Here is a 47611-nt window from a genome sequence, read left to right on the forward strand (position 1 = left end):
GTAGCGCGCGATCGCCCGCCATCCGCGACCGGCCGACATCGAGCGAACTTCACGTTGTCGCTCGGCCTCGGCCATCATCTCCTTCCTATGTATCCGCATCAGCTCCTCGGTCGGGTACATGCGCATCTCCGCGTTGTTCGGGTGGATCAGTCCAGTGGTGTTGGTCATGCTGCTCGCTCCTGCTTGCGGGGTTCGACTTCTCCCGGACGTGGGTGCTTGCGCGGACGACCGCGCCTGCGCTTGCGCGCGACGACCTCGCCGCGTTCGAAGATCTCGCCGCCCCAGACCCCCCAGGGTTCGCAGCGATCCAGCGCGCCGGCCAGGCACTCGGTCTTGATCGGGCAGTCGCTGCACAGGACCTTGGCCTGCTCCAGGTCGGACGGGTTCTCGGCGAACCACAGGTCCGGGTCCCGGCGGCAGGGCAAGCGGCGTTGCAGCGATGAGCCCGTGGGTTGTTCGGGCTCGAACTGCGAGTCCACGGCCGACTCGGGTATCGGCACACTCGCGGTGAACATACGACTTCCTCCAGTAGTCGATGGCAGGCGACTTGTGGTTGTGGATGGATGTGGTTGTGGTTGTGGATCAACCAGGAACACAAAAAGGCCGCGGACCCGTTGTGCAGGTCCGCGGCCTTCTGAGAAGCCTGGGGGCTCTCCTAGATCAGCGGATCCAGGAAAGACCAACGGACCGACCTGCGCGGGTGCTGCAGGGTCGCCGGGACAAAGCCGTAGCCACGCGGCTTTTCGGCGCGCAGATCATTGGCAATGGCGGCGGCGAGCACAAAAGTGCCCGAGAGCAGCGAAACAACCCCGGCCATGAAGGAGTGCGGGGCGTACGTGGTCTCGAAGATCTTCACTGTCCCCACCTCCTTCTCGGTCTCCGTCGGCGAATGCGGGACAACTTGGCCCGCGCGTGTCTACGAGGTTATGTGCCGCGAGGTACAACCCGCAACATATTTTTGACCTGCGGTTTTGCTAGTTCACCCGATTGATCAAGGCGAGAACGTCTCCGCCGAATTTCTGGATCTTGGTCGCGCCGATCCCGGAGATCCCGACCAACGCGGACTCATCGGCGGGCCGCTGCTCGGCGATCGCGGTCAGCGTCGCGTCGGTGAACACCACGTAGGCGGGCACCTTGAGCTGCCGCGCGCGCTCGCTGCGCCACGCCTTGAGCTGTTCGAGCAGGTTCTCGTCGACGTCGGACGGGCAGTCCGAGCAGCGCCCGAGCTTGATGTCCATGGTGCTGACCAGCGTCGACGAGCACACCCGGCACTGCGGTTTGATCGTCGCGGCCTGCCGGGCGGGCGGCTGCGGCTGCTTGGCCTTGCTGGGCAGCGCCGCCGGATGACCGTCGGGCACGAGGTTGTAGACGAACCGGCTGCGGCGCCGGAACCGGCGTCCCCCGGCGCGAGCCAGCGCCCAGGACAGGTGCAGGTGCTCGCGGGCGCGGGTGACGCCGACGTAGAGCAGCCGGCGCTCCTCCTCCACCGCCGCGTCGGTGTCGGCGTGCTGGATCGGCAGGGTTCCCTCGACCAGGCCGGCGAGGAACACCGCGTCCCACTCCAGCCCCTTGGCCGCGTGCAGCGAGGCGAGCGTGACGCCCTCGACGGTCGGCGGGTGCTGCGCCTCGGCGCGGGCGTCGAGCTCGGCGACGTAGCGGCGCAGGTCGGCGTCGGGGACCGCGGCGACGAGCCCTTCGGCGAGCTCGACCAGGGCGATCAGCGATTCCCACCGCTCGCGGGCGGACCCGCCCGCCGGTGGTTCGTCGGTCAGGCCCACCTCGACGAGGAGTTCGCGCACGGTTCCCGGCAGGTCCTCGGCGGTGGTGTCGCGGGCGATCGCGGTGCGCAGGGTGGCCATGGCCTGGCGGATCTCGGCGCGCGCGAAGAACCGCTCCCCGCCGCGCACCTGGTACGGGATCTCGGCGTCGGACAGCGCCTTCTCGTAGACCTCGGACTGGGCGTTGACGCGGAACAGGATCGCGATCTCCGACAGCGGCACGCCGCGCTTGGCCAGCTGCGCGATCTTGCGCGCGATGGCGTCGGCCTCGTCTGTCTCGTCGTCGTACTCGGCGAAGTCCGGGCGCGGACCGTCCGGGCGCTGGCCGACCAGCTTCAGGCGGGTGCCGGCCGGGCGTTCCCGCGCTGCGCCGATGACCTGGTTGGCCAAGTCCACGACCTGCGGAGTCGACCGGTAGTCGCGTTCGAGGCGCACCACGGTCGCCTCGGGGTACTTGCGCGGGAAGTTGATCAGCCACTTCGGGGAGGCGCCCGCGAAGGAGTAGATGGTCTGGTTGGCGTCGCCGACCACCGTCAGGTCGTCGCGGTTGCCGACCCAGGCGTCGAGGACGCGCGCCTGCAGCGGGTTGACGTCCTGGTACTCGTCGACGACGAAGGACCGGTACTGGCTGCGGAACTCCTCGGCGATGTCCTCGCGGTCCTCCAGGATCGCGGCGATGTGCAGCAGCAGGTCGTCGAAGTCGAGCAGCTGCGCGCCGCTCTTGAGCTTCTCGTAGCCGGCGAAGGCCTTGGCGATCAGCTCGGGCAGGATCGGCGTCTCGCGACCGGCCTGCTGCGCGGCCGCCGGGTACTGCTCGGGGCTGATCAGCGAGGACTTCGACCACTCGATCTCGCTGGCGAGGTCGCGCACGTCCTCCCGCTCGGTGGACAGCCCCAGGCGGTTCGCTGCCTGCATGACCAGGCGGAACTTGTTTTCGGTGAGCTGCCACATCTGGGCGTCGTGGACGCGCGGCCAGAAGTAGCGGAGCTGTCGGAAAGCCGCCGCGTGGAAGGTCTGGGCCTGCACCCCCGCGGCTCCGAGCTCCCGCAACCTGGTGCGCATCTCGCCCGCGGCGCGCGCCGTGAAGGTCACGGCCAGGATCTGCCGGGGCGTCACCAGCCCGCGCTGGACGAGGTGGGCGATGCGGTGGGTGATGGTCCGGGTCTTCCCCGTTCCCGCACCGGCCAGGACGCACACGGGTCCGCGCGGTGCGATGACGGCCTGCCGCTGCTCCGGGTCCAAACCTTCCAGGAGACGCGGTTGATCGGCCATGCAGGCATCCTCGCAGACCCCCGACACCGGTCAGGCGATACCCACCACCGTGTGTCGCCCAGATCGCGTCCCCACGATCTTGACCAGCGCGGACATGCCCGACCCCGGGGACGGATTCGAATTTCGCGCGAAATTCGAGCCGGAAAGTTCGGGCTCAAATTTCGCGCGAAATTCGAATCCCCCTGGGTGGGGCGGGTGTCAGGGCTTGGAGGTGGCCCAGCCCTTGATCATTCGGTAGGCGATGGAGACGCCCGGTGGGAGGCGGAGGCCGTCCACCGGTTCGCCCGCGGCGTCGAGGGCCGCGAGGATCGTGTCCCGGTGGACCCAGCGCGCTTCCTCGATCTCGCCGTCGGCGGGCACCAGCGGCGCGTCGCGATCGGCGACGGCGGCGAAGCCGAGCATCAGCGAACGCGGGAACGGCCACGGCTGGCTGCCGAGGTACCGGATGCCGGAGACCTCGACGCCGACCTCTTCCTGGATCTCGCGCGCGACGCAGGCTTCCAGGGACTCGCCGACCTCGACGAACCCGGCGAGCACCGAGAAGCGGTACTGCGGCCAGATCGGCTGGCGGGCCAGCAGGACGTGGTCCTCGCCGTCGCTGACCAGGCAGATCACCGCCGGATCGGTGCGCGGGTACTCCTCGCGGTCGCAGCCGGAGCAGCGCCGCGCCCAGCCGACGCGGACGCGGGTGGTCGCCGCGCCGCAGACCGCGCAGTAGCGGGCGCTGTCGTGCCAGCCGAGCAGGCCGACTGCCGTGGTGAGCAGTCCGGCGTCGGTGTCGTTGAGCAGCGCGCCGCCGGAACGCAGGTCCCGCCAGCCCTCCTGCGCACCGTCGTGGTCGGTGCGCAGCGCCCAGTAGCTGACGTCGTCCTCGACGCCGAGCAGCACCGCGTTCGGCGACGGGCGGTCACCGAAGTCGACGGCGGGTTGCACGATCAGCCGGGAGTCCTCGCCGATCTGCGTGCGTCCCTTGGCGTCGACGAGCACGACCTTGCCGGTGTGCCACAGCTTCGCGCCGCCGTCCAGGGATTCCCGCAGCTCCTCCCGCCGGTCCACAGTGGACCGCGAGAGGAGCGGCGGGGAGTCGAGCTGAAAGCCCGCACCGGCGAACACTTCGCAGGTCATTCTTGCGCTCCATCCGGTAACCGGGTCATGGCAGCTCCACGCCGCCCAGCAGCCGCAGCTCGTCCGCCAGCTTGTCGGCGTCACCGACGACGACGCCGGTGAACTCCGACGGCGCGAACAGCTTGGCGGCCTCGGCGACCTGCTCGACGGTGACGTCGCGCAGCCGCTCAGCGTGCGCGGTCAGCCAGTTCTGGTCCAGTCCCGCCGCCGCCAGCGCGGACAGCGTCGAGGCCAGGCCGGACTGCGAGGCGGTCGAGGTCAGCAGCCCGCCGATCGCGTACTGCCGCGCGGACTCGACCTCGGACTCCGACGGCGGCACCAGCGCCATCCGGGCCAGCTCGTAGCGGGTCTCCAGCAGGGCGGCCGCGGTGACCTCGCTGGCCGTGTCGGCGTCGACGAGCAGCGTGCCGTTGCCCTTGGTGAACTCGAAGGACGAGTGCGCGCCGTAGGTGTAGCCCTTGTCCTCGCGGATGTTCTCCACCAGTCGCGAGGAGAAGTAGCCGCCGAAGACCAGGTTCGCGATCTGCAGCGCCGGGTAGCGCTCGTCGGTGCGGGCCAGCGCCTGCGCGGAGAACCGCAGCTGCGACTGGACGGCACCGGGACGGTGCACCAGCCGCACGTCGCCGCCGGTGACCAGCGGCAGGGCGGGCATCTCGCGGGCCGAGTCCTCGGACTTCCAGCCGGCCAGGGCCCGCTCGACCTCGCCGATCACGGCGTCGGGGTCGATGTCGCCGACCAGGACCAGCACCGAGCCGCGCGGCAGCACGGCGGCGCTGTGCAGCGCGCGGACCTGCTCGGGTGTCACCTCGGCGACGTCCTCGGCCTTCGGGACCTCGCGGACGTAGGGGTGGTCGCCGTAGCGGTGGCGCTGGAGCTCTTCGCGGGCGATCACCCGGGGCTGCGAGCGTGCCACGCCGATCCTCTCGACCAGCCGCGCGCGCTCGGCGTTGACCTCGTCGTCGGCGTAGGTCGCGCCGGTCAGCGCGTCGGCGAGCACGTCGAGCAGCGTGTCCAGGCCGCTGGCCAGCGCGTCTCCGGCGATGCTCAGCCGCTCGGGGTCGACCACCGCGTGCAGGTCGCCGCCGACGGCCGCCAGGTCGGTGTCCATCTTGACGCGGTCGCGGCGCGCGGTGCCGGTCAGCAGGGTTTCGGCCAGCACCTCGGCCTGCGCCGGGTGCTCCTCCGCCTCGCCGGCGAACGGGATGCGCAGGCGCATCTCCACCATCGGCACCTGGCCGTGGCGGACGGCGATGACGCGCAGCCCGTTGGGCAGCACGGTGTCGACACCTGCCGGCGGGACTCCGACGCGGGGCTCACCCAGCGGCGGCAGCGGGCGCGGGCCCGTCTCGGTGCGGCCGATCTCCTCGGCGCTGCGGTGCGTTGCGCGGGTCATGCCGCACCTCCGTTCTCGTCACCAGCGGGTTCGATCTCCAGCACGGCTCGGGCGTCGGAGCGCAGCGCCTTGGCGGCCGCGGCGACGTCCTGGGCGCGAACCTCGCCGATCTTGTCGGGCAGTTCCGAGATCAGTTCGGCGCGGCCGTGCAGCAGCTCGGTGCTGCCGAGGTCGAGCGTCCGCGAGATGACCCGGTCCTGCTCCCGGTGGAGGCTGGCCGCCCACCGGGCCGTGACGCGGTGCAGTTCCTCTTCGCTGGGACCGTCGGAGGCGATCTTGTCGAGCTCTTCGTCGATCGCCCCGATCACGCGCTCCACCCCGACGTCGGGGGTGTGGATGGCGGTGAAGGTGAAGGTGTCCGGATCGCGCGCGTCGAGCGGAGCGCCCATCAGGCCGGTGCCCGCGCTGACGTCGACGACCAGCGCTTCGGAGTGCACCAGGCGCTGCTGGAGCCGCGAGGCGTCACCGTCGGACAGGATCGCCGAGAGCACGACGTTGGCCAGGTAGGCGTCGAGTTCACCGACCGGGTCGGGCAGCCGGTAGCCGAGGGCGACGGCGGGCAGCGGCGCGTGCGGGTCGGTGTGCTTGCCGCGCACCTCGCTGGTCGGGAACGGCTCGCCGAAGGAGGGCCGCTGCGGGACCGGCCGGGCGGGAACGTCGCCGAAGTGCTTCTCGATCAGCTTGATCGTCCGGTCGACGTCGAGGTCACCGGCGACGGTGAGCACGGCGTTGCCGGGCGAGTAGAAGGTGTCGAAGAAGGCCGCGCAGTCGTCGACGGTGGCCCGTTCGAGATCGGTGAAGTCGCCGTAGCCGTTGTGCGCGTTGGCGAAGGTCGAGTAGAGCACCGGCGGCAGCAGGATCCAGGGGAAACCGCCGTAGGGGCGGTTGAGGACGTTGAGCCGGATCTCCTCCTTGACCACGTCCACCTGGTTGGCCAGGTTCTCCTCGGTGATCTTCGGGGCGCGCATCCGGTCGGCTTCCAGGAACAGCGCGCGCTCCAGGGCCGCCGAGGGCAGCACCTGGTAGTAGTCGGTGTAGTCCTGGTGCGTCGAACCGTTGAACGTGCCGCCGGAGCCCTGCACGTGGCGGAAGTGGGCGAGTTTCTCGAGGCTCTCGCTGCCCTGGAACATCAAGTGCTCGAACAGGTGCGCGAAGCCGGTGCGCCCTTCCGGTTCGGAGCGGAAGCCCACGTCGTAGTGCACGCTGACACCGACCACAGGGGCCTGACCTGATGCTTGGCCCGCCGCCGAGTCCGGTGCCAACACCACGCGCAGCCCGTTGGGCAAGGTGACGCGATGCAGCTGGGGTTCGACCATGTCATGCAGCCTACGTGCGGGCTGTCAACCTGTGTGTGCCCCCTTCGACAACTTTCGGCGTGTCGCAACACTCCGGCCACCGCGCGAGACGGCAACCGGAGCAACCCTCAGTAGTCCGTTGACCTGCTTCAATGCGACATACCGACCAGCCGGAACGGGGCTCAGCCCTGGCGGACCTGGTTGATCAACGAGTTGATCTCGTTCCCGATCAGACCGGCGTCCGCGGGCAGCAGCGCGTAGAGCGGTTCACCGGTGCTCGCGCGTTCCACCCGGTTGAGGTAACGGCCGTCGGGTTCGGCGTTGTCGAACCACGACACCACCGGGGTCCGGCGCCGCCGACCGTGCTGGTCGCGCATGTTGGCGGCGATCTGGCCGATGCGCACGTGCTGCGCCTTGCCGATCTTCTCGTAGAGCTCGACCTGCTGGTCACCGCTGCTGCCGCGCCTGCGCGTGGCGGTCTCCATCATGGTCGACGGGTCGTAGTCCTCGACCTGATCGCCCTGCATCGAGCTGTGCGGGACGCGGATCGGGCCGTAGCTGCCGGGTTTGGCGGGCGGCAGGGTGCCGAGCACGACTCCGGGCAGCGGCGCGTTCTGGTGCACCTCGACGGTCAGCAGGCCGCCGCGCTGGGGATCTTCGCTGGGTGCCTGCACGCCGAGCACGATCCTGTTGCCCTCGGTGAACACCGCGACCGCGCGCCAGCAGTGGTCGCTCCCCGGCTCGGGGAACCACATCGAATCGACCCAGAGGTAGGGCGTGGCGAGGGTTTTCAGCGCGTCGACCAGCGGCGCCACGACTTCGTCGTCGGCGACGACGCCGTTCGCCTCCATGATCGGCAGTTCCGCTTTTCCGATGGCTGAGAACTGTTCGGCTGTGTGACCGAAGGACCGGGTGCTGATCGGCAGCGTGAGACCGTCGATCCGCAGGTGTTTGAGCACGATGTCCAGGTGCACCGGCGGCAACTGCCACCGACCCAACACACTCACTTGAGCTTTCTCCCACTCGTGGAAGCAAAAAAGGAAGGCTTGAAGTGGTGACGCGATTTCGACGGAAATCGCGTCACCACTTCAATCAGTTGAAAAGCCCGCTCACTCGCCGAGAACCGGCGGTGCCGTCTTGGGCATGTCGTTCATCCACACGTCGTCCTGCTCTTCGAGCCAGGAAGGACGCTCGTGCTCGTCTTCCTCGGAACCCTCACCGCGTCGGCCGGCTCCGGCCCCCATGCCGCCCATGCCACCGCGACCAGCGGCACCACGACCACCGGCACCCGCACCGGCCGCACCGGCCCCGGCACCTGCGCCGAGACCACCGGCCCCGGCCCGGCCACCTGCGCCCATGCCCGCTCCGGCACCACGAGCTCCGGCACCCGCACCACCGACGCCACCACCCGCACCGGCTCCGGCACCGAGACCTGCGGCGAGACCGAGGCCGCCACCGGGCCCAGAACCGCCACCCGGGCCGCCCCCGGGCAGACCGCTGGGAACGTTCGCGCCACCCGGCGGATTCGCCCAGGCAGCACCGGTTCCGGCAGGACTGGTCCCGCCCGGGTGAGCACCGCCGGAGTAGCCGCCACCGGGGAGTCCGCTGCCGGAACCACCGGGCAGACCGCTACCGGAGTAGCCACCACCCGAGCCGGAACCAGCGCCCGAGCCACCGGGAACGTTGCTCCCGTTGCCCATGCCGTTGCCCCAGTCGGTGCCACCACCGGGCGGAACCGGCGGAGGATTGGTGGTCGAACCGTCGGGCGCGGTGTACTGCGGCATCTTCGCGTCGACCTGGGTCAACGTCGGGCTGTACACCCGGCCCATCGTCTCCTGAGCAGCCTTCTCAGCCTGCTCCTGCTCCTCCATCTGGGAGAGCGCGTTGACACCGCCACCGCCGAGACCGAAGGGGATCGCGCTGGCAGCGGCCTCGCCCCAGCTGAACCCCTCGGGCTGGGGGACGAGCTTCTTCGACTGACCAGCGGCGTCCCCCGCGGTGCTGAGATTGTTGCCAGTCATCTCGACAGCATCAGCACTGGCCTTCATCCAGTCGGAGGCAGGCTTTCCAACCTCGGCAGCAGCGTCAGCGGCTTCGCCCTGCCACCCATCCCGAACGATGTTGGAGAGCTCCGGAGCGAACCTCTCACCGCGCTCGCGGAGACCTTCAGCGAGCTTGGTCCACGCCCGCGCGACCTCAGCGACGCTGGCCTCGTCAATCGACTCCTGGTTCGTCTTGTAAATGTCCGCATGGCTGCGGCCACCCCAGTTGATGCACTGGCTGATGCCAGGCGAGTCGTAGGCTCCGACGTTCAAGCCCGAATTCTGCTGAGCAAGCTGCGCCTGTTGCTGTTGAGCAATCTTCGCCGCTTCGGCGGAGTGTTCCTTGCGGTTTTCCTCCGCTTCGGTCTCCCAACCGAAAACACGACCGCCAGCATTGTCCAGCGTGCTGAAAAGCCCCATCACTCCCCCTGCGTCACTGAGGCAATCTCGAAGCAGTCTGGTTAACGACCTTCTCAAGCTCGCCGCACGGATCCGGAACGGAATCACGCATGAATCCGGAAAGCTGGTACATCACGAAACCGCCGCCAGCGGACACCGCGTAGTTGCATACGCCCTGGTCAGTCCCTCCACCAACGATGATCTCCGCGGCTTCACGACCTGCGATGTTCGTCGGCTCGAACTTGTCGAAGCCACCGCCCTGCCCAAGGCTTTGCACGGTGTCCTTGGCGTTCTTCTGCAGTCCGATCGACAGCTTCTCACCTTCCCATTCGCAACCCGGTTGGAAGCTGACCTGAGTAAAGTCTTGCGAGGTGGTCCCCACGCCGAACGAAGTCAGCTCCTCAGGCGTGAAGAACGTGCACGGATCGAAGCTCTGAAGAGCCGCGCCCGGAGCGGGTGGCTGCACCGAGGGGCCACCACCAGTGCTTGTTCCGCCGCAAGCGCTCAGGCCGAAAAGCGCCAAGCCGGCTGCGGTCGCGAACAAGGACCTGGAAAACGTGCTCACTTCATCCCTCGCCTAAGGTCGTCAGCGTTCTGTTCGTCGACGGCACGGTAGTCCTTGGCAGCAGCGCGAAATGCTTCCGCCTGCTTCGTCAACTCGTCCTGCATGTCACGGATCAACTTGAGAATGCCCGAGTCGGGGTCAGTTGCCTTGTCCTGAAAGCGCTTGGCGAGCTGCTGACCATCCTCGTAGTCACCCAGACCCTTGACGGTCCTCAACGCCGCCGCGTTCCTCAGGAGCTTGGCGAGCTCGCGAACTTCTTCTTCGCAGTGCTTAGCGGCCTTCTCTGCCGCTTCAGGGTTCAGAGCGAGCTTGCCCGCACCGACCTGCGAGTTGATCCACTGCGTCTGGCCGCTGACGGCCTTCAGACCCTCTTTGGCGGCGGCGAACCCACCCTCTGCGCTAGTCATCCCAGATCCTCCGGACCCTGTGATCCCCCATGAACCGTAGTTACTTTAGCTTGACGCGCCCGCGCGCGTAACGGTTCCGAGGAATCTGGACAAACTTGACCGGAGGAACGCTTCGACCCAGGTCACAGCGCCAAGATCATCTACTGGGCGGGGCGGAAACGGCCGTCTTTCAGGCTTTTCAGGAAGGCTCCCCACTGGTGCGCACCCACCCGAAGATGACCACCCTCCGGATCCTTGGAGTCACGGAGCGCGATCATGTCGGTGGCTTGCGCGACCTCGACGCAGTTCGTCGAGGATCCGCTCCGGCTGCTCTTCCGCCAGGCCAGCTCAGACATCGTTCAGCCCCTCTGCAGCGCGTCGATCAGCTCGATCGACTCTTCCTCCCCGAGCGCCGTGTCCCACAGCGCGTCGCGGGACTCAACATACTGCTGCGTGATGTTGCCGTCAGTAACGAAGATCCCGCCTTTCCTGTTCTCCAGGTAGACGTAGGTCTCCAGCGCCGCGAACTCGTAGATGGCGAATGTTCCATCCAATCCCGGATGAGCACCCATCGAGGCCGGCAGCACGCGCACACGAACGTTCGGCCATTCGGACTCCGCCACGATCTTCCGAAGCTGGGCGCGCATCACCTTCGGTCCACCGATCAGACGCCGAAGCACGAACTCGTCGATCAAGAATCGCAGTTCGGGACCGTTCGGCCGAGACAGCACTGCCTGTCGCCCGATTCTGGTGGCCACCCGGCGTTCGATCTCGCTCTGCGGGCGATCGATGGTCGAAATCATCTGGCGCGCATATTCGGCCGTCTGCAACAGGCCTGGCACCAGCGCGATTTCGCAGGCCGTCACCCGCCGCGCCTCGGTCTCCAGCAGCATGATGTTCGCGAGCTGGTCGGTGTACCTGTCGCCTGACGGCAGGTTGATCGTCGTGCCGTCGTTGGACTCGGCCTTGGCGACCAGCAGGTCGCGCATCTCCCCCTTCGCTCCGTAGAGCTCGCACAGCGCGCCGACCTCGTCCGGTGTCGGGAAGCGGGCGCCGGTTTCGGTTCTGCTCACCCATGCCGGGCTGGTGCCCAATCGCGCGGCCACCGTTCGGGTGGACATCTTCGTGCGCTCGCGAAGGGTTCGAAGCTCCGCGCCCAGGTTGACGCGAAACAGGCGGGACCTCGCCGACACCCTGACCTCCGGGTACTTCGTGACCGGCTCCCCTGTTTCGAATTCCGTTTCACTGCTTCGGTTCCCGGGGAAACGTTTCACGGGTGGATGAACTGCCGAAACGAACTTAACTTCCCATCCCATTCCGGTTCCACGGCTTTGGAAGCAAAGGACTCAAAGGGATGGTTTTCGACGTGTTCCGTCGCGAGCGCGCAGATGTGTTCTGGATCGTCGGCTCAGGTTTCAAGATTCGTCATGCGATGACGACACTCCCCGGTTCGGTATATACCGGCGCTTGGGTTCCCGCTCTGTGCGAAACGTGGATTCTCATTCCCACGTCCACCCCGTGGCCCCGAGAACCCCTGAGCAAGACCATCACCGAACGCTGCTCCGAATGCACAGCCATCGCAAACCGCCAAGACCACCACGAACACACGTGGGACTACTGAGTCCGCCGAACCCGCAGCAGCCCTGGCAGCGGGCGGTTCTGGTCTGAATTGTCCGGGCATAGCGGACTTTGATCGTGGTCGGTTCGGGCCAGAACTGCCGGTCGTCGCCTCGGGCTGGTGGGGGTGCGGGTTCGGGTGTTCCTGGTCTGGTGGGTCGTTCGTGGGGTTAGGGTTTGGGGCCGTTGTGGATCTGGTGGAAGTCGGTGGGATGAAGGCTTGGCGGTTGGGCGGGGTGGCTGAGGACTCACGGCGGTGGCCCACGGGGTTCCGGGCATGACACCTCCCGTGCCTCCGCAGTGGCAGCCCCCTCACTGGCAGCAGCCTTCCCCACCTGGGCGAACACCCCGGCCTGGGCAAGGGCCGGTCGGCCACGGGCACGCGTCGTGGGTGCCCTTCGAGGAGCAGCCGACCGGACCCATTCCTCGGGTTCCACAGTTCGCGCAGCAGCCGCCGCAGCGGAACAACACCGGGCTCGTCGTCGGGCTCGTGCTGGCGGCCGTGGCGTTGTTCGGTATCGGGACCGTGGGGGTCGTGGCCGCTTCCGTGTCCGCCGACAAGGCCGAGGAACCGGTGGAGGCGCCCATCGCGGCGGCCACGACCACCGCCACGAGCGAAACCACCACGGCGACGAGCACTTCCGAGGAGACCTCCACCTCCGAGGAATCCGGGACCGAGCAGCCCGTGCCGAAGCTCGGGGACAACCCGATCAACATCGACGGGAACGGTGCCGTCACCACGCCGTGCTCGCTCCCGGAGTTCTCCACCGACGTGGCCTCGCAGGACGCCTTCTACCAGGCCGCGCTGCCCTGCCTGATGCAGGCGTGGGAACCGGCGCTGGAAGAGGCCGACCTGCCCACCGACGCACCGAGGGTCGTCACCACCGGAGACGACGTCGACACGCCCTGCGGGTTGCGGACCTGGGACCAGACGGCGCTGTACTGCCCGCAGGACAACACCATCTACATGACCGCGCGCTACTACTCCGAGATCGAGGGCAGGAGCGAGGCAGGCGTGTTCCTCGGGCAGTTCGCGCACGAGTTCGGCCATGCGCTGCAACGGCTTTCCGGCATCAACGCGGCCTACGGCAGCGCGTCGGCCACCGCCGGAGCCGAAACCGAGGCCGGTCTCGAACTCACCCGGCGCTCCGAGCTGCAAGCCACCTGCTTCGAGGGGATGAGCCTCGCCGCGCTGCAGAACGGCGGCGTGAGCAACGACCTGATCTTCCCAGCGCTGCGCGACTCCGCCGCGCGCGGCGACGAGAACAGCGACGTCGACGACCACGGCAGCATCCAGACCAACTCGACCTGGGTCGATCAGGGATTCAGCAAGAACGAGATCACCCAGTGCAACACGTGGCTCTCACCGCCGAGCGACGTGGATTAGCGGTTGAGGAATGCGGCGGCAGCGGCCGTTTCAGGTGTGCGCTCGCACCGCCGAGCTCAGCGGCGGCCCAGGAGGACTCCGTAGCCTCCGCCTGCGACCGCGGCCAAGGTGATCAGCACGATGTTGGTGCGCCACGCGAGCGCTTCCAGTTCGGACTGCTGGGTCTTCACGGGCGTGACCCGCAGATCACCCGATGCGCGGGCCGGGACCATCACCTCCAGGCGCTGGCCTCGGGTGTGGCCGCAACCGTCGAAGGTGGCGCGGCGGGTCTCGCCGTCGATCTGCACCTCGACCACGTCGCCGGCCGCGCGCGGCCCGCACGGGCGCGGCTCGACGACGACCGCCTCCGCTCGGCGCTCGGCGACCTGCGGCTGCCCGGATGCCGCGACCAGCGGCCCGACCGTCACGCCGGCCACCACAACGCCGAGAACGCCCAGGACGAGCAGGATCGACGCCACCGAGGCCGAACCTCGCGTGCTTCCCACGACACCGATAGTCCCAGAAACCTCGAAGCGGAAGTGCCCGAGACCCGTTGTGAGAAGGTCACGTTTGCGGCGGCGTCACTTTCCGCACGTAGAGCAGCCGGTCGCCGGCCTCGATCGCGTCCGCTTCCGGAGCGTCCACCCGGTAGAGCTCTCCGTCGCGGACCACGCCCAGCACGATGTCGGTCAGGTGCCGCGGTGAACCGCCGACCTCCTGGCGCTCCACCTCGCGCTCGGCGATCGCCAGACCCACCTCGGGGCTGAGCAGGTCCTCGAACATCTCCACCACCGACGGCGTCGACGTCGCCATGCCCAGCAGGCGGCCCGCCGTCTCGCTGGAGACCACCACCGAATCCGCGCCCGACTGGCGCAGCAGGTGCACGTTCTCCGCCTCCCGGACCGCCGCGACGATCTGCGCCTTCGGGGCCAGCTCGCGCGCGGTCAGGGTCACCAGGACCGCCGTGTCGTCGCGGGCGGGGGCGATCACGATCGCGCGGGCGCGCGGCAGGCCCGCCACGCGCAGCACGTCCGAGCGGGTACCGGAACCGTTGACCGTCACCAGGCCCTGCGCGGACGCCGACTCCAGCGACGCGCGGTCGGTGTCGACCACCACGATGCGGCCCGGGTCGGCACCCTCGCCGAGCAGTGCGGTGACCGCGGAACGGCCCTTGGTTCCGTATCCGATGACGACCACGTGGTCGCGCACCTTGGACCTCCAGCGTTGGATCTTGAAAGCTTGCCGCGAGCGCTCGGTGAGCACTTCCAGTGTCGTACCGACCAGGACGATCAGGAACAGCACGCGAAGCGGAGTGATGACGAGCACGTTCACCAGCCGCGCCCGGTCGCTGACCGGGGTGATGTCGCCGTAACCGGTCGTCGACAGCGACACCGTGGCGTAGTAGATGACGTCGAGCACGCTGAGCTCGCCGCCCGCCGAATCCCGGTACCCGTCCCGGCCGATGTAGACGATGGCGACCGTGGCGGCCAGCGCCACCAAGGCGCCGAGGATGCGGCGGATGATGGAGCGCACAGGGCTCGTCACGGTGCCCGGCATCCGGATGACACCGACGAGTGCGTGATCGGGCCTGGTGCTCAGCTCTTCCTCGGCGTTGTGCCTGCCGAACAGCTGGCTGGGACCTCGATTCATGAGTCGTGCTCCCCGACGTTGTGACCACTCACGGCGTTGAACAGTAACCGCTCCGCGCACGCGGAAGATGGCCGCCCGGAATTGTGGCGAATCATTGGGGAAACACCTTCCCGAAATCGGGGTCCGGGCGTTTACGATGCGACGGTGCAGCAGCTTCAGCACGCGGCCCGCGCTCTCGGTTGGGACGGGAGATTAGTACCGGATGTGGATGTTCTCGGCACCCGGTTCACCGCGGTCGCCCGCATCCGGCCGGACGTCCACGAATGGCGCCTGCACCACGGCTGGGAGCCCGAGCTCAACCCGGCGTGGTTCAAGGCGTGGTCGGAACCCGAGCACCACGACCAGCTGCCGGTGGCCGCGGTCGACCTGATCGGAATTCTCGTTCCGGTCTCCAAGCCGTCCCGCGCGCTGCGCGCCTGCGGGATGCTGCTGTCCCTCGCTCCGTGCGCGGTGGTCCTGCCCGGTCAGCAGCGGTATGACGCGCTGTCCATGCTGGAGCTGGACTACTACGGCGCCGGTGTCGTCATGACCGGTCCCGACGATTCCGGCGAGCTCGTCATCCCGCCGGAGAACCGCGCCGCGGAATTCGGCTCATCGATGTTCGGGCGTTGGCTGCTGGAAGTCCTCTACTCGCGACTCCTGGACCACCCGCAGCTCACCGAGAACGCCTGAAAACGAGTTAACGTTTTACCCGGCTTGCTTGGCGGTGCGAGTGGCGGAACCTCAGCGGTCCCCTGGGGCCGGGCGCCACTCCTGATGTCTTCCGCTTACCCCAGGGGTAGGCATCGGCGTCGCGGCGTCCTCCCCAGAGAACCGCTGAGAACCCGCGGCGGTGCGGGCTGAGTCCCAGACCTGAAACGGCGCGGTCGCGACCTGAAAAAGTCAGGCGATGGCGTATTCGTGCCAGTTGAGGCCGTCGGGGTTCCAGCGCATTCCGCGGCCCTCTTGGAGGACTCGCATGGCCTGGACCGTGTGCGGCCAGCGGCGGATGACGTTGGCCAGCGCCACCGGGGTCATCAGGTCGACCGTGCGGCGGTGATCGCCGGGGCCGAGCATCGCGATGCCGCCCGGGGTGCTGATGATGTCGGTGAGCGGACGCTGCCCGGACAGCGCGACCTGCTCGACGCTGATGATCGTGTGCGGCTGGAGTTCCGAGGGCCAGCTCTGGCGATCGATGTCGCCGGCAACCGGTTCCTCGCAGCTGCCGCATTCGCACACGAACTCAGCGGCCCAGCCGTGCTGCCGCCAGGACCAGATGACGGCGGTCCCGGCGTCGAGCTCGGACAGCGCCGCCACGTGCGGCCAGGCGCCGACGACGGCCTGCAGCTTGGTCTGCTTGGACTCCCGACCCGTGGCGCTCGGGCCCTCGAAGGACCAGGTGCCCTCATCGTCGCGGTGGACCCGCACCAGAGGGGCGCGCATGGCGAGAACTTCGGTGTCCACGCGCACTGCGGATTCAGGCGGAGTGGTGAGCTTCCAGTCGGTGTTCATCGCGGGCATAGTCGACCGCCGCGCACGCCGAACTCAAGCTCCGCCACCCGAACGTGTACTCATTTCCGGGTTCTTCGGGACCGCGGTGATGAGCTCGCGAAGACCTTCGGAATCCCGGAGATCCGCAGGTCGCAGCGTGTAGTCGTGGCGGACGTAGTGGAAGGCGGCCCGGACCTTCTCCAGCGGGGTCTTCGACAGCTCCGCCCACGCCAACCGGTACGCGGCCAGCTGCACCGACAGCGACGGGATCTGGTCGCCGTTGGGCACTCCACCGGTCTTCCAGTCCACGACGGTCCAACCGCCGTCGGGATCGGCGAAGACGGCGTCCATCCGGCCGCGCAGGACGATGCCCTCCACCTGCGTCTCGAACGGCACCTCCACGCGGTGCGGGGTCCTGTCGGCCCAGGAACCTTCGAGGAACGCCTTCTGCAGCTCGGCGAGGTCCTCGCGCAGCGGAGCCGAATCGTCGGCGGCACCGGGCAGTTCGTCGACGTCCAGCAGCGCCGAGGAGGTGAACCGGTGCTCCAGCCAGGCGTGGAACGCGGTTCCGCGGCGGGTCATCGGGTTCGGCGGGTACGGCAGCGGCCGCCGCAGCCTGCGGGCCAGCGCGTCGGTGTCACCGGCGAGCTCGACGAGCTGGCTGACCGACAGGTGATCGGGCAGCCGGACCTGCTCGCGTCGCTGCGCGGCGGCGGCCCGCTCCGCCAGCAGCACGTCGACGTCGCGCGCCCAGCCGTCGGGGTCCTCGTCCACCTCGATCGAATCCACGGCGGACAGGGCCGCGCGGACCAGCTCCGCGCCTTCGGCGACGGCTTCGCGACGCGGCCCCAGCGGATCCACCGGCCACTCGGCGGAGCGGACCTCGTCGGCCAGCGGGTTCTCGGCGTCCTCGTCGGGAGTCGGGCACCACTCGTCGATGACGCCGACGCGGTCGCCGTGCACGACCTCGGCGGTCTCGGTGAGGAAGTCCGACGGGCCCTTGGGCCGGTCGCCGTTCTCGCCCCACCAGTGCCCGGACAGCAGCAGAGTGCGCTCCGAGCGGGTCACCGCGACGTAGAACAGGCGGCGCTCCTCGGCCAGCCGCCGGGCTTCGAACTCCTCGTCGTGGATGCCCAGCGCCTCGCTGAGCTCCTTGCGGTCCAGCCCGTGCAGCCGGTCGACGTCGAGCTTGGGCAGGTCGGGTGCGTCGCCGCGCAGCTCTGCGGGCAGCGAGGTCACCGACCGCAGCCACGACGAGGACTTGCGCTTGCCGGGGAAGACGTCGTTGACCAGGTGCGGAACGGCCACGACCTGCCACTCCAGGCCCTTGGCCGCGTGCACGGTGAGGATCTGCACGCGATCGTCGGCGACCTCGACCTCACCGGGTTCCAGACCGTCCTCGGCGCGCTCGGCGGCGGCGAAGTAGTCCAGCAGCGACGGCAGCGTCGCCGACGGGCTGGCCGTGGCGAACGAGGTGACCACGTCGGCGAAGGCGTCGAGGTGGATGCGGCCCACACCGCCCGGCCGGGCCAGGCTCTCGATGTCCAGCAGCAGCGTGCGCTCGGCGTCGGCGACCAGCTCGGGAAGCGGCTGGTCCAGGCGGCGTCGCAGGGCGGCCAGCTCGCCGCCGAGCCTGCGGATGCGGTCGTAGCCCTGCTCGGAGTAGCGCTCCGGCCTGCCGGGGTCGTCGAGGGCGTCCGCCAGGCCCGCCTGCTCGGCGTTCTCACCGGGCAGCGCGGCGTGGACCACCGCCGAGGCGTCGTCCGACTCGGGTACGCCGAAGAGCTGCGTGCCGAGCTCCCGCGCCCGCTCCCACAGCGCCGCCAGGTCGGCGGCTCCGATCCGCCAGCGCGAACCGGTCAGCAGCCGGGCCGCAGCCGTGCCTGCGAGCGGGTCGACGAGCAGCCGGAGCGCGCTGACCAGGTCGCGCACCTCCGGCTCGTCCAGCAGCCCGCCGAGGCCGACGACCTCCACCGGAAGACCGCGTTCCCGCAGCGCGACCGCGATGTCGGCCATGTCGGCGCGGCGGCGCACCAGCACGGCGGCGGTCGGCGGGCGGCCGGTCTCGTCGATCGAGGCCTGCCACTGGGCGTGGATCCGGTCGGCCACCCACTCGCGCTCGGCGCGGACGTGCTCGGCCAGCAGCACCCGGATGTCGCCGTCCTCGGCGCCTTCGCGAGCGCGGAGCTCGTCGACCTCCAGGCCGATCCTGCGCAGCGGTTCGGACACCGCGTTGGCGATCCGCAGCACCTCTTGGGGATTGCGGAAGCTGGTCAGCAGTCCGTAGCGGTGCGCGGGAGCCAGGTGGTCGGCCTCGGTGCGCGGGAAGTCGTTGGTGAACCGGGGCAGGTTCGCCGCGCTCGCACCGCGCCAGCCGTAGATCGCCTGCGCCGGGTCGCCCACCGACGTCACCGGCAGCGACGCCGAATCGCCGCCGAACAGCGAGCGCAGCAGCACGCGCTGGGCGTGTCCGGTGTCCTGGTACTCGTCGAGCAGCACGGCGCCGTAGCGGGCCCGCTCGCCCTCGACGACCTCGGGGTGGCCCGCGGCGAGGTTGGCCGCCAGCGACATCTGGTCGGCGAAGTCCATCGCGCCTTCGCGGCGCTTGCGCTGCGCGTACTCCTCGACCAGCGGCAGCATCGCGGTCCGGAGCCGTTGCGCGGCGACGACTTTCACCAGGTCCTGCGGCAGGTTGGCGCGCTGGCCCTTGGCGCGGGGCGCGTTCTCCACCGCCTCGCAGAGCTTCTCCGCGTGCACCCGCAGTTCGTCCGGGCTCACGAGGTGCTCGGCGAGCTCACCGGCCAGCGCCAGCAGGTAGCTGGTGACCGTGGTCGGCACCTTGTCGGTGTCGAGGTCTTCGGTCCAGCTCGCCACCACGCGGTGCGCGAGCTGCCAGGAAGCGGTCGCGGTGAGCAGCCGCGCGCCCGGCTCCACCGGCACGCGCAGCCCGTGCTCGCCGACGATGCGCCCGGCGTAGGCGTGGTAGGTCAGCACGGTCGGTTCTTCGGTGAGCACCGCCGACCGCAACTGCCCGCTCGGGTCGACCTCGTCGAGCAGGCCCGACCCGGCGAGCCTGCGCAGCCGGGCGCGGACCCGGTCGGCGAGCTGGCGGGCGGCCTTGCGGGTGAACGTCAGACCCAGCACGCGCTCGGGCGTGACGAGCTGGTTGGCGACCAGCCACACGACGCGCGCGGCCATCGTCTCGGTCTTGCCCGCCCCGGCACCGGCCACCACCAGCGCCGGTTCGGGCGGTGCGGCGATGACCTCGGCCTGTTCGGGCGTGGGCTGGTGCAGGCCCAGCGCCTGGGCGATCCGCTGTGGACTGATCACTGCGAAACCTGCCTACCTGCGGGGTGAACCGGGCAGCTGGTGCGCGCCGGGCAGCGCGGGCAGTCGGTGTTCTCGCTGGCCACGTAGGCCGGTCCGAGGCTGGCCTCGGCGGCGCTGTGCACGACGTCGAGCCACACCTTGATCTTCTCCTGGTCGAGCGGTTCCTGCGCGCGTTCGGTCGCCGAGCCCTTGCGGTCGGACTTGGCGACGTAGAGCAGCCGGGCTCCCCCGGGCTCCTGCTCGTCGCCGAAAGCACCGAGCGCGGCGGCGAGCTGGTAGACCGCCAGCTGCGGGTGTTCTTCGGCATCACCCTTGCTGACCGGCGCTTTCGCCGTCTTGACGTCGACGACGACCGGCCGTCCCGAGGAGTCGGATTCGAGCCGGTCGACCCGGCCGCGCAGCCGCAGCCAGGGACCGCCTTCACGGCCCTGCACGGTGACGTCGAGGTCGCGTTCCACGCCCACCTGGGTGAGTTCGGCGCGGGACTGCACCAGCCAGACGACGAAGGCGTTGAGCATCCCCTCGACGCGCTTGCGCTCCTTGCGGGAGAACCACGGCGCTCCGGCGTCGATGGTCTGCCACGCCTCGTCGAGCGCCTGGTGCAGCTGGTCGGTGTCGGCGCCGTCAGCGGCGGCCTGCACCAGCGCGTGCACGAGAGTCCCCGTGACGGCGGCGAGTTCGGCGGTGTCCTGGCCACCGTTGCGCTCGACCAGCCAGCGCAGCGGGCACTTCGCGAGGATGTCCACTGTGGAGGGAGAGACCTTGACCGGGTCGTCGCCGGTGATCAGCGGCGCGTCGGTGGACGGTGCGGGCAGGCCGTACCAGGCGTCGGGGTCCGCGCCGGGCACGCCGTCGGCGGCGAGCCGGGCGAGCTGCCCCGCCGCGCGGCGCCTGCGCTCCTCCGGCTCCTCGGAGTCGCAGACCACCCGGCGCAGCTCACCGACCAGGTCGGCCAGCGTGAGACCGCGCTCCGGGCGGGCGATCGGGCGTTCCGCGGAATCCGGGTCGCTCTCCACGCCGTCGAGCTCGTCGAGGAACCGCGAAGGCTGCTCGTCCTCGCCGCGCACCGCGCTGACCAGCAGGCTGCGCCGGGCACGGCTCGCGGCGACCAGCAGCAGCCGGCGCTCCTCGGCCAGCAGCGGGGCCGTCGCCGACACCCGTTCCGCGGTCATCCCCGACAGCACGTCCACCAGGTGCTCCACGCCCAGCAGCGATCCGCGGAGCCGCAGGTCGGGCCAGCTGCCCTCCTGCACGCCCGGGACCGCCACCACGTCCCACTCCTGGCCGGTCGCGGCGTGCGCGGTGAGGATCTGGACCGCGTTGTCGCGCGGTGCGGTCGGCGCCAGCGAGGACCCGGCGATCTGCTGGTCGGTGAGGTAGTCGGCGAACCCGGCCGCGTCGTTGCCGGGTGACCGGTCGACGAACTGGGCCGCCGCGTCGAACAGCGCCACGATCGCGTCCAGGTCGCGGTCGGCCTGCGCGCCGGTGACGCCGTGGCGCTCGGACTGGGCGACCCAGCGCTTCTCCAGCCCGCTGGCCTTCCACACCCGCCACAGGGTTTCCTCGACGCTCTGCCCCTTGTCCGCCGACTCCTGCGCGGTGCGCAGCAGAGCCGCGACGCGGCGGGCGGGTTCGGCGGCCGAGTCCTCCAGCGCGGCCAGCCGGTCGCCGTCGCGCAGCACCTCGACCAACAGCTCACCGCTGGGACGACTGCCGCCCGACGCCGACTCCAGGCGCAGCAGACCTCGCCGCAACCGGCGCAGCGCCAGCGGGTCGGCGCCGCCGAGCTGCGAGGACAGCAGCACCGCCGCCGCGTCGGCGTCGAGCTCGTGCGGGCGGACCGCGCACCGCAGCAGCGTCAGCAGTGGACGGACGGCGGCGCGCTGGGGCAGCGGCACGTCGTCCACCGGCAGCGCGATCGGCACCCCGGCGGCCAGCAGCGCGCGCCGCAGCACCGGCAGCGACCGGCCCGTCGAGCGCACCACCACACCCATCCGCGACCAGGGGATCTCGTCGAGCAGGTGCGCGCGGCGGAGCTGGTCGGCGACCCACGCGGCTTCCTGCGCCTCGGTCGCCAGCAACCGCACCTGCACCGCACCGCTCGCCGTCTCGTCCTGCTCGGACTCCGGCTCGGGTTCGACCAGGCGGCGCTGCGGCCCGTGGCCGGGCAGCCGGGAGGCCAAGCGCTGCACCGCTTCTCGCACCGACTTCGACATGCGGTGGTCGACCGTGAGCACGGTGGTGTCGGTGCCGCCGGGATCGGCGTCGAGCAGGCAGCGCGGGTCGGCGCCGCGGAAGGTGTAGACGGACTGGTCCGGGTCACCGGCGAGGATGAACTCGGTGGCGGTGTCGCCGAGCGTGCGGATCAGCCGGTACTGCTGCGGGTCCAGGTGCTGCGCGTCGTCGACCAGCACGTACCGGACCCGGTCCTGCTCGGCCATGAGCAGCCCGGAGTCGGTGGCGAAGGCCAGGCGCGCGGAGCCGACGAGCTCGGCGGCGTCCAGGGCCGGGGCCTGCGAGCCCCCAGCCCCGCGCAGCAGCGTGACCTGCTCGTACTGGCGGCCGAACCGTCCCGCGGCAACCCATTCCGGGCGTCCGTGCTCGCGGCCGAGGGCGATCAGCCGGTCCGGGTCGACGCCGCGTTCGGCCGCGCGCAGCAGCAGGTCCCGCAGCTCCTCGGCGAAGCCCGGGACGGTCAGGGCGGGTTGCAGGGGCTCCGGCCAGTCGGGGGCGCCCTGCTCGACGTCACCTTCCAGCAGTTCGCGGACCAGGGCGTCCTGGTCGGGGCCGTTGAGCAGCTGCGGCGGCGGGAGCTCGTCGCGCACCGCCTGCAGCCGCAGGACGGCGAAGGCGTAGGAGTGCACGGTGCGCACGAGCGGTTCCGGGGCGGTGCGCACGTCCTCGCCGGATCCGGTGAGCAACCGGGTGATCTCGGTGCGCATCCACGACGCCGCGCGGCGGCTGGAGGTGAGCACGAGGACGTTCTCCGGTGACACTCCCCGGTTTCGGATCCGGTCGGCCGCGATCTCGGCGATCAGCGTCGACTTCCCCGTGCCCGGACCTCCCAGCACGCGCAGGAATCCGAAGGAGTGCTCCAGCGCGCGGCGACCCGCTTCGTCCCAGGTCGTGACGCGGCGCGCGGTCTCGGCGCGGCGCACGAGCACGGGCGAAGTCGCGGGAGGCACGCACCGAATGGAACCACGCCGAGGCGACAAGATCGGTTCCGGGCACGCCGGAATGTGCCCGAGTTCTCCGGGATTTCCAACTGTGAATGCTGGGATCGTGCTCCGACGTTTGGTGGTACAAACCAATTTTGCGGTCTGGCAGATTTCCTCCCATCGCGGGCCTCCCCCGCCCGTGACCTGCGAATTCGCGCAGCCCCGATCGCGCGACGCAACCCCGAAGAAGGAGGAAGCGTGAGCAAGATCCGCACGAGCCTGCTCGCCGGCGCCGCCGTTCTCGGCACGTTGGCCCTCGGCGCGGCCCCGGCGCTCAGCGCCGAAGAGCCCAGCGCCGCCACGAGCCCGGTCGCCGCCTCGCCGTACCTGTACAACGGCTGGGGCAGCCCGCCCGCGCCCGCCGACGTCATGAACGCGACCGGCATCAAGGACTTCACCCTCGCCTTCATCAACTCCGACGGCGGCTGCAACCCCGCTTGGGACGGTCAGCGCCCGCTCGACGGCCAGGACAAGGCCACCATCGACGCGATCCGCGGCGCAGGCGGCGACGTGATCCCGTCCATCGGCGGCTACTCCGGCACCAAGCTCGGCGAGGTGTGCGGCGACGCCCAGCAGCTGGCCGCGGCCTACCAGAAGCTGATCGACGCCTACGGACTCAAGGCCATCGACATCGACATCGAGGCCACCGAGTTCGAGGGCCAGGCGTCCCGCGACAAGGTCGTCGAGGCGCTGAAGATCGTCAAGGAGGCCAACCCCGGCCTGCTGACCGTGGTCACCTTCCCGACCACCACCACCGGCCCGAACGAGAACGGCAAGGCGATGTTCGCCAAGGCCGCCGAGATCGGCGCGAACATCGACGTGTGGACGCAGATGCCGTTCGACTTCAACGGCTCCGACATGGCCGCGGACACCATCTCCGCGACCGAGGGCCTCAAGGAAGCGCTGAAGGCCGCCTTCGGCTACGACGACGCCGACGCCTACGCGCACTCCGGCATCTCGTCGATGAACGGCAAGACCGACGTCGAGGGCGAGCTCGTCGACCAGGCCGCGTTCCAGAAGATGGCGGACTACGCCAAGGAGAAGGGCCTCGGCCGCTTCACCTTCTGGTCGGTCAACCGCGACCGCCCGTGCAGCGGCGGTGCCGTGGACTCCTGCAGCGGCATCGACCAGCAGGACTGGGACTTCTCCAAGATCGTCGCCGGCTTCCAGGGCTGACGCTCGGTCCCCCTCAACAACGGCCCGCCCCTTCCACCCGGGGGCGGGCCGTTTTCCCATGGGCGGTTTTGGTCCGGATCGACCCGACAAACGCGACATCGATCGCGGACGGTTCGGACCAAAACCGTCCGCGAGGCGACCGGGAGCGCTCAGCCGTGCGGTAGCTTTCGATGCGTGGATGAGGAGACGTTCGAGCGGGTCCGGGCCGTGGTCGCGTCGATCCCCCCTGGCCGGGTGCTCTCCTACGGCGACGTCGCCGAGCTCGCCGGACTCCGGTCCGCGCGGCTCGTCGGGCGGATCATGTCCGAGGACACAGCCGACCTGCCCTGGCACCGCGTGCTGCGCTCCAACGGCACCGTCGCCGACCACCTCCGCCACCGGCAGCTCGAACTCCTCCGCGCCGAAGGCGTCCTCGCCACGGACGGCCGCATCAACATGAGCCAACACCGCTGGAAGCACTGACCCACCTCACCCGAAGTGCGACACCCCCACGTGTCTGCCGAGGTCAGGGCCGCTTCGCGGGGTGGTGATTCGAATTTCGCGCGAAATTCGAGTTCGGAAGTTCCGATTCGAATTTCGCGCGAAATTCGAATCGGGGTCAGGCATCCCGGCTGGGCAGCTGCTCGGTGATGAGGCGGACCAGGGCCGCCGTGCGGGCTCGGTCCGGGATCGCGTGGGGCAGATCGGCTTTGACGATGGGCGCTGCGGTGACCGGGCCGACGCAGGCGATGAGGACGTTGTCGCGCAGCGCCTTTCGGAGCGCCTCGCCCCGGTCGGTGCGGTCGGCGCGAGCCAGGAAGTTGGTCGCGGCAGGAGCGCTGGTGAACGGCAGGGCGTCCACCTCTCCCGCGATGACCGCGTCGATGAGGCGGTCCAGCGGCTCCAGCTCGACCGGGTCGGTCCAGCGGTAGACCGTGACCGGGACGACCTCGGCGCCGGCTTCGGCGAGCGCGCGGCGGAATTCGAGCATCGGGTCGCCGTGGACCTGCAGCACGATCCGCTTGCCCGCCACGTCCTGCTCCAGCAGGTAGGCGAGGATCTCGGCGGATTCCTCCGTCGGCGAGGTCCACTCCTCGCGCAGCCCGGCACCGCGCACCGCGCCCTTGGCCTTCGCGCCCCGCGCCACCACCCGGGCATCGCCGAGGTGCGCCGTCAGCGCGTCACCCGAGGCCTCGAACCAGCCCCGGAAACCCATGCCGGTGATCGCCACGACGAAGTCCACCGGAGCCGAGAGCACCCGCTCGGTGGCGACGGCGAGCTCGCCGTCCTCCGGCAGCGGAACCGTGTGCATCGCGGCGCCGAACAGCACGCGAGCACCCCGGCGGGCCAGCAAGTTGCCGATCTCCTCGGCCTTGCGCTCCGCCGTGATCCCGACCGTGAAACCGCTCAGAACGTCCTGCACGCGCCCATCGTCACACAACCACCCGCGTGAACCGAGGCGAAGCGCGTCACAGGACTTCGAGCACGACCTTCGAGGCCCGCTCCAGGCCCGTGAGCGTCTTCGCAGATGAGCGCGGGTGCAGCGCGTGCACCGCGAGCCGGAACAGCAGGGCGCGCAGCAACGCCTGCGGCCAGTCGGTCAGGTGCGACCAGCGCTCGACGATCGCCGGGTCGGCTCCGCCCCAGGCCAGCGAGTCCACGACCACCACGGCCGCGGCCCACTCGGCGGGCCGCCAGTAGGCGTTGAAGTCGATCACCCCGGGCGAGGCGTCGCCGGCGAAGAGCACGTTGCCGAACAGATCACCGTGCACGACCTGCGCCTGCAGCTGCACCGGGCGCCGCGAACCGGCCAGCACGTCGTAGAGCCTGCCGCCCTTCTCCTGCGGCAGCGCGTAGTCCTCCTCGCCCCACGCCATCCGGTCGGACAGCGCGTAGATGTCCTGGCGCAGCTGCAGGAATCGCGGCCTGGACAGGTACCTGCTGGCCGCGTGCAGCCGCAGCGACATGGCCACGACCTCGTCGTGCCGCGGCTCGGGACGGCCCATGACGTCGCGGCTGGCGGACCAGCCCGACACCACCCAGCGGCCGTCGGTCGAGCGGACCGGGCGCGAGACCCGGACGTCGTCGGGTTCGAGCACGTCGAGGGTCTGCGCGACCCACGCGGCTTCGGCGGTGTTGGCGGCCGGCTTGAGCACGATCTCGCCGCAACGCCACGCGACCGCGCCCTCCAGCGCCTCGGGCTCTTCGACACGCGCCCCGAACGCCGCGCACACGTGCGGCGGTGGCGGCTCCGGCGTAGCACTCACGCGGCAGACGCTACCTCGAAGATCGAGGATTCGGCAGCAGGCGCTCCGCATGGAACGGTTCTTGTGGGTGCTGTGCTCGGCGGTGCCGGTGGCAGAACCTGGCTCCGGTGCACCCCTGCACGAACAGCGGTGCACCGGATCTTCGAGAACCGGTGCACCGCTTCGGAGTGACTTCGATCAGTAGGTCGGCAGGCTCTTGTCGACCTGGTTGGCCCAGCCCAGCACACCGCCACCGACGTGGACGGCGTCGGCGAAGCCGGCCTTGTGCAGCGCCGCCAGCGCCTCGGCGGAACGGCCGCCGGACTTGCAGTGCAGGACGATCTTGCGGTCCTGCGGCAGCTCGGACAGCGCCTCACCGGAGAGGATGCGGTCCTTGGGGATCAGCGTCGAGCCGTCGATCTTGACGATCTCGTACTCGTGCGGCTCCCGGACGTCGATCAGCTCGAACTTCTCGCCCCGATCGAACATGTCCTTGAGCTCCTGCGGCGTGATGGTGCTGTTCGCCGCGGCCTGCTGCGCGTCGTCGGAGACCACGCCGCAGAACGCCTCGTAGTCGATCAGCTCGTTGATCGGGTCGGCGTTCGGGTCCTTGCGGATCTTGACGGTGCGGTAGCTCATCTCCAGCGCGTCGTAGATCATCAGTCGGCCCAGCAGCGTCTCACCGATGCCGGTGATCAGCTTGATGGCCTCGTTGACCATGATCGAACCGATGGAGGCGCACAGCACGCCCAGCACGCCGCCCTCGGCGCACGACGGCACCATGCCGGGCGGGGGCGGCTCGGGGTAGAGGTCGCGGTACTGCGGCCCGTGCTCGGCCCAGAACACGCTGGCCTGGCCCTCGAAGCGGAAGATCGAACCCCACACGTACGGCTTGCCCAGCAGCACGGCGGCGTCGTTGACCAGGTACCGGGTGGCGAAGTTGTCCGTGCCGTCCAGGATCAGGTCGTAGTCCCGGAAGATGTCCAGGGCGTTGTCCGAGGTCAGGTGCGTCTGGTGCAGGTTGACCTGGACGTAGGGGTTGACCTCGGCGATGGAGTCCTTCGCCGACTCGGCCTTCGGGCGGCCCAGGTCGGACTGCCCGTGGATGACCTGGCGGTGCAGGTTCGACTCGTCGACCTCGTCGAACTCGACGATGCCGAGCGTGCCGACCCCGGCCGCGGCCAGGTACAGAAGCGCCGGGCTACCGAGCCCGCCGGCGCCGACCACCAGGACCTTGGCGTTCTTCAGCCGCTTCTGCCCGTCCATCCCGACGTCCGGGATGATCAGGTGGCGGCTGTAGCGCGCGACCTCTTCCTTGGTCAGCTCCGACGCCGGCTCGACCAGCGGCGGTAGCGACGTTGCGCCGGACATTCCCAGCTCCTCCTCTGGTGGCGGCACCGCTCGCTGCGAGAGCGGCCGGTGCCTCAAAAGCGTCCACGTGTTGACGTGCAGGCAACACGGAATCTGCAACGCAAGCCTGAACGATCCGATTCCCCAACCCAAACTACTCCCAGCATCCGGGACGGCGACCCGCTCGCGGGAGGCCGTGTCTAGAAGCCGGGCGCGACCGGGAACGGCCAGGCGTTCGGGCGGCAGACGAAACCGTTCGCGTCGATCGTCGTGCCCTGGTCGGCGACCTGGTTGAGGTCGTGCAGCTCGTTGTTGGCGACGCTGAAGGTCTGCTGCATCATCACCGGCGCCAGCGCGCCCTGACCCGGGCAGCCGACGTGCTTGTTGGCGAAGACGTGGCCGACCTCATGGTTGATCGCGTAGCGGCGGTAGTTGCCGATGTCACCTTCGAACGACACCGCGCCGCGCACCCACCGGGCCACGTTGAGGTAGACCATGTCGCCCTTGCGGCACGAGCTGTCGTAGGGCACGCCGGCGGTGTAGTCGCAGGCCTCGCGGGCCGTCTGCTGGCTGACCAGGATCACCCGGAAGTCCGGGCGCGGACCGCTGGAGTCGACCCGCTGCAGCGAGATGCCACCGGCCTCCGGGTTCGTCCAGCTGCGCGGGTCCGACAGGGTCGTCTGCACGAGGTTGCCGAACTCGGCGTTGGGATCGGGGAGCTGCACGCCGACCTCCAGCTCCACGCTGTAGCGGTAGAGCTGCCCGGAGCCCACGACCGGTGACGTGCCGGGCAGCACCTGGAAGGTGCGGGCACCGGTCTCCGGGATCGGGCCGCCGGGAGGCAGGTCGGCGGAGAACATGTTGACCGGGTAGGTCTGGCTCGGCGGCGCCTCGCGGACGATCGGCTCGCCCGGACCCTGCTCGGCGATCGGCGGCGGACCGGTCAGCGCGGCGTCGACGTCGCCCGGGCGCACGGTCTGCAGCACCGCGAGCGCGGTGATGACCACCAGCAGCGGCAGCGCGTAGACCCGCCAGCCGTAGCGGCCCAGGGCGCTCTTGCGGTGCCTGGCGCGGTAGTGGCCCTTCGCCGGCTCGGGCGTCCAGGAGGCGGCCAGCGGCTCGTCCCTGGGTGCTTCACCGCGCCGCCGCGTCCGATCCGCGAGACCACGCGACTCGCGCGCGGAACGGTCCGCCGGATGGCGGTCTTCCACGGAGTCGTTGGAGGGCTGCGGCCGGCGGTTCACCCCAATAGCGTGCCACAGCCCGACCAGCCAACTCCGTCACACCGACCACTAGGGGTGAGCGCCCTCGAAAAGATCACCCTTGTTGCGTAAGAGCGGGTTTCACCAGGTGTCGGACAGCGCGAGTCCCAGGATCGCGCGGGCCACCATCGCAGGACGCTCCAACTGGGCGACGTGACCGGTGCGCGGCAGCACGAGCAGCCGCCCTCGCGGGAGCAGCGTCGCCGTGCGTGGTGCCTTGCGCACTGAAACCACCCGATCGTTGTCACCCCAAATCACCAGGGCGGGGGCGTCGACGCGGGGCAGCAACCGCCACAGCGAGCGCGCGGGCGGCGAGACCCAGGAGCGCATCAGCTCCACGGTCGTGCGGGCCAGCGCGGCGGTGGCCCACGGCAGGCTCGCGCGCTCGGCGAACTCCTCCGCCGCCTCGTCCAGGCGGTGCGGCGGGATGCGGTCCGGCTCGGCGAAGCACACCCGGACCAGCTGCTCGGCCCGCTCCCTCGGGGTGACCTCCGCGAGCCTGCGGCGAGTGGGCGGGCCGATGAGCGGCAGCAGCGCCAGGGCCAGCCGCGGATCGGAGATCCGGCTCGGGCTCGGCCGCAGGTCCGGCATCGCCGGGGAGATCACCGTCAGCGTGCTGACCAGGTCCGGGCGGCGCACGGCGACCTCGATGGCCACGGCCGCGCCGAAGGAGTTGCCGGTCAGGTGCACCGCACCGGCACCCAGCTCGGTCAGCAGCCGGATGATCAGGTCGGCGTTCTCCTGCCGCGTGTAGCCGAAGCCGGCCGGGGGCTGCGAGCGGCCGAACCCGGGCAGGTCCACCGCGACGCTGCGCAGGTGACCGGACATCTGGGCCGACAGGTCGGTCCAGTTCGTCGAGGACCCGGCGAGTCCGTGCAGGTGAACGGCGGTCTCCGCGCCGGGCGGCCCCTCCGTCTCGCGGAGGTGCAACCAGGCCGAACCGGACTCGTCGGCCGCGGGCAGGTCGACCTTGCGGCCCTCCGGCGGACGCAGGTGGGGATCCAGCGCGGGGAGGCCGTCGACCAGCGGCACCCGCGTCAGGGCGTCGCGATCCAGCCGGTTCCGCCTCGCAGGCCGGTGCAGGTTCACGTCGGTCGCACGCGTCGTCATCGGTACAGGATGCAGTCCCAACCGGACGGATTGCGGTAAGCGCCTTTACTGGCGAGTAGAGTCGGGGAAGTTTGGGGGCTGCATGGCCACCGATCGCGGCGGAAGGAAGAGGCGAGGATGACCGGGACCGCGCAGCCGAACAAGGGAATCCGGTTGCCGCGCGACGCGCGCCGGGCGCAGCTGCTCGAAGCTGCCCAGTACGTGTTCGTGCACAACGGTTACCACGCTGCGGCGATGGACGACATCGCCGAGCGCGCGGGAGTGAGCAAACCGGTCCTCTACCAGCACTTCCCCGGCAAGCTGGAGCTGTACCTGGCGCTGCTGGAGACCCACGGCAACGAGCTCGTCCGCCGGGTCCGCACGGCCATCGAATCGACCGCCGACAACAAGCTGCGTGTGCGCGCAACCATCGGCGTGTTCTACGAGTTCGTCGCCAGCGAGGACCAGGCGTTCCGGCTCGTGTTCGAATCCGACCTGCGCGGTGAGCCGGCCGTGGAGAAGGCCGTCGAGAAGTCGCTCTCCGGCTGCATCGACGCGATCACCGAGGCCGTCACCACCGACGCCGGGCTGGACGCCGCCCGAGCCCGCCTCCTCGCGGTGGGGCTCGTGGGCCTCGCCCAGGTCACCGCCCGGGATTGGCTCGACGAGCAGCAGAAGATCCCCCGCGAGGAGGCCGTCAACCTGATGTCCACCCTCGCGTGGAAGGGCCTGGCGGGCTTCCCGCTCCAGACCCCCTGACCCGACGCGAATCCGCACTTCACGCGAACAACACCCGCACTCGGGCTCGTCCGCACAGGTCAGAGCAGCTTTCGAGGTGGGGATTCGAATTTCGCGCGAAATCTGAGTCCGAACTTTCCCACTCGAATTTCGCGCGAAATTCGAATCCCCCCTGGTCAGGTGACGTCAGAGCAGCGTGGCCAGGCGCGCGGTGAGTTCCTCCGTGCGCTCCAGCGGGAGCATGTGCCCCGCTCCCGGGTAGAGGTAGAGCTCGGCGCTCGGCAGGGTGTCGGCGATCTTCTCCGCGTGGGCCCGCGGGGTGAGCCGGTCCGAGAGGCCCGCGAAGATCAGGGTCGGGATGCCCTCGAGCTTGGCCACGGCGTCGGCGCGCTCGTGCGCGGCGAGCGACTCGCGATAGCCGGCCATGTTCACCGGGTGGCACCCGGCCAGCCAGGACGCCGTGGCCGCCACGTCGTCGGACTGGGGCCGCTTGCCGAACAGCAACCACCGGACACCCGGGCGCAGCCAGCCCGAAGCACCGCTGACCCGCTGCCCCTTGGCACCCGCCAGGTAGCGGCGCAGCGCCCGCTCACCGGCGTTGAAGACGTCCGCACCGGGCTTGGGCAGGCCGAAGCTGGGCTCGGCGAGGTTGCCCGAGGAGGTCGCCACGAGCGCGACCCCGCGCACGCGGTCGAACACTTGCGGGTGCTGCTCGGCGAGCGCCATGATCGTCATGCCGCCCATCGAGTGCCCGGCGAGCACGAGCTCGCCCTCGGGCACGCGGTCGGCGATGAGCTCGGCGAGGTCGTCCGCGCAACGGCGGATGGTGGCGTCACCGGGTTCGGCAGGGCGGCTGCCGCCGTGGCCGCGCAGGTCGTAGCGCAGGGTGCGCACGTTGCGTCCGGCCGCAGCGGGCAGTCCGGCGGCGACGCGGTCCCAGGTGTGCTTGCTCAGCGTCCAGCCGTGCACGAACACCACGGTGACCGGGGCGTCCGCGGGGCCCTCGTCGATCAGCCGCAGCCGGGCGCCGTCGCTGGTGGTGAACTCGGCGGGAGTAACCGTCTGCAATTCCGCTCCATCAAGATTGCGTGTTACCGGCGGTAACAGTAACCTCAGGTAGCGTGAGTCACAGTGCCCGGCATGTCAAGGCTGTCCGAAACGACGAGCACAAGGGCGACGCCCGCAAGGAGCGGTGGCGCGAGCACCGGCTGGCCCGGCGCGCCGAACTCGTCCAAGCGGCCGTTCGCGCGATCGGCGAGCACGGCGCGGAAGTCGGCATGGACGACATCGCCGCCGAGGCCGGCGTCAGCAAACCCGTGCTCTACCGGCACTTCAGCGACAAGAGCGACCTCTACGTCGCCGTCGGCGAGTGGGGCACCGACCTGCTGATGCAGCGGCTCCGGCCGCTGTTCAAGGTCAACGACTCCGCCAACGAGCTCATCCGGCGGCTGCTCGACGCCTACCTGGGCCTCATCGAGGAGTACCCGGACCTCTACCGGTTCGTCGTGCAGCGCAACTTCACCGACCGTCCCGTCGCCACCGACCCGGTGTCCAACGAGAAGACCGTCATCGCCAACTCGCTGGCCAGGCTTCTCGGCCGCTACATGCGCGCGCTGGGGCTGGACTCCGGCGGCGTCGAGGTGTGGAGCCACGGCCTGGTCGGTCTCGTGCAGGCCAGCGGCGACTGGTGGCTGGACCGGCAGACGATGAGCCGCGAAGACCTCACCACCTACCTGGCGCAGGTCATCTGGTCGGGCATCGACGGCGTGCTGCGCTCGGCCGGGCTGGTCCTCGACCCGGACGAGAACCTCGACCTGCTCGACGAGACCTACCTGGAGGTCGTCCCCAACGAAGAGCACGGCTGAAACGCGTCGAGGGGCAGCCCGGAAACCCGGGATGCCCCTCGACCAGCTCGAATCGGGTGTCAGCCGACCCCGAAGCCCACGCGCGGCACGTCTGCCGGTCCGATCTCGATGTAGGCGATCTTGGTCGACGGGATGATGATGCGCCGTCCCTTGCTGTCGTCCAGCGCCAGCACGCTCGCCTCGTTCTTCAGCGCGTCGGAGACCAGCGATTCGATCTCCTGCGGGGACTGCCCGCTGTCGACCGTCAGCTCGCGCGGACTGTCCACGACGCCGATCTTGACCTCCACGCCGAACCTCCGTAGGGCACTAGAAACGATGTGACTGCGCAAGGCTATCCCAGCCACCCCGCAGGGCACCGGATCTGCCCATTCGCTAAGAGCGAATCGGATCTCCGCGGCCGTCACCTCGCTGGTGCGGGCAGAGGCGGCAGCGGCTGATCAGCCCAGGCCCAGCCGTCCCATGCGCTTGGTGTGGTTGCTCTGCAGGCGGCGGAACATCGCACCGATGCCGGTGAGGTCCCCCGAGCCGGTGATGATCAGCTCGGCCAGCGCGTCGCGCTCGGCGACCACGAACTGGGCCTGGGTGATCGCCTCGCCCAGCAGGCGGCGTCCCCACAGCGTCAGCTTGTCGCGCAGCGAGCGGTCGTCGGCGCAGGCCGCCTGGACCTCGCGCTCGGCGAAAGCGGAGTGACCGGTGTCGGCGAGCACCGTCAGCACCAGCTCGCGCGTGTCGGCCTCCAGCCACTCGGCGACCTCGCGGTAGAAGTCCGCGGCCAGGCCGTCACCGACGTAGGCCTTGACCAGCGACTCCAGCCACGAGTGCGGCGCCGTGGAGGAGTTGAACGCCTCGAAGGGCTGGGCGAAGGGCTGCATCGCCTCGTCGACCGCGACACCGCGCGCGGCCAGCGCCTGCTCCAGCATCCGGTAGTGGCCGATCTCGGCCGCCGCCATGCTCGACAGCGCCGCTCGGCCGGTCAGCGTCGGCGCGGTGCGCGCGTCCTCGGCCAGTCGGTCGAACGCCGAGAGCTCCCCGTAGGCCAGCGCCGCGAGCAGGTCAACGACGCCTTCCTGGTAACGTTCGTCACTTTCACCCGGCATCGTGGCCCGCTGGTCAGCCTCGTTCATGGCTGCGAGCGTAACCGTCGGCACGCCCGAGTTATACGCGCCACGTCAGTTTTGGCTGAAGAACAGGTATCCTCGGCCTCGGAGGAGCAATCGGCGTCCAGACGACGCGGTCGAACACCGTGGGGTCGGCTCCCCGAAACGTCACGGTCCGGGCGACGGGCGCCCGAGCGAGACGGCCCCGGACATGTCGGCGCGACGCGGCTCGAGCGAACGGCTCGACGGCCTTGGCGCGCATGCGATGCCGATGAGACAACGAACCAGCCAGCGGGGTATTCGCCGCTGTAGCGAAACGAAGGCGCGCACCATTACGTCGGTGACCACGAGCACTCCGAGCAGCCGCGGAACAGCGGCCGCCGTGTGCCGGGAGGACGTCGCCACGGGATCGGCCCGAACCGGGAGGAACGCGCGCAGGTACCGAGAGAGGCGATCATTCTGACGTTCACGAACACCCAGGCCCCTGGTGGCCTAGAAGATCAGACCGGGGGCGGCGCCCCCGACATCTCCAACAGTCCCGCGGACGAGGCGACCGAAGAGCACCTCCCGCCGACGTTCGCCGAGCTCGACGTCCACCCGGACATCGTCAAGGCGCTCAACGACGGCGGCATCGAGCGGACTTTCGCGATCCAGGAGCTGACGCTCCCGCTGGCGATGCGCGGCGAAGACCTCATCGGCCAGGCCCGCACCGGAACCGGCAAGACCCTGGGCTTCGGCGTTCCGCTGCTGCACCGCGTGGGCGGCGCCGGCGACGGCACCCCGCAGGCCCTGATCGTGGTCCCGACCCGCGAGCTGTGCCTGCAGGTCACCCGCGACCTGACCGACGCGAGCAAGCACCTGGGCGTGCGGACCCTCGCCGTCTACGGCGGCCGCCCGTACGAGGAGCAGATCTCCGCGCTGCGCAACGGCGTCGACGTGGTCATCGGCACCCCGGGCCGCCTGCTGGACCTGGCCGAGCAGCGCCACCTGGTGCTGGGCAAGGTCTCCACGCTCGTGCTCGACGAGGCCGACGAGATGCTCGACCTGGGCTTCCTGCCCGACATCGAGCGGATCCTGCGGATGGTGCCCGAGCAGCGGCAGACCATGCTGTTCTCGGCGACCATGCCCGGACCGATCCTGACCCTGGCCCGCACCTTCATGACCCGCCCGACGCACATCCGCGCCGAGCAGGCCGACGAGGGCGCGGTGCACGAGCGCACCCGGCAGTTCATCTACCGCGCGCACTCGATGGACAAGTCCGAGCTGATCGCCAAGGCCCTGCAGGCCGAGGACCGCGGTCTCGCGATGGTCTTCAGCCGCACCAAGCGGCAGGCGCAGAAGCTGGCCGACGAGCTCACCGAGCGCGGCTTCGCCGCCGGCGCCGTGCACGGCGACCTGGGCCAGGGAGCCCGGGAGAAGGCGCTGCGCGCGTTCCGCTCCGGCAAGGTCGACATCCTCGTCGCCACCGACGTCGCGGCTCGCGGCATCGACGTGGCCGGCGTGACGCACGTGATCAACCTGCAGTGCCCGGACGACGAGAAGACCTACGTCCACCGCATCGGCCGCACCGGCCGCGCGGGTCGCGAGGGCGTGGCGATCACGCTGGTCGACTGGGACGAGGAACCGCGCTGGAAGATGATCAGCGACACCCTCGGCCTGGGCAAGCCGGAGCCGGTGGAGACCTACTCCACCTCGGCGCACCTGTTCACCGACCTGAGCATCCCGACCGACGTCACCGGGCGGCTGCCGCTGGCCAAGCGCACGCGCGCCGGGCTGGACGCCGAGCCGGAGGGCGAGTCGGGCGAGGCCAAGCGCCCGCGCCGCAACCGTCGCCGCACCCGCGGCGGCAAGTCCGAGGGCGGTGGCGAGCCGACCAGCGGTGCCCGGCAGGACTCCGACGCCGAGACCCGCCCGACCCGGCGCCGCAACCGCCGTCGCACCCGCAGCGGTGACGACGTGAACGCCGAGGTCGGCGCGCAGCAGTCGGAGGCCCCGGCCGCCGCCGAGTCCGGTTCGACCGACGCGGGCGACCGTCCGCGCCGCCGTCGTCGCCGCCGTCGTGGCGGCGAGGGCTCCGCGGAGTCCACCGACAACGCCTGACCTGCGAACACCCGGAAATCTCGACCTCCACAGGGGGTCGAGATTTCTTCGTGTCTGGGCCCTTCTCCGAGCGCGGGTAAGCTCCGGGCCGGGAGCCCGTCGATGACTTTGGGGGAGTTGGTTTGGTCCGGCCGGAGCGGCGCACCAGGGGTGACCTGGTCGCGGTCGCGATGATCGTGGTGGCCGTGCTCATCGGCTCGGGCGTGCTGTGGTTCAACAGCGACGCCCGGGCGACGATCTCGGAGACCGCGGCCGAACCGCTGCCGAAACCACCCGTGCCGACGTCGGTTCCGGGCGCCCTGCACGAGATCTGGCGGGCGCCGAGCCCGGCGACCCCGGTGCCGGTGATCGCATCGCCGGCCGTGGTCACCGGCAACGGCAACGAGGTCCTCGGCCACGACCCGCTGACCGGCCGGGTCGCCTGGCGCTACGCGCGCGACATCCCGCTGTGCACGATCGGCACCGAGTGGGACCGGGCCGTCGCGGTCTTCGCCAAGTCGCAGAACTGCAGCGAGGTGACCTCGCTGCGGGGACCGACCGGTGAGCGCGGCCCGCAGCGCAACACCGACGCCGAGTTCGGCACCCGGCTGCTCGGCGACGGCACCTACCTGACCGCCACCGGCCGCCGCTCCTTCGAGACCTGGCGCTCCGACCTGGTGCGCACCCAGCAGTACGGCATTCCGCCGCAGCTGAAGAACCCGAAGAACAACATCGAACGCCCGGAGTGCACCTACTCCTCGATCGCGGTCGGGCACGAGCGCGCGAGCGCCATCGAGAACTGCCCCGGCGAGACGGGCCGGGTCACCGCGATCAAGGCGCATCCCGAGGACGACGAGAAGCCCGAGGAGATCTTCAGCGTCTCCCTCGGCAGCCGGGACGCCGCGGTCGTGGCGGTGACCGAGGAGCGCGTCGCCGTGGTCATGCGCGACGACCCGCAGCTGGTGCTCTTCGACAACACCGGCCGCGTGGTCGCCACCCACCCGGTCCGCACCGGTCCCCTCGCGGGCGACGACAACGTGCGGGTCGAGAGCACCGCGATCGGACGCCGCATCTACTGGCACACCGGGGCGGACACGATCGCGCTGGACCCGAAGACCCTCGACCCGCTGTGGACCGTCCCGGACACGCTGGGAGCGGGGACCTCGTTGGCGAATCGGCTGGTGATGCCGGTGCAGGGCGGCATGGCCGTCCTCGATCCGGTGACCGGTGCCCGCGAGCGCGTCATCCCCGTCGACCGCGGCGGCTACACCGGCCCGGTCCGGCTCAACTCGGTCGGACCGGTCGTGCTGGAACAGCGCGGCGACACCCTGATCGCGCTGCGCTGACCGCGAAAAAGGGCCTCCCGCGCGGAAGGCCCTTCGGAGTGGGTGGCGGTGCTCAGACCGTCACCACCACCAGAACCAGAGCGATCCCAGCACCACGACCAGCACGCCGACCACGGCCAGACCGCCGTTGCGGTCGCGGTGGCGGTCGGCGTAGGTCTGCAGCGCGAGGGCGATGAGACCCGCGACGACCTGCGAGATCACCGCGCCGACACCCGGCCCCTGCTGCCCGTGCGAGGTGGCCCAGAACTGGACGCCGATCAGGACCAGCCCCAGCACCAGGGAGCCCGTGGCCAGCGCACCGGTGAAGCTGCGCAGGGTGGTGCCCGCGGTGCTCACCCGGCGGGACCGGGCGAGTTCGTGGCGGTGCGGGCGGGTGTGCCGGGCCTCAGGAGCCGCGCTGCGCGGACGGGGCGGCGGCATCCGGCGCGCACCGTCGCCGGGCGGCATGTGCCGCGTGCGGGGCGGTGTGCGGCGTTGCGGGGCTGGTGCGTGCATCGGCCCGTCCTCCGGTCGAAAGCTCATCCGTCCCCCAGCAGCGACCAGGGTCGCAGATCCGGTGCGGCCTGCTGTCCCTCGGTGCAGTGTGCCCGGAAATCGCACCAGGAGCAGTGCGGTCCGGTCCTGACCGGGAACGCCGTCTCCGCAACGGTGCTGGAGCCCGGGGACGCGGATTCCAGTGCGTCGGTTGCCTCTTGGAGCTCACCCGCCAGCCGTTCGGCGCGTTCCCGGAGTCCGTCGAGGGACTCGGCGGTGTGATCCCAGGCAGCGACCGTACCGGTCGGCAGGTGATGCAGCTCAACCCGGTTGCACGGCCGACGCAAGGTCTTGCGCACCGCGAGCGCGTACAAGCCCAGTGCCAGCGAGTTCTTCGCGTCGTCGACCCGCAGCCCGTGCCTGCCGGTCTTGTAGTCGACGACCACGAGCTCGCCGTCCCGCTCGTCGACGCGGTCCACCCGGCCCTCGGCGATGATCTCGCCGACCGGCGCCGACACCCAGCGCTCGATGGCCACCGGGGTGAAGTCGGCCGGCAGTTCCGCCACGTAGTCGTGGACCCAGCGCTGCGCGCGTCGCCGGTGCTCGGCGGCCTGGTCGGCGTCGGCGAATCCGTCGGATTTCCAGTGCCGGTGCACCAGCACCTCCGCCCGCTGCGGGGTGCGCTTCTCCGGACGCAGCTCGAAGTACGCCTTCAGCGCGTTGTGCACGACCGCGCCGAGCGTGGCGTTGGCCCACGCCCCTCCGCGCTTCGGCGCGGGTCTGTCGAGGTAGGTCATGCGGTACCGGCGAGGGCATCCCGCCCACGTCGACAGGCGGGCTGGGGTGACCCGCACGAGTTTCCCGGGAATGCCTTCCAGGCCGAGCTGCTGCTGCACGCCGACAACACTACGCAGAACGGCCGACCGGCAGGTCAGCTGATGACCTTGCTCCCGGTGCAGCGGGCGATGATTCGCTCCAACGAGTCGGGGGCCGTGGTCTCCTGGCCGATCCGGATCGTCTTGTTGGTGCCGTGGTAGTCGCTGCTGCCGGTGGGGATCAGGTCCAGCTCGGCGGCCAGCTCGCGCAGCTTCGCCCTGGTGGGCTCGTCGTGGTCGGGGTGGTCGACCTCGACCCCGGCGAGCCCGTGATCGGCCAGCTCGGCGACGACCTCGGCGTTGACCACCGGTCCCCGCTTGTGGGCGAAGGGGTGCGCCAGCACGGTCGCGCCGCCCGCTTCGGAGATCATGTCGATGGCCCGGTGCACGGGGGTGTCGGTGCGCGGCAGGTAGTAGCTGCCGCTGCTGCTGAGGTACTTCGCGAAGGCTTCGTCGACGCTGGCGACCGTTCCGGCCGCGACCAGCGCGCGCGCCAAGTGCGGGCGTCCACCCGGGGAGTCCGGCGGCAGCCCGGCCATGATCGCCTCGGGGTCGATCGGGAAGCCGTCGGAGGCCATCTGGTGCGCCATCTGGTGCAGCCGCTCGCGGCGCTCGACGCGCAGACGCGATTGCTCGTGCACCAGCGCGGGAGACGAGGGGTTGAACAGGTAGGCCAGCAGGTGGACCGTGACCCTGCCGCCACGACCGTCGGGGCTGGAGCAGGACAGCTCCGCACCAGGGACCAACCGGAACGTTCCGGGACGACCGAGTTCGCGCACGGCGCGTTCGGCTTCCGCCCAACCGGCGGTCGTGTCGTGGTCGGTGATCGCGACCGCGTCCAGCCCGGCAGCGACCGCGGTCGCCACCAGCTCCGCCGGTGTGTCGGTCCCGTCTGACTCGGTGGAATGCGCGTGCAGGTCGATGAGCACACCTCAGTGTGAACCATGACCGGCCGCGACGAGGACTCGCGCCGGTGATCCCGAACACGCCGGGACCACCGGACCACGAGAACTACAGCTTCGCCGCTTTCCGCTTGCCCACCGCTGCGCGGCGGGCCTTCAGCATGGAGAAGCGGTCCTGCTGCTGGCCCTTCTTGTCACCGAACACCAGGCCCGAGATCGCGTCCTCGACCTCGGTCGGGTTGGGGACGTACTCGATCCGGTTGAGCGCCTGGATCTGGCCCGCCGACTCGACGATCAGCGTGCCGTACCCCAACATCCGGCCCATCAGCGAGCGGTGGAAGGTCAGGTCGGTGACCTTGGTGACCGGCATCATCGCCACGTTGGTGGTGAAGATCCCCGTGGTCATCAAGAACCTCTTGTCGGTCACCACGATGCGCTCCACGTACCAGTCGAGAACCTGGTAGGTGAAGCGGATCAGCACGACAAGACCGGCGTACCAGAGGATGTTCTGGAACAGCCAGGAGCTGCCGGCGGGCAGCAGGTACGACACCAGCACGAGTCCGACGAGCAACCCCGCCGCCTCGAACAGGTCCCACACCAAGCTGGCCCAGTGACGCCGAACCCGGATCACCCGGCGTTCGGAGTCCAGCAGGTACTCGTCGGGATCCCTAGGAGCGAACAACGCACCCGCCTCCCCGCGATTCTCGCCTTATCCCTGGAAGAGGTTCTGCATGAAGGTGATGACAGCTTCTGCAGCCCCACGAAGACTGGCCAGGATGCCGTTCACGACATTGCTGGCTTGGTCCGGCGCGGAAAACAAGAAGAACAGGAGGAAAGCAACCACTGCCCAGGTGAGGATTTTCTTCATGTTCACTGTGACGCACCCCGTCCGAAAAAGCCCTTGAGTAGCACAGGCGCCTGCTGATCCGTTGTACCGCACTCCGCCCCATTACGGCAGCTTTGTACCGCACTTGGGTCAGTCGTTTCCGGGCAGGCCCGGACCAACTACCCTCCGTGTTGATGATCGTATCTGAGAATCCCGTGATCCGCTGCGTCGGAGCTCTCATTTTTGACCCCCGAGGCAGGTTGTGCCTGGTCAAGCGGGCCAATGATCCTGGCAGGGGCAAGTGGTCGATACCCGGGGGCCGGGTGGAGCACGGAGAATCCGATCATTCGGCGGTACGGCGCGAGGTTTTCGAGGAAACCGGACTCGTCGTCACGGTCGGTGATCTCATCGGCCGGGTCGAGCGCCCCGCTCCGCGCGGAACCTTCGAGATCCTCGACTACTCCTGCCGGAGCAACGAATGGGCGCTTTCCGCTGGTGACGACGCCGCCGACGCAATGTGGGCGGACGGTGCGACTTTCGCCACACTCGATCGAAATGGAGCGCTCACCGCCGGTTTGGCCGAGGCGCTCAGGTCCTGGGATTGTTTACCCCGCAACGAGTGAGCGGGAATGCCGCCGGGTTACCCGTCTCCGACGGAGTACGTGACGATCGGTGGATCGACCCCCGAGTGGAGCCCTTTCCGGGTGCCCGAATTAGTCGACTGGTCCGCTTTCGCGTTCTTGCCATCGCTGCGACCTGTGACGTGAGTTCGACGCAGTTGTCAGCAGCCCACCCGGACGGAGTATGGTTCCCGGTTGGCTGATGCAGTGCCCACCGCTTGTGGTGGATGACCTTCGGGAGGTGAGGGATCGTGAGCAGTAGTACCGACAGCGCGCTTCCGTGCAGTACCAACCGCATCCCCGCCGAGAAGGCCCGTCGCTGATCTGAGCGAGTTGGTTCTCCGGCCCGTCAGGGGCCCGGCCGGGATGCGATACCCCCGCAAGCGAGAGTGATCTCCGCCCGAGGGAACACCGCCGCGGTGCAGCGTCCGGACGACCGTCCGGACGACCGCCGACCGGACCACCACCGGTCTCGCGCCACGCACGTTCCTGGGCCCCGGAACCCCCTGGAGGCCGTCGTGCCGAACCTGCCTTCGCTCGGCCTGCGCAACCGCAACGGTCGCGCGGCCCAGCCCGTCGCTCGCAAGCCCGCGCCGGTGTCCGCCTACGTGGTGGACTGCGCCGTCTACGTCGACGGCCACCGGCTGGAGGGGACCTGGAACCACGCCGACGCCATCGACGAGGTCCGCCGGCGCGGCACCGGGTTCGTCTGGATCGGGCTGCACGAACCGACCGAGGAGCAGATCAACGGCATCGCCGAGACCTTCGGGCTGCACGAGCTCGCGGTCGAGGACGCGGTGCACGCGCACCAGCGGCCCAAGCTGGAGCGCTACGACAACACGCTGTTCATGGTGCTCAAGACGGTCCGCTACGCCGACACCGAGACCCGCACCGCGACCAGCGAGATCGTCGACACCGGTGAGCTGATGGTCTTCCTCGGCCGGGACTTCGTGATCACCGTCCGGCACGGCAAGCACGCCGAGCTGGGCGACCTCCGCTGCCGGCTGGAGGACGACCCCGAGCAGCTGGCGCTGGGCCCGTCGGCGGTGCTGCACGGGGTGGCCGACACGGTGGTGGACAACTACCTGGACGTCACCGAGGCGTTCCAGGACGACATCGACGAGATCGAGGCCGAGGTCTTCGAACCCCGGACCAAGATCGACGCCGAGCAGATCTACCTGATGAAGCGCGAGGTCATGGAGCTGCGGCGGGCGGTGCAGCCGCTGTCGAAGCCGATGCAGCGGCTGGCGGAGGGGTACACGCCGATGATCGCCGAGGACGTGCGCTCCTACTTCCGCAACGTCGAGGACCACCTGGCGCGGGTCTCGGAAATGGTCGGGGCCTTCGACGAGTTGCTGACCACGCTGGTGGATGCCACGCTCGCCAAGATCACGCTCCAGCAGAACACCGACATGCGCAAGATCTCGGCCTGGGTCGCGATCATCTCCACGCCGACGATGATCGCCGGGATCTACGGCATGAACTTCGACTTCATGCCCGAAACCGGTTGGAAGTTCGGCTATCCGATGGTGATGGTCGTGATGCTCGTCGCCTGCATGGTCTTGTTCAAGATCTTCCGGAAGAACAAGTGGCTGTAACGATTCCGGCGCTCGAACCGATGTCGTACGTGGAAGTGAGGAGGTCCGACATGCAAGCGCTGAACACCGCGCCCACCCAGGTGCGACTTCTCCTCACCGCGAGACGAAGTCCCGTGTCTCGCCGGGAGATCGCCGAGAAGCTGTTCCGGCACTCCGCTTGGGTGCAGCGAAAACCCGGCGCGATGTGGGACGTGGTCCCCGCGCCGAGCGCCTGCGCGCGCTGACGGCCCCTGCCCGGGTAGACCGCGGGCCACATCGTGAAAACGGATCTGCAGCAACCAGAATCTCGTTCTCACGTAGGGAGGCACCGCTATGACTCGCCTGCTCTCCAGCAAGCTCACCTTTCTGGTCGCGCTGATCGCGGGCTGGATCGCCACGGAGTTCGTGCTCATCGCGAACCAGCTCTAGATCACCGCGCGAAGGGGACGGTTGCTCCACGCCTCGCGGCCGGAGAACCGTCCCCTCCCATCCGCTACCTGATCGTCTCGCCCGTCTTCGGGTTGAACAGGTGGATCTTGTCGGTGTCGAACCAGACCGAGAGCTCGGAGTTCTCCCGAGCCCGCGACTCCACCGACAGGCGGGTGACGACCTGGCCGTCGTCGGTGGGCACCTCGGAGCTGCCGCTGTCGGCGGCCAGTTCGTCGAGCTCCGCGCTGCTGGCCTTGGCGCCCTGCAGCGTGAAGTAGACGTACTTGTCCGAGCCCATCTCCTCGACCACGTCCACCTCACCGGTGAACGTCGCTCCCCTGGTCTTGACCGCGTCGTCGACCAGCGCGGCGTCCTCGAAGTGCTCCGGGCGGATGCCCAGCACCAGGTCCCGAGGCGCGTCGGCGGCCTCCGCGGCCTTGCGCAGCCCCTCCGGCAGCGGCACGTCGCCGAGGGCGCTGCGCAGCTTGCCCTCCGCGAGTTCCACCGGCACGAAGTTCATCGCGGGCGAGCCGATGAAGCCCGCCACGAACAGGTTCGCCGGGTTCTCGTAGAGGTGCTGCGGCGGTCCCACCTGCTGCACCACGCCGCCGCGCAGCACCACGACGCGGTCGCCGAGGGTCATCGCCTCGGTCTGGTCGTGGGTGACGTAGACGGTGGTGGTGCCCAGCTGCTTCTGCAGCTTCGACACCGAGGTGCGCATCTGCACCCGCAGCTTGGCGTCCAAGTTGGACAGCGGCTCGTCCATCAGGAACGCCTTCGGGCTGCGCACGATCGCCCGGCCCATCGCGACCCGCTGCCGCTGACCACCCGAGAGGTTGGCCGGCCTGCGGTCCAGGTGGTTGCTCAGGTCGAGGATCTTCGCGGCCTCGGTGACCTTGTCCTCCACCGTCGCGTTGTCCACTTTGGCCAGTCGCAGCGGGAAGGCCATGTTCTCGAACACGGTCATGTGCGGGTAGAGCGCGTAGGACTGGAACACCATCGCGATGTCGCGGTCCTTGGGCGCGCGCTCGTTCATCCGCTGCCCGCCGATGCGCAGCTCGCCGCCGCTGATGTCCTCCAGCCCGGCGATCATGTTGAGCGTGGTCGACTTCCCGCAGCCCGACGGACCGACCAGGATCACGAACTCGCCGTCGGCGATCTCCAGGTTGACCTCGTTGACCGCCAGCGCCCCGTCCGGGTAGCGCTTGGTCACCTTGTCCAGCACGATGTCGGCCACTTGCTTACCCCTTCACTGCGCCGGAGGTCAGTCCGGACACGATGCGTCGCTGGAAGAACAGCACGAACAGGATGATCGGAATGGTGATCACCACTGCGGCGGCGGAGATCGTCCCGGTCGGGTCCTCGAACTGCGAGTCGCCGGTGAAGAACTGCAGCGCAACCGGAACCGTTCGCGAGTTCGCCGTCGACGTCAGCGAGATGGCGAACAGGAAGTCGTTCCAGCAGAAGATGAACACCAGGATCGCGGTGGTGAACACGCCCGGCGCGGCCAGCGGTGCGATCACCCGGCGGAACGCCTGCGCGGGTGTGGCGCCGTCCATCTTGGCCGCCTTCTCCAGCTCCCACGGGATCTCCCGGAAGAACGCCGACAGCGTGTAGATCGCCAGCGGCAGCGAGAAGGTGATGTAGGGCAGGATCAGTCCCGGCCAGGTGTCGAACAGGCCCACCGTCCGCTCGATGTCGAACAGCGGCGAGACCAGCGAGACCTGCGGGAACATCGCGATCAGCAGGGACGCCCCGACCAGCGCGCGCTTGCCGGGGAAGTCGAGCCGGGCGATGGCGTAGGCGGCCATGGTGCCCAGCACGACGGCGATCGCCGTGGCGATCAGCGCGATGCCGATGGAGTTCAGCAGCGCGCGGGTGAACTCGGTGGTGGAGAAGATCGCCGCGTAGTTCTCCAGCGTCCACTCGCGCGGGATCAGGTTCCCGTCGGAGAGGGTGTCGGAGGTCTTGAACGACAGCGACAGGATCCACAGCACCGGGAGCAGCGCGTAGGCCACCACGATGACGTTGAGCGCGGCCCACTTGGCTTTGCGCGCGGGCGTCGGTGTCCCGCCGAGGCCGGCCATCAGCCCCTCCCCTTCTCTTCGCTGCCCGGGGCCGCGGTGCCGAAGAGCTTCACGAAGATCCACGCGATGAGCGCGACCGCGATGAAGATCAGCACCGACATCGTCGATCCGATGCCCAGGTTGAGTCCCTTGATGAGGTTGTTGTAGGCGAGCACCGACACCGATGAGGTGTCCTGCGCTCCCCCGGTGAGCACCACGATGTGGTCGAAGACGCGGAAGGCGTCGAGGGTCCGGAACAGCAGCGCGACCAGGATCGCGGGCTTCATCACCGGCAGCATGACCTTGACGAACCGCTGCCAGGCGCCCGCGCCGTCCATCGCCGCCGCCTTGAGCAGGTCGTCGGGGACCAGCGCGAGCCCGGACATCAGCAGCAGCGCCATGAACGGCGTGGTCTTCCAGATCTCGGCGACGATGACGATCGCCAGCGCGCTGCCGTACTCGGTCAGCGGAGCCCCGCTGGGGGCGATGGCGTTGGCCAGGTAGCCGGTGTCCGGGGTCCATGCGTAGCGCCAGCTGAACGCAGCGACGACCGTGACGATGCCGTACGGGATGAGGCTGACCGTGCGCACCAGTCCCTTGCCGACCAGCGCCCGGTGCATGATCAGCGCCAGCGACATGCCCAGCACGAACTCGACCAGCACCGAGACGGCGGTGACGAGGATGGTCACCCAGAACGCGCTCCACCAGTAGGTGTTGGTGAGCACGGTGATGTAGTTGTCGAACCAGACGAACTCGCGCTGGTCCGGGTACTTCAGGTCGAAGCGCTGGAAGGACAGCCAGAACGCGTAGAGGATCGGCCAGCCGGTGACGGCGATCATCACCAGCGCGGCCGGGGCCGCCAGCATCATGCCGAGCCGGCGTTCGGCCCGCTTGCCGTCGCTGACGAGGCCTTCGACGGTGGTCGCCATCAGGGCATCACTCCCTTGGACTCCAGGGCGTTCTGCACCTCGCGGCGCATCCGCTCGGCGGTGGCCTGCGGATCGATCTCGGCGATCGGGCTGAGCATGTTGGACAGCACCGTCGAGACGTTCTGGGCGGCCGGGGTCACCGGTCGCATCCCCGGGTCCTTGAGGGCTTGCAGGATCGTCTCGTGCATCGGGTACTCGGCCTGCAGCTCCGGGTCGGAGTAGAGCGACTCGCTGGTGGGCGGCACGCCGTCGTTGACGGCGGAGAACTTCTGGCTCTCCTTGTCGCGCAGGCACTTCGCGGCCTCGAAGGACAGCTCCGGCTTCGTGGAGTAGCTGCTGACCGCGTAGTTGGCGCCGCCGATGGTGGACTTGCTGGGCACGTTCGGGTCGAGGCCGGGCAGGCGCGCCCAGCCGACCTTCGCGGCCAGTTCGGGCTTCTCCTCCTGCATCGAGGCGTAGACGAACGGCCAGTTGAGCTCGAAGGCCGACTGACCGGTCTCGAACTCCTGCCGCGCGTCGTCCTCCTCGGCGTTGTTCATGCCGGGGCTGGTGACGCCCGCGTTACCGAGGTCGCGCAGGGCTTCCAGCCCGCGCACCGCGCCCTGGTCGACGACGGCGGTCTTGCCGTCCTCGCCGATCACGTGCCCGCCCGCCGATTCCAGCAGCGTGTTGTAGTGCACGTACAGGCCCTCGAACTGCGCACCGGTGAGGGTGATCCAGTGCGGTTTGCCCTCCTGCTTGAGGCGCTGGGCGGTCGAGATCATCTCGCCCCAGCTCTGGGGCGCCTGGGGGACGAGGTCCTTGCGGTACCAGAGGAGCTGCACGTTGGTGTTCTTCGGCGCCGCGTAGAGCTTGTTCTGCCAGGTCGCGGTTTCCAGCGGTCCGGGCAGGGTGTCCTGCTCGACCTCGGCCTTGTCGGCGCCGGTCCACTCGCGGACCCAGTTGGCCTCGGCGAACTCGCCGGTCCAGGTGACGTCGAGGTAGAGCAGGTCCATGCCGGTGTCCCCGGCGGCGAGGCGGCGCACCATCTGCTCGCGCTGACCGTCGGCGTCTCGGGGCAGCTTGTGGTAGACGATGTTGTACTTGCCTGCGGCTTTGGCGTTGCAGCGATCGACGTTGTGCTGCAGGTTCTCCTCGGGTGCGCTGTAGAGGTTGATCGTGTTGGCACTTGCGGCTTGGCCGCATGCGGTCAACGCCGACGCGCACACCAGGGACGCGCCCAGCAATGCCGCCGTACGAGTGCGGCGAACTTTCACTATCGGTCCTTCCGGTGCCCTGGTCGCGAGCGCGACCGAGCTCCCGGGATTCAGCCAACGCTCCGTCGCACCACGACCACCGGCGGTCAGCCGGTGGTCGGAAAGCTAAGGCCCGATGATCACGGAGGGCAAGGACTCTCGAGCCTTGTTGCCAACCCGTGAAGAACCGGTGAACAACCGATGCAACCGCTCCCCCATTAGCCCCGGATCACTTAGCCGTTTCGGCCGCCAGAGCAGGGTTTTCGTTGAAACCAAGACGAGAGGAAGCAGGGGTCACAAGGGGCCCAACCGTCAAGCGAGCGACGAAGTCGCCTCCCCGAGCAACCGGCACCGCGGCAGGTTCTGAGCGGCTCTCCACGAAGAACAGCCGCAGCACCGTGTATCGGAGTTCCTCCGCGCGTTCGCTCACGGCGTGAGAATTCGAATTTCGCGCGAAATTCGAGTCGAGACTTTGCCGTTCGAATTTCGCGCGGAAATATAAAAAGGCTAGCGGGGGCAGTGGTGGGGGGGAGGTGTGGGGGGCG

The 47611-nt window shown here is 69.5% G+C and carries 48 protein-coding genes (1 of these 48 only partly in view); 12 read left to right on the forward strand and 36 right to left on the reverse strand.

The features are described 5' to 3' along the window. The 13 genes from AB0J91_RS19880 to AB0J91_RS19940 form a co-directional block, all read right to left on the reverse strand. Nucleotides 1–168 carry the 5' portion of a hypothetical protein gene (locus tag AB0J91_RS19880; RefSeq protein WP_363870824.1) on the reverse strand. Its footprint begins 36 nt before the window's first position, so 168 of the gene's 204 nt are visible here — the first part of the coding sequence; its start codon is at nucleotides 166–168; its stop codon lies off the left edge, out of view. Continuing rightward, the gene (locus tag AB0J91_RS19885) at nucleotides 165–515 is read right to left on the reverse strand and encodes a WhiB family transcriptional regulator (RefSeq protein WP_363789573.1); all 351 of its coding nucleotides are present in this window, start codon (nucleotides 513–515) and stop codon (nucleotides 165–167) included. The genes AB0J91_RS19880 and AB0J91_RS19885 overlap by 4 nt, the downstream gene beginning before the upstream one ends. A 140-nt stretch (nucleotides 516–655) precedes the next feature. Next, nucleotides 656–856: a hypothetical protein gene (locus AB0J91_RS19890; RefSeq protein ID WP_363789572.1), complete on the reverse strand. Its 201-nt coding sequence runs from the start codon at nucleotides 854–856 to the stop codon at nucleotides 656–658. Between the two features lie 118 nt (nucleotides 857–974). Further along, nucleotides 975–3050 carry an ATP-dependent DNA helicase UvrD2 gene (locus AB0J91_RS19895; protein ID WP_363870827.1) on the reverse strand — a complete coding sequence of 692 codons (2076 nt, stop codon included), beginning with the start codon at nucleotides 3048–3050 and terminating at the stop codon, nucleotides 975–977. A 198-nt stretch (nucleotides 3051–3248) separates the two neighbouring features. After that, on the reverse strand, nucleotides 3249–4175 hold the full coding sequence (gene nudC, locus AB0J91_RS19900; RefSeq protein ID WP_363870830.1) for an NAD(+) diphosphatase: 927 nt from the start codon (nucleotides 4173–4175) through the stop codon (nucleotides 3249–3251). A gap of 25 nt (nucleotides 4176–4200) precedes the next feature. Beyond that, nucleotides 4201–5568, reverse strand: a complete 1368-nt coding sequence (locus tag AB0J91_RS19905; RefSeq protein WP_363789569.1) for a pitrilysin family protein — start codon at nucleotides 5566–5568, stop codon at nucleotides 4201–4203. Then, complete coding sequence (locus AB0J91_RS19910; RefSeq protein WP_363789568.1) at nucleotides 5565–6884, reverse strand: pitrilysin family protein; 1320 nt, start codon at nucleotides 6882–6884, stop codon at nucleotides 5565–5567. Before AB0J91_RS19910 ends, AB0J91_RS19905 begins: the two co-directional genes overlap by 4 nt. A gap of 161 nt (nucleotides 6885–7045) precedes the next feature. Further along, the gene (locus AB0J91_RS19915) at nucleotides 7046–7870 is read right to left on the reverse strand and encodes an ESX secretion-associated protein EspG (RefSeq protein WP_363870833.1); all 825 of its coding nucleotides are present in this window, start codon (nucleotides 7868–7870) and stop codon (nucleotides 7046–7048) included. A 102-nt stretch (nucleotides 7871–7972) separates the two neighbouring features. Next, on the reverse strand, nucleotides 7973–9325 hold the full coding sequence (locus tag AB0J91_RS19920; protein WP_363870836.1) for a PPE domain-containing protein: 1353 nt from the start codon (nucleotides 9323–9325) through the stop codon (nucleotides 7973–7975). Nucleotides 9326–9338: 13 nt separating this feature from the next. After that, the gene (locus AB0J91_RS19925; protein ID WP_363870839.1) at nucleotides 9339–9869 is read right to left on the reverse strand and encodes a DUF3558 domain-containing protein; all 531 of its coding nucleotides are present in this window, start codon (nucleotides 9867–9869) and stop codon (nucleotides 9339–9341) included. Continuing rightward, a complete protein-coding gene (locus AB0J91_RS19930; RefSeq protein ID WP_132672933.1) occupies nucleotides 9866–10276 on the reverse strand; it encodes a hypothetical protein in 411 nt (136 codons plus the stop codon). Before AB0J91_RS19930 ends, AB0J91_RS19925 begins: the two co-directional genes overlap by 4 nt. Nucleotides 10277–10416: 140 nt before the next feature. Further along, nucleotides 10417–10611 (reverse strand): DUF397 domain-containing protein, encoded by a 195-nt coding sequence (locus tag AB0J91_RS19935; RefSeq protein WP_363870842.1) that lies wholly within the window; start codon nucleotides 10609–10611, stop codon nucleotides 10417–10419. Nucleotides 10612–10614: 3 nt separating this feature from the next. Further along, nucleotides 10615–11571, reverse strand: coding sequence for a helix-turn-helix transcriptional regulator (locus AB0J91_RS19940; protein WP_363870845.1), 957 nt, complete (start codon nucleotides 11569–11571; stop codon nucleotides 10615–10617). Nucleotides 11572–11609: 38 nt separating this feature from the next. On the opposite strand from AB0J91_RS19940, the gene AB0J91_RS19945 reads away from it, so the two are divergent. Together AB0J91_RS19945 and AB0J91_RS19950 are read left to right on the forward strand one after the other, a co-directional pair. Beyond that, entirely contained in the window at nucleotides 11610–11876 is a 267-nt protein-coding gene (locus AB0J91_RS19945) for a hypothetical protein (RefSeq protein WP_363870848.1), read from the forward strand. 387 nt (nucleotides 11877–12263) lie between these two features. Next, nucleotides 12264–13259, forward strand: coding sequence for a neutral zinc metallopeptidase (locus tag AB0J91_RS19950; RefSeq protein ID WP_363870851.1), 996 nt, complete (start codon nucleotides 12264–12266; stop codon nucleotides 13257–13259). 56 nt (nucleotides 13260–13315) lie between these two features. Here the strand turns inward: AB0J91_RS19950 and AB0J91_RS19955 are convergent, their stop codons facing one another. Beyond that, nucleotides 13316–13744 (reverse strand): hypothetical protein, encoded by a 429-nt coding sequence (locus tag AB0J91_RS19955; protein WP_363789555.1) that lies wholly within the window; start codon nucleotides 13742–13744, stop codon nucleotides 13316–13318. Between the two features lie 58 nt (nucleotides 13745–13802). Beyond that, on the reverse strand, nucleotides 13803–14888 hold the full coding sequence (locus AB0J91_RS19960) for a potassium channel family protein (protein ID WP_363789554.1): 1086 nt from the start codon (nucleotides 14886–14888) through the stop codon (nucleotides 13803–13805). Nucleotides 14889–15032: 144 nt separating this feature from the next. Between AB0J91_RS19960 and AB0J91_RS19965 the strand changes: the two genes are divergently transcribed. After that, nucleotides 15033–15560 carry a hypothetical protein gene (locus AB0J91_RS19965; protein ID WP_363789553.1) on the forward strand — a complete coding sequence of 176 codons (528 nt, stop codon included), beginning with the start codon at nucleotides 15033–15035 and terminating at the stop codon, nucleotides 15558–15560. Between the two features lie 210 nt (nucleotides 15561–15770). Here the strand turns inward: AB0J91_RS19965 and AB0J91_RS19970 are convergent, their stop codons facing one another. From AB0J91_RS19970 to AB0J91_RS19980, 3 genes are read right to left on the reverse strand one after another with little or no spacing between them, the layout of a single operon-like run. Further along, nucleotides 15771–16379: a hypothetical protein gene (locus AB0J91_RS19970; RefSeq protein ID WP_363870854.1), complete on the reverse strand. Its 609-nt coding sequence runs from the start codon at nucleotides 16377–16379 to the stop codon at nucleotides 15771–15773. A 33-nt stretch (nucleotides 16380–16412) separates the two neighbouring features. Continuing rightward, complete coding sequence (locus tag AB0J91_RS19975) at nucleotides 16413–19688, reverse strand: UvrD-helicase domain-containing protein (RefSeq protein ID WP_363870857.1); 3276 nt, start codon at nucleotides 19686–19688, stop codon at nucleotides 16413–16415. Further along, nucleotides 19685–22873 carry an ATP-dependent DNA helicase gene (locus tag AB0J91_RS19980; protein ID WP_363870860.1) on the reverse strand — a complete coding sequence of 1063 codons (3189 nt, stop codon included), beginning with the start codon at nucleotides 22871–22873 and terminating at the stop codon, nucleotides 19685–19687. Before AB0J91_RS19980 ends, AB0J91_RS19975 begins: the two co-directional genes overlap by 4 nt. A gap of 231 nt (nucleotides 22874–23104) precedes the next feature. On the opposite strand from AB0J91_RS19980, the gene AB0J91_RS19985 reads away from it, so the two are divergent. Beyond that, the gene (locus AB0J91_RS19985) at nucleotides 23105–24082 is read left to right on the forward strand and encodes a chitinase (RefSeq protein ID WP_363870863.1); all 978 of its coding nucleotides are present in this window, start codon (nucleotides 23105–23107) and stop codon (nucleotides 24080–24082) included. Nucleotides 24083–24256: 174 nt separating this feature from the next. Further along, nucleotides 24257–24544 (forward strand): MGMT family protein, encoded by a 288-nt coding sequence (locus AB0J91_RS19990; protein ID WP_363870866.1) that lies wholly within the window; start codon nucleotides 24257–24259, stop codon nucleotides 24542–24544. Nucleotides 24545–24680: 136 nt separating this feature from the next. Here AB0J91_RS19990 and AB0J91_RS19995 read toward each other — a convergent pair whose 3' ends face one another. From AB0J91_RS19995 to AB0J91_RS20015, 5 genes are all read right to left on the reverse strand, one after another. After that, nucleotides 24681–25484: a uroporphyrinogen-III synthase gene (locus tag AB0J91_RS19995; RefSeq protein ID WP_363870869.1), complete on the reverse strand. Its 804-nt coding sequence runs from the start codon at nucleotides 25482–25484 to the stop codon at nucleotides 24681–24683. Between the two features lie 46 nt (nucleotides 25485–25530). Continuing rightward, the gene (locus AB0J91_RS20000) at nucleotides 25531–26328 is read right to left on the reverse strand and encodes a TIGR02569 family protein (RefSeq protein WP_363789545.1); all 798 of its coding nucleotides are present in this window, start codon (nucleotides 26326–26328) and stop codon (nucleotides 25531–25533) included. 177 nt (nucleotides 26329–26505) lie between these two features. Further along, a complete protein-coding gene (moeZ, locus tag AB0J91_RS20005) occupies nucleotides 26506–27678 on the reverse strand; it encodes an adenylyltransferase/sulfurtransferase MoeZ (RefSeq protein WP_363789544.1) in 1173 nt (390 codons plus the stop codon). A 179-nt stretch (nucleotides 27679–27857) separates the two neighbouring features. After that, nucleotides 27858–28901: a DUF3152 domain-containing protein gene (locus AB0J91_RS20010; RefSeq protein ID WP_363870872.1), complete on the reverse strand. Its 1044-nt coding sequence runs from the start codon at nucleotides 28899–28901 to the stop codon at nucleotides 27858–27860. A 99-nt stretch (nucleotides 28902–29000) separates the two neighbouring features. Further along, nucleotides 29001–30029: an alpha/beta fold hydrolase gene (locus tag AB0J91_RS20015; protein WP_363870875.1), complete on the reverse strand. Its 1029-nt coding sequence runs from the start codon at nucleotides 30027–30029 to the stop codon at nucleotides 29001–29003. Between the two features lie 117 nt (nucleotides 30030–30146). Here AB0J91_RS20015 and AB0J91_RS20020 point away from each other — a divergent pair, with 117 nt between their 5' ends. Then, a complete protein-coding gene (locus AB0J91_RS20020) occupies nucleotides 30147–30767 on the forward strand; it encodes a TetR/AcrR family transcriptional regulator (RefSeq protein ID WP_363789540.1) in 621 nt (206 codons plus the stop codon). Between the two features lie 165 nt (nucleotides 30768–30932). Here AB0J91_RS20020 and AB0J91_RS20025 read toward each other — a convergent pair whose 3' ends face one another. After that, nucleotides 30933–31814: an alpha/beta hydrolase gene (locus tag AB0J91_RS20025; protein ID WP_363870878.1), complete on the reverse strand. Its 882-nt coding sequence runs from the start codon at nucleotides 31812–31814 to the stop codon at nucleotides 30933–30935. A gap of 53 nt (nucleotides 31815–31867) precedes the next feature. On the opposite strand from AB0J91_RS20025, the gene AB0J91_RS20030 reads away from it, so the two are divergent. Then, the gene (locus tag AB0J91_RS20030; protein WP_363870881.1) at nucleotides 31868–32611 is read left to right on the forward strand and encodes a TetR/AcrR family transcriptional regulator; all 744 of its coding nucleotides are present in this window, start codon (nucleotides 31868–31870) and stop codon (nucleotides 32609–32611) included. A gap of 59 nt (nucleotides 32612–32670) precedes the next feature. On the opposite strand, the gene AB0J91_RS20035 is transcribed toward AB0J91_RS20030, so the two are convergent. Together AB0J91_RS20035 and AB0J91_RS20040 are read right to left on the reverse strand one after the other, a co-directional pair. After that, the gene (locus AB0J91_RS20035) at nucleotides 32671–32898 is read right to left on the reverse strand and encodes a DUF3107 domain-containing protein (protein ID WP_132672916.1); all 228 of its coding nucleotides are present in this window, start codon (nucleotides 32896–32898) and stop codon (nucleotides 32671–32673) included. 150 nt (nucleotides 32899–33048) lie between these two features. Then, a complete protein-coding gene (locus AB0J91_RS20040) occupies nucleotides 33049–33735 on the reverse strand; it encodes a ferritin-like fold-containing protein (protein WP_363789537.1) in 687 nt (228 codons plus the stop codon). A gap of 498 nt (nucleotides 33736–34233) precedes the next feature. On the opposite strand from AB0J91_RS20040, the gene AB0J91_RS20045 reads away from it, so the two are divergent. Both AB0J91_RS20045 and AB0J91_RS20050 read left to right on the forward strand, forming a co-directional pair. Then, the gene (locus tag AB0J91_RS20045; protein WP_363870920.1) at nucleotides 34234–35808 is read left to right on the forward strand and encodes a DEAD/DEAH box helicase; all 1575 of its coding nucleotides are present in this window, start codon (nucleotides 34234–34236) and stop codon (nucleotides 35806–35808) included. Nucleotides 35809–35930: 122 nt separating this feature from the next. Further along, complete coding sequence (locus AB0J91_RS20050; protein ID WP_363870884.1) at nucleotides 35931–37133, forward strand: hypothetical protein; 1203 nt, start codon at nucleotides 35931–35933, stop codon at nucleotides 37131–37133. A 60-nt stretch (nucleotides 37134–37193) separates the two neighbouring features. On the opposite strand, the gene AB0J91_RS20055 is transcribed toward AB0J91_RS20050, so the two are convergent. The 5 genes from AB0J91_RS20055 to AB0J91_RS20075 all read right to left on the reverse strand — a co-directional run bounded on the left by AB0J91_RS20055 (nucleotide 37194) and on the right by AB0J91_RS20075 (nucleotide 40258). Continuing rightward, nucleotides 37194–37628 (reverse strand): hypothetical protein, encoded by a 435-nt coding sequence (locus AB0J91_RS20055; RefSeq protein ID WP_363870887.1) that lies wholly within the window; start codon nucleotides 37626–37628, stop codon nucleotides 37194–37196. A gap of 23 nt (nucleotides 37629–37651) precedes the next feature. Beyond that, the gene (locus tag AB0J91_RS20060; protein WP_363789534.1) at nucleotides 37652–38503 is read right to left on the reverse strand and encodes a PD-(D/E)XK nuclease family protein; all 852 of its coding nucleotides are present in this window, start codon (nucleotides 38501–38503) and stop codon (nucleotides 37652–37654) included. 35 nt (nucleotides 38504–38538) lie between these two features. After that, on the reverse strand, nucleotides 38539–39411 hold the full coding sequence (locus AB0J91_RS20065) for a PHP domain-containing protein (RefSeq protein ID WP_363870890.1): 873 nt from the start codon (nucleotides 39409–39411) through the stop codon (nucleotides 38539–38541). An 82-nt stretch (nucleotides 39412–39493) separates the two neighbouring features. Beyond that, nucleotides 39494–40066, reverse strand: a complete 573-nt coding sequence (locus AB0J91_RS20070) for a PH domain-containing protein (RefSeq protein WP_363789532.1) — start codon at nucleotides 40064–40066, stop codon at nucleotides 39494–39496. A gap of 27 nt (nucleotides 40067–40093) precedes the next feature. Then, nucleotides 40094–40258: a hypothetical protein gene (locus AB0J91_RS20075; RefSeq protein ID WP_165939939.1), complete on the reverse strand. Its 165-nt coding sequence runs from the start codon at nucleotides 40256–40258 to the stop codon at nucleotides 40094–40096. 146 nt (nucleotides 40259–40404) lie between these two features. Between AB0J91_RS20075 and AB0J91_RS20080 the strand changes: the two genes are divergently transcribed. From AB0J91_RS20080 to AB0J91_RS20090, 3 genes are all read left to right on the forward strand, one after another. Continuing rightward, nucleotides 40405–40833 carry an NUDIX domain-containing protein gene (locus tag AB0J91_RS20080; protein ID WP_363870893.1) on the forward strand — a complete coding sequence of 143 codons (429 nt, stop codon included), beginning with the start codon at nucleotides 40405–40407 and terminating at the stop codon, nucleotides 40831–40833. A 515-nt stretch (nucleotides 40834–41348) separates the two neighbouring features. Further along, nucleotides 41349–42428 carry a magnesium/cobalt transporter CorA gene (gene corA, locus AB0J91_RS20085; RefSeq protein WP_363870896.1) on the forward strand — a complete coding sequence of 360 codons (1080 nt, stop codon included), beginning with the start codon at nucleotides 41349–41351 and terminating at the stop codon, nucleotides 42426–42428. A gap of 50 nt (nucleotides 42429–42478) precedes the next feature. Next, entirely contained in the window at nucleotides 42479–42652 is a 174-nt protein-coding gene (locus tag AB0J91_RS20090; RefSeq protein ID WP_363870899.1) for a hypothetical protein, read from the forward strand. 248 nt (nucleotides 42653–42900) lie between these two features. Here AB0J91_RS20090 and ugpC read toward each other — a convergent pair whose 3' ends face one another. The 5 genes from ugpC to AB0J91_RS20115 all read right to left on the reverse strand — a co-directional run. Next, nucleotides 42901–44073 (reverse strand): sn-glycerol-3-phosphate ABC transporter ATP-binding protein UgpC, encoded by a 1173-nt coding sequence (gene ugpC, locus AB0J91_RS20095; protein ID WP_363870902.1) that lies wholly within the window; start codon nucleotides 44071–44073, stop codon nucleotides 42901–42903. Nucleotides 44074–44077: 4 nt separating this feature from the next. Beyond that, on the reverse strand, nucleotides 44078–44923 hold the full coding sequence (locus tag AB0J91_RS20100; RefSeq protein ID WP_132627329.1) for a carbohydrate ABC transporter permease: 846 nt from the start codon (nucleotides 44921–44923) through the stop codon (nucleotides 44078–44080). Next, on the reverse strand, nucleotides 44923–45831 hold the full coding sequence (locus tag AB0J91_RS20105; protein ID WP_363870905.1) for a sugar ABC transporter permease: 909 nt from the start codon (nucleotides 45829–45831) through the stop codon (nucleotides 44923–44925). Before AB0J91_RS20105 ends, AB0J91_RS20100 begins: the two co-directional genes overlap by 1 nt. After that, nucleotides 45831–47087, reverse strand: a complete 1257-nt coding sequence (locus AB0J91_RS20110; protein ID WP_363870908.1) for an ABC transporter substrate-binding protein — start codon at nucleotides 47085–47087, stop codon at nucleotides 45831–45833. The genes AB0J91_RS20105 and AB0J91_RS20110 overlap by 1 nt, the downstream gene beginning before the upstream one ends. Before the next feature lie 208 nt (nucleotides 47088–47295). Next, on the reverse strand, nucleotides 47296–47611 hold a 316-nt coding region (locus AB0J91_RS20115; protein WP_363870911.1), incomplete at its 5' end, for a hypothetical protein.

Source organism: Saccharopolyspora sp. NPDC049357, assembly GCF_040677225.1.
GTDB lineage: Bacteria > Actinomycetota > Actinomycetes > Mycobacteriales > Pseudonocardiaceae > Saccharopolyspora.

Coding starts and splice junctions, on each gene's coding strand:
- AB0J91_RS19905 (WP_363789569.1), bottom strand. CDS start 5,568: ATGACCCGCGCAACGCACCGCAGCGCCGAGGAGATCGGCCGCACCGAG.
- AB0J91_RS19960 (WP_363789554.1), bottom strand. CDS start 14,888: ATGAATCGAGGTCCCAGCCAGCTGTTCGGCAGGCACAACGCCGAGGAA.
- AB0J91_RS19940 (WP_363870845.1), bottom strand. CDS start 11,571: ATGGGATGGGAAGTTAAGTTCGTTTCGGCAGTTCATCCACCCGTGAAA.
- AB0J91_RS20020 (WP_363789540.1), top strand. CDS start 30,147: ATGACCGGGACCGCGCAGCCGAACAAGGGAATCCGGTTGCCGCGCGAC.
- AB0J91_RS20055 (WP_363870887.1), bottom strand. CDS start 37,628: ATGCACGCACCAGCCCCGCAACGCCGCACACCGCCCCGCACGCGGCAC.
- AB0J91_RS19885 (WP_363789573.1), bottom strand. CDS start 515: ATGTTCACCGCGAGTGTGCCGATACCCGAGTCGGCCGTGGACTCGCAG.
- AB0J91_RS19935 (WP_363870842.1), bottom strand. CDS start 10,611: ATGTCTGAGCTGGCCTGGCGGAAGAGCAGCCGGAGCGGATCCTCGACG.
- nudC (WP_363870830.1), bottom strand. CDS start 4,175: ATGACCTGCGAAGTGTTCGCCGGTGCGGGCTTTCAGCTCGACTCCCCG.
- moeZ (WP_363789544.1), bottom strand. CDS start 27,678: ATGTCCGGCGCAACGTCGCTACCGCCGCTGGTCGAGCCGGCGTCGGAG.
- AB0J91_RS20080 (WP_363870893.1), top strand. CDS start 40,405: ATGATCGTATCTGAGAATCCCGTGATCCGCTGCGTCGGAGCTCTCATT.
- AB0J91_RS20040 (WP_363789537.1), bottom strand. CDS start 33,735: ATGAACGAGGCTGACCAGCGGGCCACGATGCCGGGTGAAAGTGACGAA.
- AB0J91_RS19930 (WP_132672933.1), bottom strand. CDS start 10,276: ATGACTAGCGCAGAGGGTGGGTTCGCCGCCGCCAAAGAGGGTCTGAAG.
- AB0J91_RS20090 (WP_363870899.1), top strand. CDS start 42,479: ATGCAAGCGCTGAACACCGCGCCCACCCAGGTGCGACTTCTCCTCACC.
- AB0J91_RS20015 (WP_363870875.1), bottom strand. CDS start 30,029: ATGACGACGCGTGCGACCGACGTGAACCTGCACCGGCCTGCGAGGCGG.
- AB0J91_RS19920 (WP_363870836.1), bottom strand. CDS start 9,325: ATGGGGCTTTTCAGCACGCTGGACAATGCTGGCGGTCGTGTTTTCGGT.
- AB0J91_RS20100 (WP_132627329.1), bottom strand. CDS start 44,923: ATGGCCGGCCTCGGCGGGACACCGACGCCCGCGCGCAAAGCCAAGTGG.
- AB0J91_RS19970 (WP_363870854.1), bottom strand. CDS start 16,379: ATGAACACCGACTGGAAGCTCACCACTCCGCCTGAATCCGCAGTGCGC.
- AB0J91_RS19945 (WP_363870848.1), top strand. CDS start 11,610: ATGGTTTTCGACGTGTTCCGTCGCGAGCGCGCAGATGTGTTCTGGATC.
- AB0J91_RS20105 (WP_363870905.1), bottom strand. CDS start 45,831: ATGGCGACCACCGTCGAAGGCCTCGTCAGCGACGGCAAGCGGGCCGAA.
- AB0J91_RS19895 (WP_363870827.1), bottom strand. CDS start 3,050: ATGGCCGATCAACCGCGTCTCCTGGAAGGTTTGGACCCGGAGCAGCGG.
- AB0J91_RS19910 (WP_363789568.1), bottom strand. CDS start 6,884: ATGGTCGAACCCCAGCTGCATCGCGTCACCTTGCCCAACGGGCTGCGC.